The organism is Burkholderia sp. MSMB2157WGS (assembly GCF_001532755.1).
Classification (GTDB): domain Bacteria; phylum Pseudomonadota; class Gammaproteobacteria; order Burkholderiales; family Burkholderiaceae; genus Burkholderia.
The window spans coordinates 114,061-168,549 of sequence record NZ_LPJG01000015.1; the positions used below are offsets into that span (position 1 = coordinate 114,061).

The window sequence follows — 54,489 nt, forward strand, 5'->3', positions numbered from 1 at the left end:
GACTCGGCAAGGATTACGAAAAGCCGGAATTCAACATCCATCAGATCGTCAAGGACGGCCACAACATCCCGATCGTCGAGCAGACGATCATCGAGAAGCCGTTCTGCCGGCTGCTGCGCTTCAAGCGCTATTCGGACGACGCCGACGCCGTCACGCAACTGAAGGACGAGCCGGTCGTGCTGGTCTGCGCGCCGCTGTCGGGCCACCACTCGACGCTGCTGCGCGACACGGTGCGCACGCTGCTGCAGGATCACAAGGTCTACATCACCGACTGGATCGACGCGCGGATGGTGCCGGTCGAGACCGGCCCGTTCCACCTGCACGACTACATCGCGTACATCCAGGAATTCATCCGTCACATCGGCGCGCGCAACCTGCACGTGATCTCGGTATGCCAGCCGACGGTGCCGGTGCTCGCGGCGATTTCGCTGATGGCGAGCCGCGGCGAGGACACGCCGCTCACGATGACGATGATGGGCGGCCCGATCGACGCGCGCCGCAGCCCGACTTCCGTGAATTCGCTCGCGACGCAGCACTCGACCGCGTGGTTCGAGAACAACGTGATCCACACGGTGCCGGCGAACTATCCGGGCGAAGGCCGCCAGGTGTATCCGGGCTTCCTGCAGCACACGGGCTTCGTCGCGATGAACCCGGAGCGGCACGCGCAATCGCACTGGGATTTCTACCAGAGCCTGCTGCGCGGCGACGAGGACGACGCCGAAGCGCACCGCCGCTTCTACGACGAGTACAACGCGGTGCTCGACATGGCCGCCGAGTATTACCTCGAGACGATCCGCGTCGTGTTCCAGGAATTCCGGCTTGCGGAAGGCACGTGGGACGTCGAAGGCGAGCGCGTGCGGCCGCAGGACATCAAGCACACCGCGCTGATGACGATCGAGGGCGAACTCGACGACATCTCGGGCAGCGGCCAGACGCACGTCGCGCACGAGCTGTGCACCGGCATCCCGCAAGACGATCGCCGCAGCCTGACCGCCGAGAAGTGCGGCCACTACGGGATCTTCTCGGGCCGCCGCTGGCGCACGATCATCTATCCGCAACTGCGCGACTTCATCCGCGAGCATGCGCCGGAACCGAAGCACGGCGCGACGAAGCTGCCCGCCGATGCGCAGGATGCGACCACGATCGGCGTCGTGCCGGCCGCCAAGCCGCAGCCGGAAACGACAGCGCGCGTCACCGCCGCGAAACGCGCGCGCGCGAAGACGCCGGCCGTGACGGTCGCGCCCGCCAAGGCGCCCGCCGCGAAGGCCGCGCCCGCCGCCAAACGCGCGGCGAGCAGCCCGCGCGCAAAACCCGTGCGGGCCCGCAAGGCCGCCTGACGCATCGCGTTCCGACGCAAAAACGCCACCGTTGCTTGCGCACGGCGGCGTTTTTTTATGCGGCGGCCGCGAGCGGGCGGCTCGTCAGTTCGTCCGTTCGTCGCGTCAGCGCCGCAGCAGATACGCGAGCAGCACCTCGGTGCTCATCCGGACCATCTCCGCGCGTTCGTCGGTGTCGGTGAAGTCGCGGCCGAGCGTCGCCGCGAGCGTGAAGCGGTTCGAGACGATGTAGTAGCCAAGCCCCGACAGCGTCACGTAGAAGCGCAGCGGATCGACGTCGCCGCGGAACAGCCCGGCCTTCTGGCCGCGCATCAGCACGTTGCCGAGCTTCGCGACGATCGGCGACATCATCTCGCGGATCCGCGTCGACTTGTGCAGATAGCGCGCTTCGTGCAGGTTCTCGTTGTTGATGAGCCTGAGCAGCTCCGGATGGTCGCGGTAGTAGTCCCAAACGAAATGCGCGAGCCGCGTGACGGCCTCGACCGGCGCGACGCCGTCGAGATCCAGCACGCGCTCGGCCTCCGTCAGCGCGGAGAATGCGTGTTCGAGCACCGCCGTGAAAAGCTGTTCCTTGCTGCCGAAGTAGTAATAGAGCATGCGCTCGTTCGTTTCGGCCCGGCGCGCGATCTGATCGACGCGCGCGCCGAACAGCCCTCCATTCGCGAACTCTTCGGCTGCCGCCATCAGGATGCGGCGGCGCGTACCTTCAGGATCTCTTTTGATTTTTGGCTGATTCATGGTGGCGTTTTGCTACGTGAGCCGCTTGATCCGGACCGGCACCCCCACCGCCTCGGCGCCGGCCGCCCTGGAACGGGCGCGCCGCGGGCGGCCGCCCTCCTGCTGAGCCCCTGCAAAAAAGCGGTTCGATTATGCGCATAGACGGCGTCCAGCGCAATGCGGGAAATCGGCGATAATCAAGGTTTGGCAAACCTTTCCGGCCGCGCCCGACGCGGCCGAGAGCCATTCGGCGCCGTTGCGCCCGTTGTCACCGTGACCGACTCCAAAACACTCGCGGATCGCATCGAAGATCTGCTTCCCCAGACGCAATGCACGAAGTGCGGCTATAACGGCTGCCGTCCGTACGCCGAGGCGATCGCCGCCGGCGACGCGAACTACAACCAATGCCCGCCCGGCGGCGCCGAAGGCATCGCGCGTCTCGCGAGCCTGCTCGGCAAGCCGGTGATTCCGCTGAACCCCGTCAACGGCAGCGAGCATCCGCGCGCGGTCGCGTTCATCGACGAAAACCTGTGCATCGGCTGCACGCTATGCATGCAGGCGTGTCCGGTCGATGCGATCGTCGGCGCACCGAAGCAGATGCATACGATCGTCGCGTCGCTGTGCACGGGCTGCGACCTGTGCGTGCCGCCGTGCCCGGTCGACTGCATCGCGATGCTGCCGGTAACCGGCGATCGCACGGGCTGGGATGCGTGGTCGCAGGAACAGGCAGACGCCGCGCGCGAACGCCACGACCTGCGGCTCGCGCGCCAGCGCCGCGAGCGCGAGGCCGCCGAAGCGCGCGCCGCCGCCCGCCGCGCGGCCAGTGCGGCAAAGCCGGCCGCGGGCCCCGCCGCGGCGCAGCCGGATGCGCCGGCCGCCGACGACGCCGAAGCGAAGAAACGCGCGATCATCGCCGCCGCGCTCGAACGCGCGCGCAAGAAGAAGGAAGAACTGTCCGGGCAAGGCGCCGGGCCGAAGAACACCGAAGGCGTGAGCGCGGCCGTCCAGGCGCAGATCGACGCGGCCGAGGCCCGCCGCAAGCGACTCGCCGAGCAGCAGGCGCAGCGCGATGCCGAAGCGGCATCGGGCGGCCGCGACCACGACAACGACACCGATAGCGACGATCCGGACGGCCCGTCCGCGCCGCCCGACCAGAACGCTCCATGAACGCCAGCAAACGACGCGCGATCTACGAAACGCTGCAGAGCCTCAATCCGCATCCGACCACCGAACTCGAATACTCGACGCCGTTCGAACTGCTGATCGCCGTGATGCTGTCCGCGCAGGCCACCGACGTGTCGGTCAACAAGGCGATGCGGAAAATGTTTCCGGTCGCGAACACCCCGCGACAAATCGTCGCGCTTGGCGAGGAAGGCGTCACCGAGTACATCAAGACGATCGGCCTCTATCGCACCAAGGCGAAGAACGTGGTCGCGACGTGCCGGATCCTGCTCGAGCGCTACGACGGCGAGGTGCCGGCCGATCGCGAAGCGCTCGAAGGCCTGCCGGGCGTCGGCCGCAAGACCGCGAACGTCGTGCTGAACACCGCGTTCGGCCAGCCGACGATCGCGGTCGACACGCATATCTTCCGCGTCGCGAATCGCACCGGGCTCGCGCCGGGCAAGGACGTGCGGGCCGTCGAAACCGCGCTCGAAGAGTTCACGCCGAAGGAATTCCTGCAGGACGCGCATCACTGGCTGATCCTGCACGGGCGCTACGTGTGCAAGGCGCGGCGGCCCGAATGCTGGCACTGCGCGATCGAACCGCTGTGCGAGTTCCGGCCGAAGACGCCGCCGCCCAACGAATAGGCGTCACGCCGCATGGGCGAGCGCCGCACGCGCCGTCGCGACGCCCGCTCCGCCCCTTCCCGGCTACGCGTTGGACGTCGCCGTCGCGTCGTCGGCGGCCGCGCCGCCCGCGCGCACGAGCGCCAGCACGGCCGCCAGAATCGCGACGCCGCCCGCCCACTGCAGCGGCGACAACGCCTCCCCGAACAGCAGCGCCGCGAGCGCGACCGTCACGACCGGTTCGAGCGTCGACAGCATCGACGTGCGTGCGGCCCCGAGCCGCTCGAGCCCGGCGAAGAACGCGAGCATGGCCGCGACCGTCGACACGAGCGCGATCGCGAGCATCGACGCCCAGCCGCCGGCCGTCGCGGGCCAGCGCGGCGGCGCGCCGATCGCCGCCGTGCGCACGATGGCGATCGCGACGAGCGTCGCGGTGGCCGACAGGCAGATGATCGCGGTGGTCGCGAGCGGGTCGACGCCGCGCGTCGCCCTGGTGCCGCCGACGATGTACAGCGAATAGATCACCGCGGCGGCCAGCGCGAGCGCGATCCCGAGCGGCTCGCCGTGCCCGCCGCCGACCATCAGCGCCGAACCCGCGACGCACAACACCAGCGCGACGGCCTTCGCCCGCGTCAGGCGCTCGCCGAGCCACCACGCGGCCAGCAGCGTGACGAACGCCGGATACAGGTACAGCAACAGCGCGACGAGGCTCGCCTGCGCGTGCTGCAGCGCGCTGAAATAGCAGAACGACTGCCCGACGTAGCCGAGCGCGCCCATCGCCACCAGCGGCGCGAGCGCTCGCCCGCGCGGCCATGCGACGCGGCGGTGCCGCGCGATCGCGGCGAGCACCGCGCCGCCGATCGCGAAGCGCACGATCAGCAACCCGAGCACGTCGACGCCGGCCGCATACGCGTAGCGGCCGAAAATCGCCATCGCGCCGAACGCGGCGGCGGACAACGCGACGTAGAGCGCGCCCTGCAGGGCGGCGGGCGAAGGGCGAACGGTGTCGGTCATGATGAAACGGGCGAACCAGCGTCGGGACGGAGTCGTCGGAGTGTAGCGGTGCGGCAGCGGCGAGCCTAGCCCGCGCTTACCCGTTGCGCAGCGGGCGGCCGCAACGCCCTGCGACGCCTGACTCCAGCCGCCCCGGAGCCGCCGCCAGCGCCGTCCGCCGCTCCGGCGTACAATGCGCGACGCGGCATGACGCCGCCCGAATCACGACGTTTCCCCACCATGTTCAATCCAAGCCGCGACGACGTGCGTCGCTTTTTCACCGAGACCTGGCGCAAGCAGCGCGCGGGCGAAATCCTGACGCCGCTGGAAGCGATCGCAGCCGACTGGATCGTCGAGCATCCCGAATACCACGACGAACTGGCCGACGCCGACGGCGCGGCCGCGCGCGACTACACGCCCGAGGAAGGCCGCACGAACCCGTTCCTGCACCTGTCGATGCACCTCGCGATCAGCGAGCAGTTGTCGATCGACCAGCCGCCCGGCATCCGCGCCGCGCACGACAAGCTGGCCGCGAAGCTCGACTCGACCCACGACGCGCAGCACGCGATCATGGAATGCCTCGGCGAGACGATCTGGGAAGCGCAGCGCACGAACACGCCGCCCGATACCGACGCGTACCTGCAGCGCATCCTGCGCCGCGCGTCGCGCGACTGAGCGCGGGCCGGCACGTCGACCTGCGCCGGGCCGCGGACAAAAAAATACCCCGCCGAGGCGGGGCATTCTTGCTGCGCGAGCCTGTGAGGCCCGTCGCGCTTACTTCTTGAACACGAGGTCGGTTTCCTTCAGCGACTCGATGTAGGACGCGATGTCCTTCATGTCGCTGACCGACAGGTTCTGTACCTGCGCCTGCATGATCGCGTTGTTGCGGCCGAGCAGCGGGTTCGTCAGCCCCATCTGGTACTGGCGCATCGCCCACACGAGGTAGTCGGCGTGCTGGCCGGCGAGGCGCGGATACTCGGCGTTGATCGGCTTGTTCAGTTGCGCGCCGTGGCAGGCCGCGCAGTTGTGCGATTCGACCAGTTCCTTGCCCTTCGAGATGTCCGCGGCGTGCGCGGTACCGATCGCGAGGCCGGCCGCCAGTGCCACCGCCGCCGTCTTGAATGCGTTGTTCATGAATGCTCCTGTCCCGCCGGGGAGATCGGCGGCGCGCGCTTTACTTGTAGGGGTTGTCCTTCGTGTCGGCCTTCTGGGCGGCGTAGTACGCCGACAGATCCGCGATGTCCTGGTCGGTCAGCGAACCGGCGATCGCATTCATCGACGGGAAGTGACGATCCTTCTTGCGGTAGGCCTTCAGCGCGTTCTCGAGGTATTGCTGGTTCTGGCCGCCGAGGACAGGCACCCGGTAGACCTCCGGGTACGCCGCGCGGTAGTCCTGGATGCCGTGGCAACCGATGCACATGGCGGCCTTGCTCGCCCCGTCCTTCGGGTTGCCGACCACACCGGCCGCCTGCGCGCTGCCCGCGAGCGCCACGAGCGCTGCGACAACGACGTGTTTGCCGACGAATTTGTTCATAGCTCTTGTAACCTAGCTTGAGGGGAAACTGGCGCCTAAGCGGCAACGGCCCGCGCCGTTTTGCTTATCGGATCGCCACGCAGGCCAAAAAAAACGGCCAGATTGTACCGCGTCGGCGGGGAACGCGTCCATAAGGCGCCCCGGTCCGCCCCGCCACAGCCCCGCTACGATACGCGGGCGCGGCTCAACCGCACAGCCCTTCTGACTTATACTGGGTTTTTTTCCCGAGAAAGAAGAGCGCCGCCATGCGTTTCGAAGGGTCCTCGCACTACGTCGCCACCGACGATCTGAAGCTCGCGGTCAACGCCGCGCTGACGCTGCAACGCCCGCTGCTGATCAAGGGCGAGCCCGGCACCGGCAAGACCATGCTCGCCGAGGAAGTCGCCGCCGCGCTCGACATGCCGCTGCTGCAGTGGCACATCAAGTCGACCACCAAGGCGCAGCAGGGTCTGTACGAATACGACGCGGTGTCGCGGCTGCGCGACTCGCAGCTCGGCGACGAGCGCGTGAAGGACATCGCGAACTACATCGTCAAGGGTGTGCTGTGGCAGGCGTTCGACGCCGAGCGCCCGAGCGTGCTGCTGATCGACGAGATCGACAAGGCCGACATCGAATTCCCGAACGACCTGCTGCGCGAGCTCGACCGGATGGAGTTCCACGTGTACGAGACGCGCGAGACGGTCCGCGCGAAGCACCGCCCGCTCGTCATCATCACGTCGAACAACGAGAAGGAACTGCCCGACGCGTTCCTGCGCCGCTGCTTCTTCCACTACATCCAGTTTCCGGACCCGGCGACGATGCAGAAGATCGTCGCGGTGCACTTCCCCGACATCCGCGAGGAGCTGCTGCGCGCGGCGCTCGAGAGTTTCTTCGAATTGCGCGGCGTGTCGGGCCTGAAGAAGAAGCCGTCGACGTCCGAACTGCTCGACTGGCTGAAGCTGCTGCTCGCCGAGAACATTCCGGCCGACGCGCTGCGCGGCGCGGACGCGAAACAGATCGTGCCGCCGCTCGCGGGTGCGCTGCTGAAGAACGAGCAGGATCTGAGCCTGCTCGAACGGCTCGTCTACATGAACCGGCACAACCGGTAATCTCCCTCATCCGCGAAGGCCCGGCCATGCTGCTCAATTTCTTCTACGCGCTGCGCGCAGCCAAGCTGCCCGTCTCGGTGAAGGAATACCTGACGCTGCTCGAATCGCTGAAGGCCGGGCTGATCTCGCCGTCGATCGACGCGTTCTACTTCCTCGCGCGGATGACGCTCGTCAAGGACGAGCAGTACTTCGACAAGTTCGACCAGGCGTTCGGCGCGTATTTCCACGGCGTGTCCGCGCTGCCGTCCGAGGCGTTCGACATCCCGCTCGACTGGCTCGAGAAGCGCCTCGAGCGCGAGCTGTCGCCGGAGGAAAAAGCGCAGATCGAAGCGATGGGCGGGCTCGACAAGCTGATGGAGCGCCTGAAGGCGCTGCTCGACGAACAGAAGGAACGCCACGAAGGCGGCAACAAATGGATCGGCACCGGCGGCACGTCGCCGTTCGGGCACGGCGGCTACAACCCGGAAGGCGTGCGCATCGGCGGCCCGTCGAACGGCAACCGCACCGCGGTGAAGGTGTGGGAAGCGCGCGCCTATCGCGACTACGACGATTCGGTCGAGATCGGCACGCGCAACATCAAGGTCGCGCTGCGGCGGCTGCGCCGCTTCGCGCGCGAAGGCGCGGCCGAGGAGCTCGACCTGCCCGGCACGATCCGCAGCACGGCCGCGAACGCCGGCTGGCTCGACCTGCGGATGGTGCCCGAGCGCCACAACAACGTGAAGGTGCTGATGCTGCTCGACGTCGGCGGCTCGATGGACGACCACATCAAGCGCACCGAAGAGCTGTTCTCGGCCGCGAAGGCCGAATTCAAGCACCTCGAATTCTTCTACTTCCACAACTGCGTGTACGACCACCTGTGGAAAAACAACCGCCGCCGCCACTCGGAACGCACCGCGACGTGGGACGTGCTGCACAAGTTCACGCCCGACTACAAGCTGATCTTCGTCGGCGACGCGACGATGAGTCCGTACGAAGTGCTGCAGCCCGGCGGCTCGGTCGAATACAACAACCCGGAAGCCGGCGCCGTGTGGCTGCGCCGCCTCGCCGACCAGTTCCCCCATCATGCATGGCTGAATCCCGAGCCCGAACGGCTATGGGAGTACCGGCAGTCGATCGCGATCATTCGCGACGTGCTCGGCCAGCGCATGTATCCGCTCACGCTCGCCGGCCTCGAAACCGCGATGCGCGCACTCAGCAAGTAACGATACCCACCCGCAGATACACAGGCCGCGTCCGAGCGGCCGCCCCGGAGAGCGCATGAACCCTTCGTCCACCGCGAGCGCCGGCCGCGCCGGCGGCCGCCGCTTTTTCGCCGATACGTCCGTGTCCGCGCTCGTCGCCGGCTTCGTCGCGATGATGACCGGCTACACGAGCTCGCTCGTGCTGATGTTCCAGGCCGGCCGCGCCGCCCACCTCACCGATGCGCAGATCTCGTCGTGGATCTGGGCGCTGTCGATCGGCATGGCGCTGACGACGATCGGCCTGTCGCTGCGCTTTCGCGCGCCCGTCGTCGTCGCATGGTCGACGCCCGGCGCCGCACTGCTGATCGCGTCGCTGCCCGGCGTGCCCTACCCCGAGGCGATCGGCGCGTTCGTCGTCTGCGCGCTGCTGCTGACGGCCATCGGCGTGAGCGGCCTGTTCGACACGCTGATGAAGCGCATCCCGGCCGGCATCGCGGCCGCGCTGCTCGCGGGCATCCTGTTCGAGATCGGCATCGAAATCTTCCGCGCCGCGCAGTTCCAGACCGCGCTCGTGCTCGCGATGTTCTTCACCTACCTGATCGTGAAGCGGCTCGCGCCGCGCTATGCGATCGTCACGACGCTGATCGTCGGCACCGTGGTGGCCGGCGGCCTCGGGCTGCTCGATTTCAGCCGCTTCCACATCGCGCTCGCGCAGCCCGTGTTCACGATGCCCGCGTTCTCGATCGCGTCGATCGTCAGCATCGGCATTCCGCTGTTCGTCGTCGCGATGGCATCGCAGAACGTGCCGGGCATCGCGGTGTTGCGCGCGGACGGCTATCCGACGCCGTCGTCGCCGCTGATCGCGACGACCGGCCTCGCGTCGCTGCTGCTCGCGCCGTTCGGCTCGCACGGCGTGAATCTCGCGGCGATCACGGCCGCGATCTGCACCGGCCCCGAAGCGCACGAGGATCATGCGAAGCGCTACACGGCCGCCGTGTGGTGCGGCACGTTCTACCTGATCGCCGGCATCTTCGGCGCGACGATCGCCGCGCTGTTCGCGGCGCTGCCGAAGGCGCTCGTCGTGTCGGTCGCGGCGCTCGCGCTGTTCGGCTCGATCATGAGCGGGCTCGCGAACGCGATGCAGGACGTAAAGCAGCGCGAAGCGGCGCTCGTCACGTTCATGGTGACCGCGTCGGGCCTCACGCTGCTGTCGATCGGCCCGGCGTTCTGGGGGCTCGTCGCGGGCGTCGTCACGCAGGTGATCCTGAACGCGCGGCGCCCCGCGTGACGGGGCTCGCCGCCCGCCGCGGCGCGCGCCCGGCACGCCAGAACGTGCCGGACACGAATCGGGCCTAAAATGATGGATCGGAAGCGGCGCCCGGCGCCGCTTCGCTTCGCCGCCGCGCTCGCGCGGCCCGTGAGAACCCGGCGCCCCGCGCTCTTCTTCCGAATCGCCATGACTACCGCACTCGACCAGCTGAAGCAGTACACGACCGTCGTCGCCGATACGGGCGACTTCCAGCAGCTTGCGCAATACAAGCCGCAGGACGCGACCACGAACCCGTCGCTGATCCTGAAGGCCGTCCAGAAGGATGCGTACAAGCCGATCCTCGAGAAAACCGTCCGCGATCATCGCAACGAAAGCACCGATTTCATCATCGACCGCCTGCTGATCGCATTCGGCACCGAAATCCTGAAGCTGATCCCCGGCCGCGTGTCGACCGAGGTCGACGCGCGCCTGTCGTTCGACACGCAGCGCTCGATCGACAAGGGCCGCGAGCTCGTCAAGCTGTACGAAGCCGCCGGCGTCGGCCGCGAGCGCATCCTGATCAAGCTCGCGTCGACGTGGGAAGGCATCCGCGCGGCCGAGGTGCTGCAAAAGGAAGGGATCAAGTGCAACATGACCCTGCTTTTCTCGCTCGTGCAGGCGGCCGCGTGCGCGGAAGCCGGCGCGCAACTGATCTCGCCGTTCGTCGGCCGCATCTACGACTGGTACAAGAAGCAGGCCGGCGCGGAATGGAACGAAGCGCGCGACGGCGGCGCGAACGATCCGGGCGTGCAATCGGTGCGCCGCATCTACACGTACTACAAGACGTTCGGCTACAAGACCGAAGTGATGGGCGCGAGCTTCCGCACGACCAGCCAGATCGTCGAGCTCGCCGGCTGCGACCTGCTGACGATCAGTCCCGACTTGCTGCAGAAGCTGCACGAAAGCAACGAGCCGGTCGCACGCAAGCTGTCCCCGGACACGCTGCAGGACAAGCCGGCCGATCGCGTCGCGATCGACGAGGCATCGTTCCGCTTCCAGCTGAACGACGAAGCGATGGCGACCGAAAAGCTCGCCGAAGGCATCCGCGTGTTCGCCGCCGACGCGGTCAAGCTCGAGAAGCTGATCGACGCGCTGCGCTGAGCCGAGCTGCGCGTCAGCGGCTGTCAGCAAGACTGACAACAGCCGTCAGTACGTGCGCTGCAACGGCCGCGAACGCGATGTTCGCGGCCGTTTTTATTTTTCATTCCATCGTCAAGCGCGCGCACTACAATCCACGTCACGGGTGCGACGGCCGCCTCCCGATGCGCCCTTTCCCCAGTCAATCTTGCACGACGCCGAGCCAGCGCCGACGCGCCGGTACGGCTCATCCCAGGAGACAACGATGCAAGTTCAACCGTACCTGACGTTCTACGGTCGTGCCGACGAAGCCCTGCAGTTCTACGAAAAGGCACTCGGCGCGAAGACGATGTTCAAGATGCACTTCAAGGACGCACCGCCGAATCCCGATTACCCGATGTCCCCTGAAATGAGCGACAAGGTGATGCACGCGAGCTTCACGATCGGCGACTCGATGATCATGTGCTCGGACGGCGATTGCAGCCAGCCGGCCGGTGCCGCGCATGCCGGCTATTCGCTGTCGCTGAACCCGGCGACCGTCGACGAAGGCCAGAAGCTGTTCAACGCGCTCGCCGACGGCGGCGAAGTGACGATGCCGTTCGGCAAGACGTTCTGGGCGCTCGGCTTCGGGATGGCGAAGGATCGTTTCGGCGTGCACTGGATGGTCAACGTCGAGGATCCGTCGCAGCGCGAGGAGCTCGCGAAACGCGCGCAGGGCTGACGCAAAGGAAACGCCCGCCACCTTGCGGTGGCGGGCGTTTTCGCTCTTGAGTAAAGCGCCTTGCGCGGACGTGTGTCGCGCACGGCGCAGTCTCAACCCTCGACGACGTCGAGATAATCCTCCGGCCGCGTGCGATCTTCCGCATGCGCCATGCCCATCGCGCGCACCAGCACGCTCACCGCCACCGACACCACCAGGTTCACGACCAGCGACCACACGGCCGCATAGCCGGGGATCGCGAGGCCGAACAGGTGGATCGTGAAGATCGAGCTGGCCAGCTTCAGCGAGATCGCCATCCACGTGCCGCAGACGATGCCGGCCGCCCAGCCGGCCAGCAAGCCGCGATGGTCGAGCACGCGCGTGTACAGGCCGAGCACGATCGCCGGCAGCGTCTGGATGATCCAGATCCCGCCGAGCAGTTGCAACTGGATCGCGTAGGTCAGCGGCAACCCGAGGATGAACGCCACCGCGCCGACCTTCACGATCAGCGAGACGAGCTTCGCGACGTGCGTCTCCTGGTCGTGCGACATGTTGCGGTTCACGAACTCGCGGTGGATGTTGCGCGTGTACAGATTCGCGGCCGCGATCGACATGATCGCCGCCGGCACCAGCGCGCCGATGCCGATCGCCGCGAACGCGACGCCGACGAACCACGACGGAAAATACTCGAGGAACAGCGCGGGCACCGCGAAGTTCGGGCCGAACGCCTTGAAGTACGGCGCGTACTGCGGCATGTCCTTCACGCCGGAGGCGAGCGCCATGTAGCCGAGCAGCGCCAGCAGGCCGAGCACGAACGAGTACGCGGGCAGCATCGCCATGTTGCGGCGGATCGAGTTGCCCGACGACGACGACAGGATCGCCGTGACCGAGTGCGGATACAGGAACAGCGCGAGCGCTGAGCCGATCGCGAGCGTCGCATACGCGCTGTAGCCGTTCAGGCTCGTCGCGTCGGGCGCCTTCAACAGCAGCTTCGCGGGCGGCACCGCGGAGAAGATGTGCCCGAAGCCGCCGAGCTTCGCGGGGATCACGATGACTGCGGCGGCGATCGTGACGTAGATCAGCACGTCCTTCACGATCGCGATCATCGCCGGCGCGCGCAGCCCCGACGTGTACGTATACGCGGCCAGGATCGCGAACGCGATGATCAGCGGCAAGTCGCCGACGAAGCCGGTCGTATCGAAGCCGAGCGCGCCGATCACCACCTCGATGCCGACGAGCTGCAGCGCGATGTACGGCATCGTCGCGACGATGCCCGTCACCGCGATCGCCAGCGCGAGCATCCGGCTGCCGTAGCGTGCGTTGACGAAATCGGCGGCCGTCACGTAGCCGTGCCGCTTCGCGATGCTCCACAGCTTCGGGAACACGACGAACGCGAACGGATAGATCAGGATCGTGTACGGCAGCGCGAAGAAGCCCATCGCACCGGCGCCGAACACGAGCGCGGGTACCGCGACGAACGTGTAGGCCGTGTAGAGATCGCCGCCGAGCAGGAACCACGTGACGATCGTGCCGAAGCGGCGGCCGCCGAGGCCCCATTCGTCGAGATGGGCAAGATCGCCGCGCCGCCAGTTCGCCGCCAGGAAGCCGATGATCGTGACGCCGATGAACAGCAGGACGAAGACGAAGGTCGCGCCGAGATTCATTGCGCACCTCCTTGCGTGCCGCTCGCCTTCCATGCGTTCTTGGTCTTGAAATACACGAACGCGGTAATCACCGCGCTGATGAAGACCCACAGCAACTGGTACCAGTAGAAAAACGGAAAACCGAGCCATTGCGGTTCGATCTTGCTGTACGACGGCACCCAGACCATCGCGATCAGCGGCAGTACCAGCAGCCAGAGCCAGCGCTTGGCGGCCCGGTTGGCGTCGGCATCGTGAGCCATGACGTCTCCTCTTCTATCCCGGTTATCGATCTTGTTGAGCGGGTACGGCACCGAGAGGAGCAGCAAAACGGGTAGGCTACGGCTCCCCTGGCTTCGCGCCAGTATAGGAGCCGCGAGCACGCGGTCAAGCAGGGGCGAACCCGAGGTGATCCGCCCCTTGTCGCGCGGTTGCACCGGCCTGCCGCCGATGCAACCGGCGTCAGATCGCGAACGCGGTGTCGCGTGCGCCCGTCGTTTCTTTCAAAGCTTTCACCCACTTGCGCGCGGGCAGCTTCAGCGTGTCCTCGATCAGCTTCGCGCGGGCGTCGAGCTGCGCGAACGGCACGTCGAGCTCGGGCCCCGAGAACGCGATCGCGATCCGGTTGCCGTCGTGCACTTCGGGCAGCGCGATCACGCGGTGATCGAACGCCGCGTTCAGGTGCTTCATGTTGCGCACGAAGCTCGGATGATCGCCGAACAGGTTGATCGTCGCGATGCCGGCGTCGGCGAGGCAGCCGCGCACCGCGCGGTAGAACGCGACGCTGTCGAGCACGGGGCCGCGCGCGGTCGCGTCGTACAGGTCGATCTGAATCGCGCCGGTCGTGCCGCGGTTGGCCGGGTCGTTGACGAAGTCCCACGCGTCGGCTTCGTGCACGACGAGGCGCGCGTCGTCGGGCGGCAGCGCGAACATCGTGCGCGCGGCGACGATCACGGCCGGGTTCAGCTCGACGGCCTCGACCTTCGCGTGCGGCAGGAAACGATGCGCGAACTTGGTCAGCGCGCCGGTGCCGAGCCCGAGCTGGACGATCCGCGCGGGCGTTTCGAGGAACAGCAGCCACGCCATCATCTGCTGCGCGTATTCGAGCTCGATATGCAGCGGCTTCGAAATCCGCATCGCGCCCTGCACCCACTCGGTACCGAAGTGCAGGAAGCGCACGCCGCCTTCTTCGGAGAACGTAACGGGCGCGAAGCGCGGCTTGCGCGGCGCTTCGAGCACCGGCACGTCGTCGTGTTCGTCGATGTCCGGGCGGCGCTTCACGCGCGGCGGCTGGAGCTTTTCGGAGCCGTTGTAGGCGGACGGCTTGCGTTGCTTGAACGCGCGTGCCTCGGCGGACGCGCGCTTGATCAGTCGGTTCATGATGGTTGAATCTCGCTGGGTGACGCTGGATGAGCGGACGAGAGGATAGCATTGGCGGAAGACGGAGGCTGCGACGCGCACCCCATCACGCGTGACGCCGGACCCCGTCGGCGCTACGCTGCGCTCGTGGATCCACAGGAGCGCGTATGACCTCGAACGACAAGAAAATCTGGTTCCCGGCGAAGCGCTACGGCTGGGGATGGGGGTTACCGGTAGCGTGGCAGGGCTGGGTCGTGCTGCTGCTGTTCGCGATCGGGATCGTCGCGAGCGCGTGGCTCGTGCCGCCGCAACGATCGCCGGTGGCGTACGGTGCCTGCATCGTGGTGCTGGTCGCGCTGCTGACTGCCGTGTGCTGGATCAAGGGCGAGAAGCCCCGCTGGCGATGGGGCAACGACGATTGAGCTTCGACGCGACATGCCAACCCATGCGGTCGCGGTTCCTCCGCAACGCCCTCCTTTCGTCATCGATACGCCGCGACAGCACTCTGTCGAACGGCTGAATTGTCTCGACTCTCCACGCGACGCAACACTGTGAAGCAGCGGCCTCCTGGCCGGAAGTTCACATCGCGTTTCCCGCTGGCGGCACCTGAGCGCGAATCGGCACCGCCCGTCGGTCACCATCGCCCGCCTGCCTCGCTCCTGACACCGCTTTCGAACGGCCGCGCCGAATGCATCCGCGGCCCTTGAAATTATACCCAAATAGGGATAAATTAATCGATGGATCCATACATCAAACCGCTGTACTGGCTCGGCTCGGCGCGCAAGGACTTGAAAGCGATGCCCGAAGCCGTGCAGGACACGTTCGGTTATGCGCTGTATCTGGCGCAGACGGGACGCAGGCACGATCGGGCCAAGCCCTTGAGGGGGTTCGGATCGGCAGGCGTGCTGGAGATCGTGGAATCGGAAGACAACGGCACGTACCGCGCGGTCTACACGGTGAAGCTGGGCGGCAGCGTCTACGTGCTGCACTGTTTCCAGAAGAAATCGCCGAGCGGCGTCGCGACACCCAGGCCGGACAGCGACCTCGTCCGCGAACGTCTGAAAGCGGCCGCAGCACACGCAACAGGAGAAAGGCGATGATCGAAATCGAACCGGGCAGCGGGAACGTCTACGCCGATCTGGGCATGCGCGATGCCGACGAAATGCGGGTGAAGGCCCAGCTCGCCGCGAAGATCGCGGAAATCATCAAGGCGCGCAAATGGACGCAGCAGCACGCGGCACGATTGCTCGGTATCCCTCAGCCGAAGCTGTCGAACATGTTGCGCGGTCAGTTTCGCGGCGTGAGCGAGACGAAGATGCTCGAATGTCTCGCCAAGCTCGGACGCGACGTGCAGATCGTCGTCGGGCCGGACCGCCGGTCGGAAGCCGCAGGACACATCGAAGTCGTTTTCGCCGCCTGACGGCAGCGTCGTTTCGATCGCACCGATGCGCTGGCCGCACATGCCGCCGGCAGCGCCCGGTCGATCAAAGCACGATTCGACGCCAGTGCTCGAGCTTCTGCTCGAACGACAGCATCGCATTCGCGGGGCTCGACGAAGGCAGCACGAGCGTCTCGTACCCAGCCCGGCCGATCACGTCGGCAAACCGCCCCGCCGTCTTGCCGTTGAAGCACACGCGCTTGAGCAACGGCGCATGCGCGCGCAGCGAATCGAAGTCGTTCGGCTTCGCATTCCTGATCGCGGAATCGAGGCTGCCCTGGCGATGGCACGCATCGAGGACGTCCCAGATGCCGATGCCGTGCGACAGCACGCGCTCGAGCCGCGCGTCGTACGGCAATTCGTGCAGCGTCGGCTCGCCGAGTACCGCGCCGAGCAGCCGCCAGAACTGGTTGCGCGGATGCGCGTAGTACTGCGCGGCGTCGAGCGACGCCTCGCCCGGAAAGCTGCCGAGAATCATCGTGTGCGTATGCGGCGCGACGACCGGCGGAAAGCCCTGTAACATCACACGCCTCCGTGCGGCCCGACCGATCGCGGCCCGTCGCCGTACGCATCGAGATGGCGCCACAGCGCCGGCAGCATGCACTCGGTGACCATCAACGGCTTGCCGTGACGCTGGAACACCGAGCGGCGCGCGGCAAACGCATGCGGCGCTCGCACGCCCTGCAACGCATGGCTCGCGAGCGCATACAGCGGATGACCGGCGATCACGCGCCGGCTCACGAGCGCCGAGCGCTCGACTTGCGGATCGCTGTACAGCAGCTCCGCGAGCGGCCGCGTGCGCAGCCGCCGCATCGCCTGCCACACGCCCTTGCTGGCGGCGAGCGGCGCAATGCTGTGCGCGGCGACGTACGGCGTGCCGTCGACCGACAAAATCACCTCGCGCACCCACATCGGCGCGCGCGGCGAACTGGCGAGCGCGTCCGGCTCGTCGAACCACGGCGAGTCGACGGCCTCGCGCGTCACGCGCACGTTCACGCGGCCGAGTCGCGCGAGATGCGCGGTCAGCGATCCGCCGCGCGTCAGCCAGTCGCGCTGGTCGAGCGTGCAGCCAGGCCGCGGCGTCTCGCGCCAGCCGGCCCGAGCGCCGTCGAATCGCATGCGCGCGTTCACGCGGCGCGCGACAGCAGCAGCGCGTTGGTCCGCTTCACGAAGCTCGCCGGATCGTCGAGCATGCCGCCTTCGGCCAACAGCGCCTGATCGAACAGCAGATGGCACCAGTCGCCGAAATCGGCGCTGTCGGCCTTCAGCTGCTTCACGAGCGCGTGCTCGGGATTGATCTCGAGGATCGGCTGCATCGCCGGCGCATTCTGGCCGGCCGCCTTCAGCATCCGCTGCAGGTAGCCGCTCATGTCGTTGTCGTCCGCGACGAGGCACGACGGCGAATCGGTCAGGCGGAACGTGACGCGCACTTCCTTCACCTTGTCGCCGAGCGCTTCCTTCATCTTCTCGACGATCGGCTTGATCGCCTCGCCCGCCTGCTCCTGCGCCTTCTTTTCCTCGTCGTTCAGCTCGCCGAGATCGAGATCGCCGCGGGCCACGCTCGCGAGCGGCTTGCCGTCGAATTCGTGCAGGAACGACAGCATCCATTCGTCGACGCGGTCGGTCAGCAACAGCACCTCGACGCCCTTCTTGCGGAACACTTCCAGATGCGGGCTGTTCTTCGCGGCCTGCCACGTATCGGCGGTCACGTAGTAGATCTTGCTCTGCTCGGGCTTCATGCGCGACACGTAGTCGGCGAGCGACACGTCCTGCGCGTCGGTGTCGCCGTGCGTCGACGCGAAGCGCAGCAGCTTCGCGATGCGCTCGCGGTTCGCGTGATCCTCGCCGACGCCTTCCTTCAGCACCTGGCCGAACGCGCTCCAGAACGTCTTGTACTTCTCCTTGCCGGCGTCGTCTTCCGCGTTCGCGAGTTCCTCGAGCATCGACAGCGCGCGCTTGGTCACGCCTTCGCGGATCGCCTTCACGTCGCGGCTTTCCTGCAGGATCTCGCGCGACACGTTCAGCGGCAGGTCGGCCGAATCGACGACGCCCTTCACGAAGCGCAGGTATTGCGGCAGCAGTTGCTCGGCGTCGTCCATGATGAACACGCGCTTCACGTACAGCTTCAGGCCCCCGCGATAGTCGCGGTTCCACAGGTCGAACGGCGCGCGCGCCGGCACGAACAGCAACTGCGTGTATTCGCTGCGGCCCTCGACGCGGTTGTGCGTCCACGTGAGCGGATCCTGGTGATCGTGCGCGATGTGCTGGTAGAACTGCGTGTACTGCTCGTCGGTGATGTCGCTCTTCGAACGCGTCCACAGCGCGCTCGCCTGGTTGACGGTCTCGTCCTCGTCCTTCAGGACCATCTCGCCCTTCTCCTGATCCCACTCTTCCTTCTTCATCAGGATCGGCAGCGCGATGTGGTCGGAGTACTTCTGGATGATCGATTTCAGGCGATGCGACGACAGCAGGTCGTCCTCCCCTTCGCGCAGGTGCAGCGTGATCGTCGTGCCGCGCTGCGCGCGCTCGATCGCGTCGATCGTGAAATCGCCCTCGCCGGCGCTTTCCCAGCGCACGGCTTCGTTCGCGGGCAGGCCCGCGCGGCGCGTCTCGACGGTGATCTTGTCCGCGACGATGAAGCCCGAGTAGAAGCCCACGCCGAACTGGCCGATCAGCGCCGCGTCCTTCTGCTGGTCGCCGGACAGCTTCGTGAAGAATTCCTTGGTGCCCGAACGCGCGATCGTGCCGAGGTTCGCGATCGCCTCGTCGCGGCTCATGCCGATGCCGTTGTCGTCGATCGTGATCGTGCGCGCGGCCTTGTCGTAGCCGATGCGGATGCGCAGGTTCGGATCGTTCTCGTACAGCGCGTTGTCCGCGAGCGCTTCGAAACGCAGCTTGTCGGCTGCGTCGGACGCATTCGACACCAGTTCGCGCAGGAAGATTTCCTTGTTGCTGTAGAGCGAATGGATCATCAGGTGGAGGAGTTGCTTGACCTCTGCCTGAAAGCTCATCGTTTCGTGTGCCATGGATACTGTTTCCTCTTACTTGAACTGAACAGGGGTGACGCCGGCGCCCGGCGCGCGATGCCGGCGGCCCCACGAAGGACGACCGCCGGGCGCCGGCGGTTTGCGCGCGTATCTGGGGACGGTGCGCGGCATTTCAAGAGCCGGCCCGCCGCGCCGCGTCACGACGCGCGCCGCACCGCCGAATCGATATAGCGCGCCAGCAGCCCCGGCAGCGCCGGATCGCCGCAGTTCGCGACGTTGAAGCGCATCCACGTGGACGGCGACTGCTGCGGCGAGAACAGGCTGCCCGGCGTCAGCAGGAAGCCGGCCTCATGCGCGACCGCCGCGAGCGCGTCCGAATCGACGCCCGTGTCGGCCCACAGGAACATCCCGGCCGCCGGCATCGTGAAGAGCCCGAGCCCCGTGCGCTCGAGCATCCGGGCGGTCTTGTCGCGCACGCCGTCGAGCCGCGCGCGCAGCCGCTCGACATGGCGCCGGTAATGCCCTTCGGTCAGGATCTTGTACAGCACGCGCTCGTTGAGCTCGGGCGTCGTCATCCCGACCAGCATCTTCTGGTCGGTGACCGCCTTCGCGATCTCCGGCGCGCAGGCCACGTACCCGACCCGCAAGTTCGCCGCGAGCGTCTTCGAGTAGCTGCCGAGGTAGATCACCCGCTTCAACTGGTCGAGGCTCGCGAGGCGCGTGGCCGGATAGCTCGGCGGGCACAGGTCGCCGTACACGTCGTCCTCGACGACGAGGAAGTCGTAGGCCTCCGCGAGCTTCAGAATCCGGAACGCCTGCGCGGCCGACAGCGACGTGCCGGTCGGGTTCTGCAGCACCGAGTTGATCACGAGCATCTTCGGCCGCCACATCTGCACCAGGGTTTCGAGCGCGTCGAGGTCGGGGCCGTCGGGCGTATACGGCATCCCGACGAGTTGCGCGCCCTGCGCCGCGAAACGGCCGAACATCTGGAACCACGCGGGGTCGCCGACGATCACCGCATCGCCCGGCCGCACGTAGATCCGCGCAATCAGGTCGATGGCCTGCGTGATGCCGGAAACCAGCACGATCTGTTCGGGCTTCGCGCCGATCTCGACTTCGGCGAGGCGCGTCTGCAGTTGCTGGCGCAGCGGCAGGAAGCCCTGCGCGGTGCCGAAGCCGAGCATCTGCGCGCCCGACTGGCGCCCGAGCGCGCGCAGCGCGCCGGTGATCAGCTCGCCGTCGAGCCAGCGGCCCGGCAGGTAGCCGAGGCCCGGGCCCTTCTCCGGGCTGACGGTGTGCAGCATGTTGCGCAGCAGCCAGACGACGTCGATCGTGTTGTGCACGGGCGCGGCCTCGGCCACGCGCGCGGCGCCGTCGGCCGGCTGCGGGCCGGCGGCCGTGCGCTCGCGCACGTAGAAACCGGAGCCGCGCCGCGAGTCGAGGTAGCCTTGCGCGACGAGGCGCTCGTAGGCCTCGACGACGGTGAAGCGCGACACGCTCTTGTCGAGCGCGAGCTTGCGGATCGACGGCATGCGCATGCCGGGACGGAACACGCGTTCGTCGATGCGCCGCCGCGCCCACTGGACCAACTGGTCGACGAGCGTGAGCGTGGCCGTGTCGTGCGGCGCGGGAATCTGGGCGAGGGGGACGGTGGACATGGGCGGCGACTCCAACTGTACCGAAGGCTATCGCGCCGATTGTACCGTTACTGTGCCGGTAGCGACGATTACAGTTGACCGGAATGGCGATCGTGCGGCCGCCGGTTCGGCCCCGCCGCACGTGGCGCCGCGCCTGCCGGCCCGCATCGCGGCCAGGCACCGGCCGGTCCGGCCCCCGCCCGGCGCCTCGCCCGCTTACCATGACACTTTCGCTTCCCGCCCGACGCTCATGCCAGCTCGCTCCCTGACACTCGACCACCTCGTGATTGCCGCGCGCACCCTCGACGAAGGCGTGCGCCATGTCGCCGACGCACTCGGCATCGAACCGGCCGGCGGCGGCCGCCACCCGCTGATGCGGACCCACAATGCGCTGTTCGGCGCATGGGGCGGGCTCTACCTCGAAGTGATCGCGATCGACCCCGACGCGCCCGCGCCGGACGACGACGCGAAGCCGCCGCGCGCGCGGCTGTTCGGCCTCGACGATCCGGCGCTCCACGCGCGGCTCGCGCAGGGCCCGTTTCTCGCGCACTGGGTCGCGCGCGTCGACCGCCCGCGCCAGCTTGCGCTGTGGCAGCGCCAATATCCGGCCCGTATCGCGCCCGTCGTGGCGATGCGACGCGGCGACCTGAGCTGGGGCCTCACGGTGCCCGACGACGGCAGCTTCCCCGCCTGGCAAGGCGCAGGCGACGGCCTCGTGCCGTCGCTGATCCAGTGGGACAGCCCGCGCCATCCGGCCGATTCGCTGCCCGGCGACGGCATCGCGCTGAAGGCGCTCAAGGGCGCCCACCCGCGTGCGGATGCGATCCGCGCGCAGCTCGACTGGCTCGGCGCCGCTCACCTGCTCGACGTCGAATCCACCGACGGTCCGCCGGCGCTCGTCGCCGAATTCGACACGCCGCAGGGCCCGCGCACGCTGCGCTGAACGCCCGCCCGATCGTAACCACCCTGCAAGACGGAGACACCCACGACATGAATTCGCGCGAAACCCGGGGCATGCTGCTCGGCCTCATCGGCGTGATGATTTTCAGCCTGACGCTGCCGATGACGCGGATCGTCGTATCCGAACTCAATCCGCTGCTCAACGGGCTCGGCCGCGCGCTCGCCGCCGCCGTGCCGGCCGGCCTGCTGCTGTGGTGGCGCCGCGAGCCGCTGCCGACGCGCGCGCAACTGAAGAGCCTCGCGATCACGTCGGCCGGCGTGATCGTCGCGTATCCGGTATTCTCGGCGTGGGCGATGAAATCGGTGCCGGCGTCGCACGGCGCGGTGGTCAACGGGTTGCAGCCGTTGTTCGTCGCGCTGTACGCGGCATGGCTGTCGCACGAACGGCCATCCAGGGCGTTTTGGGCCAGCGCGGTGGCAGGCAGCGCGCTCGTGATCGCGTTCGCGCTGCGCGACGGCGGCGGCGCCGTGCAGGCCGGCGACGCGCTGATGCTCGTCGCGGTCGGCATCGGCGCGCTCGGCTATGCGGAAGGCGCGCGCCTCGCGCGCCAGATCGGCGGCTGGCAGGTGATCTGCTGGGCGCTCGTCGTGTCGGCGCCGTTCCTCGTGCTGCCGGTCGGCTGGCTCGCGTGGATGCAGCATGCCGCGCATCCGGGCCCGCTCGCGCTGCGCACGTGGCTCGCGTTCGGCTACGTGACCCTTTTTTCGCAGTTCATCGGCTTTTTCGCGTGGTACGCGGGGCTCGCGATGGGCGGCACCGCGCGCGTCGGCCAGGTGCAACTGCTGCAGATTTTCTTCACGATCGCGTTTTCCGCACTGCTGTTCGGCGAAACGGTCACGTCGTCGACGTGGCTGTTCGCCGCCGCCGTGATCGCGACCGTGGTGCTCGGGCGCCGCTCGGCGGTCGCCACGGCGCCGCATCCCGCTCGCGCCGGCTGAACAGGTACGCCATAATGGCTGCTTTGCCTGATCGGTGTTGCCCACCCAGCCGCGAAGGCTCGATCGCGCTCGCGTTCGCCCACCCGGCAGCGTCGAAACGATCCGCCCGAGCGACCTTTCTTGACTGACCACGATACCCGAACGAGGAGACTATGAATCCGAGCGACCTGCACCCGCCGCACTGGCAGCTTTCCGAACGCGCCCGCAAGCTGACGAGCTCGGCGATCCGCGAAATCCTGAAGGTCACGGAGCGCCCCGAGGTCATCTCGTTCGCCGGCGGCCTGCCCGCCCCCGCGACGTTCCCGGCGGAACGCATGCGCGCCGCCGCCGACCGCGTGCTGCGCGACGCGCCGGCCGCCGCGCTCCAGTACAGCGCGACCGAAGGCTATCTGCCGCTGCGCGAGTGGATCGCCGAACGCTACAGCGTGCGCGTGTCGCAGGTGCTGATCACGACCGGCTCGCAGCAGGCGCTCGACCTGCTCGGCAAGGCGCTGGTCGACCCGGGCAGCCCGATCCTCGTCGAAACGCCGACCTACCTCGGCGCGCTGCAGTCGTTCTCGCTGTACGAGCCGCGCTACGTGCAGGTGCCCACCGACGAGCAGGGCCTGCTGCCGGAAGGTCTCACGCCCGAACTCACGCAAGGCGCGCGTCTGCTGTACGCGCAGCCGAACTTCCAGAACCCGACCGGCCGCCGCCTGCCCGTCGAGCGCCGTCGCGCGCTCGCCGCGTTCGCGCAGTCGAGCCCGTTCCCGGTGCTGGAGGACGATCCGTACGGCGCGCTGAACTACCGGGGCGAGCCGCTGCCGACGATGCTGTCGATGGCGCCCGATCACGTCGTGCACCTCGGCACGTTCTCGAAGGTGCTCGCGCCGGGCCTGCGGATCGGCTACATCATTGCGCCCGAAGAGCTCCACTTCAAGCTCGTGCAGGCCAAGCAGGCCACCGACCTGCACACGCCGACGCTCACGCAGCGCATCGCGCACGAAGTGATCAAGGACGGCTTCCTCGACGAGCACATCCCGACGATCCGCGCGCTGTACAGCGCGCAGTGCGACGCGATGCTCGGCGCGCTCGCGCGCCACATGCCGGAAGGCGTCACGTGGAACCGCCCGGAAGGCGGGATGTTCATCTGGGTGAACCTGCCCGCGCAGATCGACAGCATGAAGCTGCTCGCCGCGGCCGTCGACAACCACGTCGCCTTCGTGCCGGGCGCGCCGTTCTTCGCGGAGAACGCGCAGCAGAACACGCTGCGCCTGTCGTTCGTGACGGTGCCGCCCGAGAAGATCGAGGAAGGCGTCGCGCGCCTCGGCAAGCTGCTGCGCGAGCGCCTCTGATCCCCTTTTCCCCTGTCACGACTCTCTACGAGGAATCGAACGCATGGCTAACGTCTACGACAAACTGAAGTCGCTCGGCATCGAGCTCCCGACCGCCGGCGCACCGGCCGCCGCCTACGTGATGAGCGCGCAAAGCGGTAACACGGTCTACCTGTCGGGCCATATCGCGAAGAAGGACGGCAAGGTCTGGGCCGGCAAGCTCGGTGCGGATCTGCAAACGGAAGACGGCAAGGCGGCTGCCCGCTCGATCGCGATCGACCTGCTCGCGACGCTGCACGCGCACACCGGCGACCTGAACAAGGTCACGCGCATCGTCAAGCTGATGAGCCTCGTCAACTCGACGCTCGACTTCACCGAACAGCACATCGTGACGAATGGCGCGTCGGAGCTGATCGCCGAAGTGTTCGGCGATGCGGGCAAGCATGCGCGCTCGGCGTTCGGCGTCGCGCAGATCCCGCTCGGCGCGTGCGTCGAGATCGAACTGATCGCCGAAGTCGCGTAACGGGCGCATCGCGATGCCTGCCCGTCTCGTTCGCTTCAAGCAGGTCGACGTGTTCACGTCGGTGCCGTTCAAGGGCAATCCGCTTGCCGTGGTGTTCGACGCCGATGCGCTCGGCGACGACGCCATGCTCGAGATCGCCCGCTGGACGAACCTGTCGGAAACGACGTTCCTCTGCACGCCGACCGATCCGCAAGCCGACTATCGCGTGCGGATCTTCACGACGGGCGGCGAACTGCCGTTCGCCGGCCACCCGACGCTCGGCACCGCGCACGCGTTCCTGGAAAGCGGTGCGCGGCCGCGCACGCCGGGCCGGCTGATCCAGCAATGCGGGGTCGGCCGGGTCGCGCTGCGCGAGCAGGCCGGCGGCTGGGCGTTCGCCGCGCCGCCGGCACGCGTCACGCCGCTCGACCGTTCGGACTACCCGGCACTGGCCGCCGCGCTGCACAGCGACGCGCTCGACCTGGACGCCGAGCCGTGCGCGGTGGACAACGGCGCGCCGTGGCTGGTCGTGCGGCTGAAGTCGGCCGACGCGTGCATCGGCCTGTCGCCCGATCCGGCCGCGCTCGCGGCGCTTACCCACCGCTACGGCGTACACGGCGTGGCGGCGTACGCGCCGCACGCCGACGGCGGCCCCGCGACGTTCGAGATCCGCTGCCTGATGACGGGCGGCCAGTTCGGCACGCCCGGCGAGGATCCCGTCACCGGCAGCGCGAACGCCGCGCTGGCCGGGCTGCTGACGCGGCAGGAACGCCGCCCCGGCCCGTCGTACACGGCCCGCCAGGGTACGGCGATCGGTCGCGACGGCCGCATCTTCGTCAGCTACGACGAAGACGGCACGACCTGGATCGGCGGCCACGTCGTCACCGTCGTCGACGGCACGTTCCGGTCGCCCGCCTGACATTTCGCGATGTGCGATGGCGCCGGCTCGTCCGGCGCCCTACGCTTTGCCCAACTATCGCAAAAACGTTCCAGCCAGTAATATCGGGCCTAATCCGTTGTTTCGGAGGTCTGTCCATGGTTGCGCGTCCCGCGAACGAACAGACGTCGGGACAATCCGAACCATAGCCGGCCATCCAGACGGATGGCGCACGCGAGCAGGACGCCGCCCTCTTCGATGAGCTCCGCCCGGTCCAACCACACGCCGCCGAACCGGCCGCTGCGCGCGCCGCGCAAATCGCGCCGGCGTGCGCTGTTCGCCATCCCGCTGCTCGGGATGCTGGCGCTCGCGCTGCTGTGGGCCGTGATCATCGCGCGCCTGTCCGTCGAAAAGGACAGCGCCTACAAGGAAGCGGCGGCCTCCGCTGCGATCCTGTCGTCCGCGCTCGAGCAGCATACGGTCAAAGCGATCCACCAGGTCGACCAGATCACCCGCTTCGTCAAGTTCGAATTCGAGAAATCGCCAGCGCGCTTCAATCTCGCGAGCGCCGTCGAAAAAGGCGTCGTGCCGAGCGACACGCTGATCCAGGTATCGCTCGTCAACGCGAAGGGCATCCTGTTCGCGAACACCGCCGAACTCCATCCGCAGCCGATCAACTTGTCCGATCGCGAGCACTTCAAGGTCCATCTCGCGCACAACGACGACCGCCTCTTCATCAGCAAGCCCGTGCTCGGCCGCGTGTCGAGCCACTGGACGCTGCAGATGACGCGGCGCCTGAACAACCCCGACGGCAGCTTCGCGGGCATCGTCGTGGTGTCGGAAGACCCGAGCTACTTCACGAACGATTTCTACAACAACGCGGCCATCGGCAAGGAAGGCGTGATCGCGGTCGTATCCGACACGGGCGCGGTGCTCGCGCGGCGCACGGGTTCGGTGAGCAACGCGCCGGGCGCGTTTTCGGCGTCGGGCGTCTACCCGATCGCGGAGCGCGTGACGGGCACGATCATCGATCCGATCGACGGCGTGACGCGCATCGTGTCGTACCGCCACCTCGACGGCTACCCGCTCGCGGTGATGGTCGGGCTGTCGCAGACCGAAGAGTTCGCGGACTACTACCACACGCGCAATGTCTACCTGCTGATGACGAGCTTCATCACGCTCGCGATGCTCGCGTTCTTCGGCGTCGCGACGGGCCTGATCGGCAAGCTGCTCGGCCGCGAGCGCGAAATGACGCAGCTCGCCGAATACGACCTGCTCACCGGCCTCGCGAACCGCTATGCGACGCTGCGCGGGCTGCGCAACGACGTGTCGATGCCCGCGAGCCTGTCGCGGCTCGGCCTGCTGTTCATCGATCTCGACAACTTCAAGACCGTCAACGACACGCTCGGCCACAACGCCGGCGACATCGTGCTGCAGATGACCGCGTCGCGCCTGGCCGATGCGGTCGGCGACGAAGGCTCGCTCGCCCGCATCGGCGGCGACGAATTCGTCGTCGTGATGAAGGGCGACGACGTCGAGCGGCGTGCGGTGCGGCTCGCGGAAGCGATCATCCGGATGTTCAGCGAGCCGTTCGACGTACGCGGCAGTTCGTTCGTGCTGCATGCGAGCATCGGCATCGCGCTGCACACCGTCGCGAACGAAAGCGAGATCGACCTGCTGAAAAAGGCCGACCTCGCGATGTACAGCGCGAAGGACGCCGGCAAGAACTGCTACCAGTTCTATGCGCCGCATCTGTCGCACCGTGCCGACCATCTGATGCGCTGGGAACAGCAGTTGCGCGTCGCGCTCGCCGAAGGGCAACTGTTCCTCGCGTACCAGCCGAAGATCGACCTCACGCACCGCTACATCACCGGCTTCGAGGCGCTCGCGCGCTGGGATCATCCGGAACACGGCGTCATCTCCGCGAACGAATTCATCTCGATCGCCGAATCGACCGGCCTGATCGTGCCGATCGGCGACTTCGTGATCCGCACCGCGTGCGAGCAGATCGCGCGCTGGCGCGACGAGGGCCACGACACGCTGACGCTCGCGGTCAACATCTCGCCGGTGCAGTTCTGGCGCGGCGACCTGATCGAGACGATCTCGCAGGCGCTGCAGGACACCGGCATCGACGCGAACCGGCTCGAGATCGAGATCACCGAAACCGCGATGATGGAATATCCGGAACTCGTATCCGAGAAGATCGTCGCGCTGAAAAAGCTCGGCATCCGGATCGCCCTCGACGATTTCGGCACCGGCTATTCGTCGCTGTCGTACCTGCATCGCTTCTCCGTCGACACGCTGAAGGTCGACCGCTCGTTCGTGCAGGCGATTCCGACCGATCGCAGCGTGTGCGTGATGGTGTCGTCGATCGTGCATCTCGCGCGCTCGCTCGGGCTGACCGTCGTCGTCGAGGGCACGGAGACCGAGGAGCAGATCACGTGGCTGTCCACGCTCGGCGAAATCGAGGCGCAGGGCTTCCTGTTCTCGCGCCCGGTGCCAGCCGATGCGATTCCCGCGCTGATCGCACGCTTCGGCGTGCGCGGCGATCATCCGAACGTCGTCGCGCATCGCGCGACCGGCAGCACGGGCGCCTGAGCATCGCGCCGCCGCCGTGGCGCGCCCTCGCAATTGTTGCGCTTTCCGATCCGATCGTCGAATTCATTAACTAGCGTTTTCGCGCATGGCAGTGTCATGATGCGCGGCGGACAATCGGGAGGGCCTACGTGTCGGCTGGCCGCCGGCGTGGCCATACGCGAGAGATCCGGCCCTGCGCCAACTACACAATCATGACAACCGTCGAAGTCGAAGCGCCCGCTCGTGTCGAAGAGGCACCGGCATCCCTCTGGGCCTTGTTCAAGGTCGTCGCCGGCATTTCGGCCGTCTCGTGGGGCGGGCTTTCGATGATGGCGCAACTCGAACGCCATTACGTCGAGCGGCTGCAGCGGATCGAGCCGCACGTCTTCGGCGATCTCGTCGCGCTCGCGTGGCTCGTCCCGGGCCCCGTCGGCTGCAACGTCGCCGTGCAGGTCGGCCAAACGCTGCACGGCCGCGCCGGCGCATGGGTCGCCGGTATTGCGAGCGTGCTGCCGTTCTCGATCCTGATGACGCTGTTCGCGATCTTCTATCAGACGCCGCTCGTGCGCTCGCTCGCCGCGCCGATGCTGATCAATCACTTCGGGATGGTGCTCGCGGCGTTGATCGGCGTGACGTGGGTCAAGCAGTTGCGCTCGCTCGCGCGCACGCGGCTCGAACAATCGATCGCCGCGCTGTCGACGATTCTGCTCGCTTTCGCGCATAGTCCGGCCGCTTTCGTCGGGATTCTGTTCGCCGCGTTTGCAGCGGGCTGGCTGACGGGGCCGCCGCAACGCGACGCGGTCGATTTCACGCTGTCCAAGCGCGACCGCGGCCTGCTCGTGCTGCTCGGCGTGCTCGTCCTGCTGTTCGCGGTGCCGCTGCCCGGCGATTACCAGGCGGAGCTGCTGTGGCCGCGCCTCGCGGGCGCCGGCATGACGCTGTTCGGCGGCGGCTTCTCCGCGCTGCCGGTGCTCAAGACGCTGTTCGTCTCGCCGGCAACGGGCATCTCCGATCACGACTTCACGCTGGCGTTCGCGCTGTCGCCGGTCGCGCCGGGGCCGTTGCTGAACGTGGTGCCGTTTCTCGGCTATCTGACCGACGGCTGGGTCGGCGCGCTGCTCGCCACTGCCGCGCTGTTCATCCCGTCGGGATGCCTCGTCGTGTTCGCGCACAACCACCTGTTCCGGCTCAAGCGCCATTCGCGCTTCGAGCACGGGATGCGCCTGCTGCGCGCGGCGACGACGGGCTTTCTCGTGGTCGCCGTCGTGAAGATCCTGCATCGCGAGCCCGCCGACCCGGTCTACTGGCTGACGGGCGCCTTCGCGACGCTGTGCTTCACGCGCTTCAAGGTGCCCGTCTATGCCGTGTACGGCACGGTCGCCGTCGCGTGCAGCGTGTGGCTGTGGGCCGCCGCGCACTGACGGGCGGCGGCCTCCAACCCGCCGACGCCCGGCGTGCCCGGCGCCGTCAACCGGCCTGCACCGCGACCCGGCGTGCCATCCAGCGCGCGCGCAGCGCGTCGTATGCGAGGTTGAAGCAGAACGTGTAAGGCAGGAAGAACAGCACGATGCCGAGGTCGAGCAGCAGCGCCTCGACGAGGCTCACGTTCAGCCACCACGCGGCAACCGGCACCACCATCGCGACGAGGCCGAGCTCGAACGTCACCGCGTGCGCGATCCGCATGCCGAGCGTGCGCGACAACCCGGCCCGCCGCTCGAAGCGGTCGAACAGCGCGTTGAAGGTCATGTTCCACGCCATCGCGATCAGCGACACCATCACCGTCAGCACGCCGACGTGCGACACCGGCATGTCGAGCAGCCACGCGCCGATCGGCGCGCACAAGGCGATCGCCACCAGTTCGAACGTCAGCGCGTGCAGCAGGCGTTCCGCCACCGTTTTATTGGTCTGTTTCATGATGTCCTCCAAGGCATGACCTGATCCATGGCGGCCATTTTGATCGGCGATACCGGACAAATCCAGTTTGATATCATCGGTTTTACCGATATGTCGATGCCAGGAGCACTGCATGCACCACGCCCCGGAAGCCCTGCTCGCCTTCGCCGAAGCGGCGCTGCTCGGCTCGTTTACGGCCGCCGCACGCAAGCTCGGCAAGCGTCAGTCGACCGTATCGGAGGCGATCGCGAACCTCGAGATCGATCTCGGCGTGCAGTTGTTCGATCGCTCGACGCGCACGCCGACGCTCACCGACGCCGGGCGCGCCCTGTTGCCGCAGGTGCAGCGCGCGCTCGAAGCCAGCGCGGCGATCGACCGCACGGCCGCGCGGCTCGCGCACGGCGAGGAAGCGCGGCTCACGCTCGTCGTGCCCGATACGTACCAGTCGAAGCGCTACGAAGAGACGTTGATGGCGCTCGAGCGGCGCTTTCCGGCACTCGAGCTCGAATGCCAGATCGCCGAGCACGACGACGTGCTCGACCTGATCCAGCAGGGCCGCGCGCAACTCGGGCTGATGGCCGCGCGCGCGGCCTACCCGGCCGATATCGGCGCGGCGACGGTGGCGGAGGAATCGGAGATCGGGCTGTTCGTGGGCCGCACGCACGCGCTCGCCGAATACGGCGACGCCGAGGTGCCGCACGCGGCGCTGCGCGACGTGCGCGAACTGCGCCTCAATACGTACGTGAAGGCGGAAGGCCGCGGCACCGACGACCGGATCGTCGTCGGCACGCAGCACTGGCTGGCGCCGAGCTACCTGATGCTGCTGGAGATGGCCGTACTGGGGTTCGGTTGGGCGGAACTGCCGCGCTGGATGGTCGAGCACTTCGCGCGCGACCGCCTGTGCGAGCTACGCTCGCGCGGCTGGCCGCGCCGCGTGCGGGTGGATGCGGTCTGGTCGCGCAACCGGCCGCTCGGGCCGGCCGGCTCATGGCTGCTCGACGCGATGCTGGCCGCGTAGCGGCGCATGCGGCCAGGCCAGCGGCCTGCGGCCGCGGCGGGCGCCGGTCGCTCAGAAACCGCGCGACAGCACGGCCGCGCCGATCGTGACGACGCCGAGCACGAGGTTCACGACGACGAGCAGGCGCACCGCGTTCACCGCGCGCGCGCCGTCGGGCCAGTTCTGCGCCTGCACCGCACGGCGAATGCGCGGGAACAGCGCGAAGCGGATGTGCCCGAAGATCAGCATCATCACGACGCCCAGCCCGGCCATCGCATGCAGCGACCACGTCGCGTGCGCCCCGCCGAAGCTCGCCAACAGGAACCCGCCGGACAGCAGGATCACGATCACGGCCCCCGACACCCAGTTGAAGAAGCGGCCGAACACGCCTTCGATCAGCGGCAACCGGAGTTGCGGCGACAGGTCGGACAGCGCCGGGCGCAGGCAGAAGTTGGCGAAGACCATCCCGCCTACCCACACGGCGACGGCCAGCAGGTGAAGAAACAGCGCGACGGCAACGGCGTGGGACATGGGGACGATCCTGTGATGAGTGGGGTGCAACGAACGGCCGCGTCGCACGCGGCATCAAGCGACGTTCGACCCGCCAGCCGCGTCGCGGTTCAGGCCCTCGGCGCGATTTCACATTATTTTGCAAGTTCCGCGTGACAACGCCACGCTTGCTTACCCGCATTCCCGCGCCGAAAAGAAAAAGCCGCACGCCCGCCGAAGCGGACGTGCGGCCTTCGATCGCAGCTGAACCGGGCGATCGCGCGCGGCGTCAGCCGAGCAGCGGACGCAGCTCGTTGACGACCTTGAGCTTCGTCTCCGGCGCGCGGCCCTTGCGTGCGCGCTTGCCGATGTGCGGCGCGAGCCCGGCGTACGACAGCGTGTCGTCCTGCGCCTTGCCGCCGCGGCCGGTGCCGATCAGCACGACGCCCGCCGGATCGATCGCCAGCGCCTGCACGAGCGTTTCCTTGTCGTCGAGCGCCATCAGGATCACGCCGCGCCCGCCGCCGGACAACGTCTTCATCTCGTCCATCCCGAACACGAGCAAGCGACCGCCGCTCGACAGGCACGCGACCTGCGTCGCGTTCGGCAGCACCGGCATCGGCGCGAGCGGCACCGCGCCCGCGTCGATGGTCATGAACGACTTGCCGGCCTTCACGCGGCTCACCATGTCGCCGACCTTCGCGAGGAAGCCGAAGCCATTGCTCGACGCGAGCAGCAGTTGCTGGTCGGCCGGCGCCGCGTAGTAGTGCATCAGGTGCGAGCCCGACTCGAGCTCGATCAGCGACGTGACCGGCACGCCGTCACCGCGCCCGCCCGGCAGCACCGACACGTCGACCGAATACACGCGGCCGCTGCTGCCCCACGCGATCAGCCGATCCGGCGTGCGGCACTGGAAGGCCGCGTACAGGTGATCGCCGGCCTTGAACGTGAAGCCGGCCGGGTCGAGCCCGTGGCCCTTCAGCGCACGCACCCAGCCCTTCTGCGATACGACGACCGTCACCGGCTCGTCGACCACCTTCGCCTCGAACGTCGCGCGCTTTTCCTGCTGGATCAGCGTGCGGCGATCGTCGCCGTACTGCTTCGCGTCGGCCTCGATCTCCTTGATCATCAGCCGCTTCATCGCGCTTTCGTTCGCGAGCAGTTCCTCGAGCTTCGCCTTCTCGTCGCGCAGCGCTTCGAGCTCCTTCTCGATCTTGATCTTCTCGAGCCGCGCGAGCTGGCGCAGGCGGATTTCGAGGATGTCCTCGGCCTGCCGCTCGCTGAGCCCGAACGCGCTCATCAGCGCGGCCTTCGGCTCGTCGGACTCGCGGATGATGCGGATCACCTCGTCGATGTTCAGGAAGACGATCATCCGCCCTTCGAGGATGTGGATGCGGTCGTCGACCTTCGCGAGACGATGGCGGCAACGACGCGTCATCGTCAGCTGGCGGAACTTCACCCATTCGTCGAGGATCGTCAGCAGGCCCTTCTGGCCCGGCCGGCCGTCGGCGCCGATCATCACCAGGTTCAGCGTCGCGTTCGATTCGAGGCTCGTGTACGCGAGCAGCGTGTTCACGAATTCCGTCTGGTCGATCGTGCGCGACTTCGGCTCGAACACGAGCCGCACCGCCGCTTCCTTGCCCGACTCGTCGCGCACCGCGTCGAGCAGGTCGAGCATCGCCTTCTTCGTGTTGAGCTGCTCGGGCGTCAGCGTCTTCTTGCCGAGCTTGAGCTTCGGGTTGGTCAGCTCCTCGATTTCCTCGAGCACCTTCTGGCCCGACGTGTTCGGCGGCAGCTCGGTCACGACGAGCTGCCACTGGCCGCGCGCGAGATCCTCGATCTTCCACTTCGCCCGCACCTTCAGGCTGCCGCGGCCCGTTTCGTACGCCGCCGAGATTTCGGTGTCGCTCGAGATGATCTGGCCGCCGCCGGGGAAATCCGGACCGGGAATCAGGTTCATCAGCTCCGCGTGCGTGAGCTTCGGATTGCGGATCAGCGCGACCGCCGCGGCCGCCACTTCGCGCAGGTTGTGCGACGGGATTTCGGTGGCGAGGCCGACCGCGATGCCCGACGCGCCGTTCAGCAGCACGAACGGCATGCGGCTCGGCAGCGTCTTCGGCTCCTCGAACGAGCCGTCGTAGTTCGGCATGAAGTCGACCGTGCCCTGGTCGATCTCGTCGAGCAGCAGCTTCGCGATCGGCGTGAGGCGCGCTTCCGTGTAACGCATCGCCGCCGCGCCGTCGCCGTCGCGCGAGCCGAAGTTGCCCTGCCCGTCGATCAGCGGATAGCGCAACGAGAAATCCTGCGCGAGACGCACGAGCGCGTCGTACGCCGACTGATCGCCGTGCGGATGGTATTTACCGAGCACGTCGCCGACCACGCGTGCCGACTTCACCGGCTTCGCGTCGGGGCCAAGGCCCATTTCGTTCATGGCGTAGAGAATCCGGCGCTGCACCGGCTTCTGGCCGTCGCACACGTCGGGCAGCGCGCGGCTCTTCACGACGCTGACCGCGTAGCTGAGATACGCCTGCTCCGCGTAGTTGCCGAGCGTCAGCGCGTCGCTCTCCGGCGCGTCGGGGCTGGCAAAGAGATCGGAAGTATTGTCGTCCATCTGAATTCCGTATTCGTAAGTGGCGTGAGGCCGGGCCGGGCGTCATGCCCGGCCGCGCGGCAGGTCCGCTTAAATGTCCGCTTCGACGTCGTTGCCCTTTTCCTCGAGCCAGCCGCGCCGCGCGGCTGCCTCGCCCTTGCCCATCAGCATCGTCATCCGCGCGACGGTCGCCTCGTAGTCGAGCTCGCCGAGCTTCACCGGCATCAGGCGGCGCGTATCCGGGTTCATCGTCGTGTCCCACAGCTGCTCGGCGCTCATTTCGCCGAGGCCCTTGAAGCGGCTGATGCTCCACTGCGTGTCGCGCACGCCGTCCTTGCGCAGCTTGTCGAGGATTGCTTCGAGCTCGCCGTCGTCGAGCGCATAGAGCTTCTGCGCGGGCTTCTTGCCGCGCGCGGGCGCGTCGACGCGGAACAGCGGCGGGCGCGCCACATAGACATGGCCGCGCTCGATCAATTGCGGGAAATGCTTGAAGAACAGCGTGAGCAGCAGCACCTGGATGTGCGAGCCGTCGACGTCCGCGTCCGACAGGATGCAGATCTTGCCGTAGCGCAGGTTCGACAGGTCGACGGAGTCGTCCGGGCTGTGCGGATCGACGCCGATCGCGACCGAGATGTCGTGCACCTCGTTGTTCGCGAACAGGCGGTCGCGCTCGGTTTCCCACGTGTTCAGCACCTTGCCGCGCAGCGGCAGGATCGCCTGGTATTCCTTGTCGCGGCCCATCTTCGCGGAGCCGCCCGCCGAGTCGCCCTCGACGAGGAACAGTTCGTTGCGCGCGATATCTTCCGTCTCGCAATCGGTCAGCTTGCCCGGCAGCACCGCGACGCCCGAGCTCTTGCGCTTCTCGACCTTCTGGCCCGCGCGCGTGCGCGCCTGCGCCTGCTTGATCACGAGCTCCGCGAGCTTCTTGCCGTGCTCGACGTGCTGGTTCAGCCACAGTTCGAGCGCCGGACGCGAGAACGACGACACGAGCTTCACCGCGTCGCGGCTGTTCAGCCGCTCCTTGATCTGCCCCTGGAACTGCGGATCGAGCACCTTCGCGGACAGCACGAACGACACGCGCGCGAACACGTCTTCCGCGAGCAGCTTCACGCCCTTCGGCTGCAGGTTGTGCAGCTCGACGAAGCTCTTCACCGCCTGATAGAGACCGTCGCGCAGGCCCGACTCGTGCGTGCCGCCGGCCGGCGTCGGGATCAGGTTCACGTACGACTCGCGCACGAGCGAGCCTTCCTCGCTCCATGCGACGACCCACGACGCGCCCTCGCCCTCGGCGAAGGTTTCGTCGATCGAACGCGAATCGGCGAAACGCTCGCCTTCGAACAGCGGGATCAGCAGCTCGCTGCCGTTCATTTCGTCGAGCAGATAGCCGCGCAGGCCGTCTTCATACTTCCACGTCTGGCGCTCGCCGGTCTTTTCGTTGACGAGCACGACCTCGACGCCCGGCAGCAGCACGGCCTTCGAGCGCAGCAGGCGCTGCAGCTCGCCGAGCGGCAGGTTCGGCGAATCGAAGTACTTCGGATTCGGCCACACCTGCACGCGCGTGCCGGATTTCTTCTCGCTGCGGCCCGCGGCTTGCGTCGCGAGCGGCTTCACGACGTCGCCGTCGGCGAAGCCGAGCTCGGCGATCTTGCCGTCGCGCCAGACCGTCACGTCCAGACGCGTCGCGAGCGCGTTCGTCACCGACACGCCGACGCCGTGCAGGCCGCCCGAGAACGTATACGCGCCGCCGGCGGCCTTGTCGAACTTGCCGCCCGCATGCAGGCGCGTGAACACGATCTCGACGACCGGCACGCCTTCTTCCGGGTGCATCCCGAACGGAATGCCGCGGCCGTCGTCTTCGACCGACACCGACTGGTCGGTGTGCAACGTGACCGTGATCTGCTTGCCGTAGCCGCCGAGCGCCTCGTCGGACGCGTTGTCGATGACTTCCTGGATGATGTGCAGCGGATTTTCGGTACGGGTGTACATGCCGGGCCGCTGCTTGACCGGCTCGAGACCCTTGAGCACCTTGATCGATGCTTCGCTATAGGCCGCGCTGGGTTTCTTCGTTGACATAGGCGCTGAATTTCGTCATTCATCGGGACGTTGTCCACACCTCGTGTGGATAACGTCGTGGACAAAACGTTGAGTTCCGTAAAAAAGCGAATCGAAACAACGGTGTGCTTGGACTGCTCCGAAAGCGGGCGCGCGGCGTGCGCGGCGCGCTCCTGAACGCGCGGTATTTTACTGGTTCCGCGTGGCGCGCCAATCGCGGGATCGGCGCGCACCGCACGCGTCACGCCGGCTTGCGCTTCGCCTCGAGCGTTTCCCACCGTTCGAGCGCGGCGAGCAGTTCGTCGTCGATCGCCGCGAACCGCTCGGTCAGGCGCGTGCCCTCCTGCGGATCCTTCGCGAAAATCGAGCCGTCCTCGAGCTGCGCATTGATCGTCTTCTGCTCCGCTTCGAGCGCGGCGATCTTCTCCGGCAGCGAATCGAGTTCGCGCTGCTCGTTGAACGACAGCTTCACCGTGCGCTGCGCGTTGCGGCCCGCCGCGCTCTTCGCCGGCTCGTCCTTCGCGGGCGCCGCTTCCTTGACCGCGCGCTTCGCCGCTTCCTGCTGCGCGAGCTGCTCCGAGCGGGCGCTCTGGATCTGCCAGTCGGTGAAGCCGCCGACGTATTCGCGCCACTTGCCGTCGCCCTCCGCCGCGATCACCGACGTCACGACGTTGTCGAGGAACGCGCGATCGTGGCTGACGAGCAATACCGTGCCGTCGTAGTCGGCCAGCAGCTCTTCGAGCAGTTCGAGCGTCGGGATGTCGAGGTCGTTGGTCGGTTCGTCGAGCACCAGCACGTTGGCCGGGCGCGCGAACAGACGCGCGAGCAGCAGCCGGTTGCGTTCGCCGCCCGACAGCGACTTCACCGGCGAGCGCGCGCGCTCCGGCGCGAACAGGAAATCGCCGAGATAGCTCATCACGTGCTTGCGCACGCCGCCGATCTCGACCCATTCGCTGCCGGGGCTGATCGTATCCGCGAGGCTCTTCTCCTGGTCGAGCTGCGCACGCATCTGGTCGAAATACGCGACCTGCAGGTTCGTGCCGGTGCGCACCGTGCCTTCGTCGGGCTTCAGGTCGCCGAGGATCAGCTTCAGCAACGTCGTCTTGCCGGCGCCGTTCGGGCCGACGAAGCCGATCTTGTCGCCGCGCATGACCGTCGTCGAGAAACGGTCGACCACCGTGCGGCCGCCGTAACGCTTCGTCACGTCGGTCAACTCCGCGACGATCTTGCCGGACTTCTCGCCCTGCGCGACGTCGAGCTTCACGTTGCCCTGCGCATTGCGGCGCTCGGCGCGCTCGTTGCGCATCTGCACGAGCCGCGCGATGCGGCCGACGCTGCGCGTACGGCGCGCTTCGACGCCCTTGCGGATCCACACTTCTTCCTGCGCGAGCAGCTTGTCGAATTTCTCGTTCTCCACGCGCTCGACTTCGAGCTGCTGCGCCTTGCGCGTCTGGTACGCGGAGAAATTGCCCGGATACGACAGCAGCCGGCCGCGATCGAGCTCGACGATGCGCGTCGCGACGCGGTCGAGGAACGCGCGATCGTGGGTGATGAACAGCAGGCCCGCGCGCTGCGCGACGAGCAGCTCTTCGAGCCAGCGGATACCGTCGAAGTCGAGGTGGTTGGTCGGTTCGTCGAGCAGCAGCACGTCGGGCTGCAGCACCAGCGCGCGCGCCAGCGCGACGCGCTTCTGCATCCCGCCCGACAGCGCGTCGACACGGGCGTCGCCGTCCTGCAGGCCGATCTGCGCGAGCGTCATCGATACGCGCGTGCGCCAGTTCCATGCGTCGTGCGCGTCCAGCGACGACTGCAGTGCGTTCATCCGCGCGAGCAGCGCATCGTGCTCGGCGCCTTCCGGTATCTCCGCGAGGCGGTGCGCGATCGAATCGTATTCTTCGAGCAGTTCGCGCGTGTGCGCCAGCCCCGACGCGACCGCGTCGAACACCGTCGCACCCGGCTCGAATTCGGGCTCTTGCGGCACGTAAACGGTCACGAGCTCCTGCTGGCGCGTGACCAGCCCGTCGTCGGCCTTCGCGAGACCGGCGACGATCTTCAGCAGCGACGACTTGCCCGCGCCGTTGCGGCCGATCAGGCCGACGCGCTCGCCGGCCTCCAGCGAGAAATCCGCGTGATCGAGCAACGCGACGTGACCGAACGCGAGCTGCGCGCCGGTAATGGAATAGAGCGACATGGGGAGACGGCGATGAGAGAAATCGGAAGCGCCCATTGTACCGGTCGCGGAGGCCGGTATCGGCTCGGCCGGACGGACGAAGGCCGCGGGTGGCGCTCGACGCGCGTCGACGCGGTCCCGTGAGCGGGTGGCGGCCGGGTTCCGGTGCGGACGCCGGCCGCGGTTTGCGCCCCCGCGAAAGCGACCGATCGGCCGGCCGGATGCCCGCGCGACCGGCCGATCGGCAGATCCCGCGCGCGGCACATCGGGCGCCTGCGCGGGATGCGCGGTTATTTCGTTATTTCACGTTGACCGTGATCGTCGAGCTCATTTCGGGGCCGTACGAACGGTGCGCACCGTCGCCGAGCTGCAGCGTCAACGTGTGCTGGCCGGGCGGCAGCTTCACGTCGGTTTCGGTCTGGGCCTTGCCGAAATGCAGCGAATGCTCGGTCGCCGGGATCACGTCGCCCTTCGGCACCGGCTTGCCGTCGATCAACAGGTGATGGTGACCGGTATCCGGGGTCATGTCGCCGGCCGGCTTGAGCGCCATGCCTTCGAGACCGAATTTCACGTGCACGGGGCTCGACACCGTCGCGCCGTCCTGCGGCTCGACGAAGAACACACGCGCTTCGGCGCGCGCGAGCGTCGACACGGCCAGCGCCGCGACACAGACTGCACCCGCGATCCATTTTCTGTTGAGCATCGTTACCTCCTTCTGATTGACAGGCCCACGAAGCATACACCGCGTGCACGGCCGACGCGCCGGCGTCGGTTGTTCGCGATGCGTACGTTTAAAACGACGTTGCGCAGGTGTTCGGCGAAATTCCGGTACCATTGCGCCTTTCGTCCGCCGGCGAGGCTGCGGACGGCATCGCCGAATTTTCATTGTCCCGAGCGCAACATGAGCGAAGTAACCGAATACCAGAGCTGGGTCTGCCTGATTTGCGGGTGGGTCTACAACGAAGCGGAAGGGCTGCCCGACGAAGGCATCGCCGCCGGCACCCGTTTCGCCGACATTCCCGCCGACTGGCGCTGCCCGCTGTGCGACGTGGGCAAGGAAGATTTCGTCGTCGTCGATTTCTGATTTTCCGTTCCGATCGCGGTCGATTACGCGATACGCGCGTCGGTGTGCATTCCGAGCCGCCGACGCGCCGTGCGTTTGCTATACTCTGCGCGCTGTCCACACCGCCGTCCGGTTCGCCCTCTCTTGCGCGAATGCCCGGACTTGGCTCTCCCCGTAGTTCAATGGATAGAACAAGCGCCTCCTAAGCGCTAGATACAGGTTCGATTCCTGTCGGGGGGACCAGTCAAGCCCCAAACCTCCCCCAAGATTCACAAGAAACTCCCCACTAACGCCCGTCTGGCGGCCATCTCGCACCCATCGTTACCCAGCGTTGCTCAGTGACAGCCGGAGAAAGTGTTGGTATTTTTGTTGGTATCAGCAGATACCAACAAATGCCTCTCACTGACGTGCAGGTACGGAACGCGAGGGCCAGCGCGGCCCCGTACAAACCTAGGCGTCTTTGTACGTAGCAATAGCGCACCCTTCTGTGCGGCCTTCAGGAAGAACGCCGAGCCAGCCGGTGAAGGTGTCCGGTTTTCGGGTGGCCGCCTTAGGCTCGACGAGCCACATTTTCTCACGACTTGCAACGCCAGCTCCTCTGACCGCTGAGCTCGAAACGTGCCCCTGTTACCGGACTATCGAGTCGGTTCGCACAAGCTTGAAGTCGGCCGACAGCGACATATCCGGCGCGAAGTTAATAATCTCGACCTCGCAGCCGGCGAAGGCATCCGAACCATGATCCCGTAAAAACAAAGACGGATGGCAGTGTTCATGCGGATCGAGATTGGTATCAATAAGGGGGAAACTGATCCTAAGCGGAGCCATATTCGTGCTGCCCACCGTTGCCTGACCTAAAACCATCAGCTGACCAAAGCCGGTCGGCTCCGAACTCATTTCCCCGGTCGGCAGGCGACGCTGGCCGCTAAGAAGCCGAAAGTGGTTTTCGGTCTCCAGCTTGCAACTTGCTTGACTTCCGTTCGCCAGTTGGAAGTCGGTATTGGATATGAGGCACAAGATTGCCAAAGATATGCGATCAGCCTGAGCATCCCACGGCACCTCGTCGAAGCTGACTCTCTGCGCACGCAGGACGTCCTTTAGATCCTTGTGAAAATCGCTTACGTGGAACGCTGCCCTCGAATGGATGAAGCCGGTAACGAACCGAAGAGCTTCGAATAGTTCGACACCGCCCTTATTGTTTCTTAGGCTGCATGTGCCAGTTTTCTTATCGACTGAAAAATTGGCTTCAATCTTCTTGACGAGCGTTGTACGACTCATCTTATGCTCGTCCTTCAGACGGCGCTCGTCCGCAAGACGGGCTTGAGAAAGGAATAGTCGATAAAGGTATGCTGGAAAAGGCGTAGCAAGATCTAGCGGACGCTTCTCAGACACGTATTCTCGAAAGTACTGGATCGCGTCAACGAACGAAGTGATGGACTGCTGCGCGAGGCCACGATCCCGAGCGTCCGAGTGTGCAACGAAGTTCGCCACTTCAAAGAAAACGGTCTCCTTCCCTGCGTATGGACGAAGCTTCATGAGGAGATTGTCGACGTCATTCGCATCAAATCGACCGGCGTGAATGCGTTCAATGATTTGATTCAGCTTGGCAAGGTCTTTGAGTGGCAGCGGCATGTGGTTCCCTGATGAAGTGCGCAATTAGCGGTGAGATGGCCGGCTTGTGATAACGCAACGTGTGCTAGCTGCTTCCGTTCTGGCGTGGCTGCTATCGCTTGAATTGTGGCACCTGCCGATCCGCCTCTCTACACCCGGACAGAAAAGCCATCAGTGCCCGGGCAACTCGGCATGTCCGAAACCGCTCCCTTTCGGACATGCCGTCGACCACCCGTCCGAAAATAAGCTCGCACACATTTCGGACAGGCGATAAGATTCGGACATCCATTTTGAACACATCAAGACAACAGCATGTCCCGGATCTTTGCATATGCCCGCGTCAGCACAATCGACCAGACAGTCATCAACCAGCTCCGAGAAATCGAGGCGGCCGGTTTCGCTGTAGACAAGCGACGTGTCGTAACGGAAAGCATTTCAGGTAGCGTCAGCGCGAGTCAACGGCCGGGCTTTTCGAAGCTTCTGGACCGCTTGGAAGAAGGCGACGTACTTATCGTTACTAAGCTCGATCGGTTGGGGCGAAATGCTATGGATGTGCGTTTGACCGTTGAAGGCTTAGCAGACCGTGGAATTCGAATACATTGTCTTGCGCTCGGTGGCGTCGATCTTACGAGCCCAGCCGGACGGATGACGATGCAAGTATTGAACGCGGTGGCCGAATTCGAGCGCGACTTGTTGATCGAACGCACCAACGCTGGAATAGCTAGAGCAAAGTCCGATGGGAAAGCAATGGGCAGACCATCCGCCCTCACCAAACATCAGCAAAACGAGGCTTTTCGAATGCTGAGTGACGGAGCAACCGTGAGTAGCGTTGCGAAACAATACAACACCAGTCGCCAAACAATCATGCGAATCCGCGATGCGATGCAACAAATCACAAAAACGCGCCCATGAATTTATTATTAATTACTTAATCGCGAGCACGTTCCGCCAACGCCCCACTCGCCTGATCGAAAAGCAAAATATCGCAACATCCGCCAACCACCATCAAACCGGATTAGCTTGATATTGCCCACGAAATTCTTGCTTTATATAACATAGAGAATCAAAACTATTCTCCAAGTGTAAAATAAATTCACTCAGAACCAATTCAGCGGAATTAAATCGATCCTCCAAGTTATGAGCCTTTATATTAGCCCCCACCCTCAAGGGGCTTGTTCGACCATGAGCAACTTGATTGCGCTTATCGACAACCTCATTCATCGCCAAGACATGAACCGAATCAAATACCGGTTCATCGATCCCCATGTAACCAGATATATCCCGCAGAGTTTCCGGCCAGACGTTCTGAAGTTGATCAGAGAATATAGCGTCATTTATTGAACAAGGGTTGTCAGCAAGCATCGCACCAACAAACAAAACCCTCTTCTTCCAATTACTCTCCCCCGGAGTGTTCTGCAGCGATTTAAACCGGCCATCGAGCGCAAGAGGCAAAAAACTTGGAGCAACGTGCACCGTTTGGAGCTGCAGATCAGCCACGGCACGAAGAAAATTGGAAACGACCTCGTTTATCGATTTCTCAAAGGCACCATAGAGGTGAACATAAAAAAGACCTCGCATGATTTTCACATGCTCAGCATCAACCGGAGGCGTATCAGTGGACTCTTGCGATTTTATAAACGACAGGAGGTTTCTCACCTCCATAAATCTCGCATCGATGTCCGTACGAGAGATATCGAGACTCATGTCGACAGATGATTCTTTACGTACGCAATACGATCAACCAGCATTCTTCGACTATTAGTCGCCCCCGTCGTCAATTTGCGAAGCCGGACATCACTAACAAGCGCCGTCAATTTTGCACGGCGGATAGCCACTTTTTCGCGAATAGCGTCGGCAACACCAATCGCAAGGGCCTCATATAGAACGGCAGAGGTAGTGCTTGCTTGTCCGCGCGTAATTCCATTCGGAAATGCGCCCGCCAACGCTGCCATAGACGCCTTAAAAAGATTAACACTCGTCGGCGATATTTTTTTTGCCGAATTCACCTTCATATAGTCATTCAAAAAACCCTTTACACTATGGTCAAACTCCTCCCTTTTTTCAAGATACGCAAAAAATCGAAGCACATACTCTTCGGCCGTTCCATTTTGATACTCAGACTCGCGAAGACGAACAGCGGTCAAGAAATCGGGCAACTTCGCAAGCTTCTTCAATTGATCATTAAATTGACCGCGGAATATACAATTTCTAATTTCCTGATTCGTCAAAGACACGCCCCCAGTATTTAGGCGCTCAAACAAATCAAATCTTACATTAAGATCACTCTTGTCATTCAGGACCGTGACCCTAATTGGCCGCGTCTGAAACATCAACTGAAGCGACTTCGGAATGGTTTTGTAAGTCTGGTCATTAAATTCCGTCAGCTTTTCCAAATCCTTAATTTTCAGCGGCGTAGATCTATTAACCCTCCCCAGCACCTCACCTTCCGACATAAAATGGACCAAGGTGGAAATTCGCTGAACACCGTCAACGATCTCCCAAGTTGCGTCAGCATTCGTAGCCATAAAAATACTCGGCACCGGGATGCCGAGCAGAATTGATTCAATCAACTCCGACTCTCTCGCCTCATCCCATACAAATTGTCGCTGGTACTCAGGCGGAACAAAAATCGCCTTCTCTTCGAACATTTCATAAATCTGACGGACAGTCATATCGTAGCTGTCAAACGAAACCATCCGTCGCTCGACGTCCAACTGCGCCTGCATCGCAGTTGCTGATTTTAAGTTTGTCGTCATAATTTCCCGTTTAGCGTGAAGCAAATCCGCATTGATTTAGCATATAACGGCATTGTAATCGGTCTCAGCTCCACTTGGCGACAGCCGCGAGTTTCGCATGGCCCTTCACTCGCACCGGCAGACCGCAAGACCTTGGGCCATGATATAGCAACCAATGCGTCGGAGACCGCCCCTCGTAAGCTGGCTTCACACCCAAATAACCGATGACATGGGGAACATGCCGCGGCGGGGAAGCGGCCGCGCGGGGGAGTCTTTGCGCTCAGCGTCCCAGACAGTGGCACTAGGTCGCACGTCCAGCACGAGAAGGGTTCGCCAAGCCACTTGTCTCCAGCGTTGTCTCCAAGAAAATGTGTACTTTGGAGATAGACTTGGAGATAACCACAGCCTTACCAGACAAGGCTTACAGGCCGATACAATCGTCTATCTCCAAATCTCCAAATATTTTTGCTTCCGGCGGCACAGCAACGTTCCGTACAGCACCGACCTTCGACTGATCGAGCCTACGCCGATACGCCTGTTGGTATTTTTGTTGGTATCTTCTAAACAACGCCGCCCGAACGGCACACGCAGCAAAGCGATATGAATTCTGTCGGGGACCAGCCAAGCTCTAACTCCCCAAGATCCACAGCCCCCCGCTCAACCAACGACCACCGTAAACTCGACCCCCGACTCGAAATCCAGCGTCGTGGTCGAAAAACGCGGATCCTCGTCGAGGTAATCCTTGTACGGTCGAACGGCATCCTCGGCCGTGTACATATTGTCGGCGAGCACGACCGACCCCGGCCGCAGCAGGCGCTCGATCTGCCTGAACAGCTTCAGATACGCGTCAGCCCACACGTCGATAAACACCATGTCGACGGTCCCGTCCAGTTCGGCAACCGTCTCGAATACATCGCCCTTCCGCACGTCGACATAGGCGTCCAGCCCCGCTGTTTCGACGTGTGCCCGCAGGCGCGCGCATTTGAGCGCATCACGTTCGGTCGCGATGACCACGCCACGGCCCAACGTACGCAGCGCGTCGGCCAAATACAGGGTCGACACGCCGCAGGAACTCCCGAGCTCGAGGATTCTGGCCGACCGTTGCGACAGCACGATGTTGCGCAGGAATCGCCCCGTCTCCGCCGACACGGCCAACGACAGCGCACCGCTTACCGACGATTCGAAATCGTCGCTGAAGAGACCGAACGTTTCGAGAAATCGCCCTCGCAGCCGGGGGGCGAGCGTTTCGTATTCGTCGACGAGCGTCGGAAACGCCTCATTCGGCCCCTGGAACTGCGCGCGGGCCCGGGCGATGATTTCGCTCCGGCTTTCTTCATGAAGCCGTTGCAAAAGAACGTCGATGGTTGAAGCCAAGTTCATTCCTTGACGAGATTGATCACGTGAACGGCGTATCCAGCGGCTGCCATCCGTCGGACTGCGAGCGATACCGCGCCGTCATCGGCGGGCCCAGACGACGCTATGCCCTTCTGGCAAGCGTGATCGCACGTTCGGGACACGCCGTCACGCAAAGCCCGCATGACCGGCAGGCTTGCGCATTCGGCGTATAGGCGACTTTCATTCCATGCACGCGCAGTTTCAAGCGATGCATCAGCCCGAGGTCGAGGTAATCGGCCTGATCGATGCGCCGCACCTCGAACACGTTTTCCGGGCAAACGGTGACGCAATCCCCCTTGCCTTCGCAACGTTTCAGGTCGACGACCGGCGCGATCACCCCCGCCTTCTGCTTGCAGTCGTGCGTTGATTTTTCGCGCATGCTCACTCCTCCGGGCGCCGGTTGCCGCGCGATCGCCATGCGGCCCGGAAATGCTCGCGCTCTTCGGGTGTCATGGCTTCCCACTTGCGCCAGTGGCGCCGGCCGTGCCAGCCGCGGTGTCCGCGAAATCCGCCGAACAGGATGCGGCTCAACACGAGCAGGCCTAGCGCATGCGCGAAGTCGATCGTCCGGGCGCCGACGAACAGCGCCGGCATCACCCAGTTCCACAGCATCATGACGATCCATCCGAGCACGCCTATGGCGACCACCACGAGCAATGCCTTGCCCGCACATCTGATTCGAAGATTCATCCGTCGACTCCTCTAGATATCCAGTTCGTCGTAAATGGGTTGCAGTCGAGCACGCAGATGCAGGACCGCGTAGCGTTTGCGCGCCAGCAGCGTATTGAGCGTGACGCCGCTTTGCGTGGCCATTTCCTTGAAGGACAGCCCCTCCAGTTCGTGTGCGATGAAAACCTCGCGCTGATTCGCCGGCAACTCGTCGAGCGCATCCTGCAACGCTTTCAGCAACAGCGTGCGTGCGTAGCGCGCTTCAGGGCCGGCATCGTGCGCCGGTAACGCGAGATCCAGGCGATACTCGCTGTCCGCTTCGTCGTCGGCATCGAGCAGATCGGACAGTGGCTGCTCCTTCTTTTTGCGGAAACGATCGATGATGCGGTTGCGCGCGGCACGGAACAGCCACGCGCTCGCCTGTTCGATCGGCGCAGGAAGTCGATAAGCCTGGACGAATTCGTGAAGCACATCCTGCAGAACGTCCTCGGCATCGTCCGGGTCGCGTATCCGGCGCCGAATGAAGTTCCCTAGCCTCGTTCGTTCACGCATCACCGTCGCAGTGATGTCGCGGTCTGGGTCGGTCATCGTTTGCGAAGTGCGTGGCGGTTCCATGCGTCTGAAGACGTTTCAGGCGCGCGAATATTGTGGCGAAGATGAAAATTTTCCGGCCGTACGCGTCGGTTTCCGCGCGCGGCAGTCGTTTCAAGGAACAGGCCCGATATGAGATCGGGCCGTCTTCGCACGAATCGTTTGACTCTGCGCACCGACCCAAGTACACTTCGCGCCGCGGGGTGGAGCAGTCTGGCAGCTCGTCGGGCTCATAACCCGAAGGTCGTAGGTTCAAATCCTACCCCCGCAACCAAATACCGAAAAAAAGCCCGCTTTGCGAAAGCAAGCGGGCTTTTTGCCATTCAGCGGTCCGCGATATTGCTGACGCGCGCAGGCGGCACACGAATGACGTGTGCAATCGGGCATTCACCACGATATGCGACACACGCGCCCACCTCGCCCGTTCGCCGCCGACATGCACTGAACATTGCGTAGAATTCCGAACTTTCTTCAGTTCAGTACACGGACTTCGCCCATGCTTCGGACGATCGCGACGCTCGCCGCGCTTTCAGCGATGACCGGCACGGCCAACGCCGCCGACACCGACACGGCCTCCGCCGAACAGCGCTACGTTAGCCCGGGCATCGCCAACGTCACTGCGTCGGCAGCCCCGCGTCCGGACAACACGTCCCCCGACACCCGCTGCCGGGAACTGGCCGCCGGCATCGACGCGGTCACGCACTCGCCCGACCGCGGCCAGAAGGTCGTGCGCGGGATCGGCCCGGACGGCAAGCCGCGCAACGAACTGCGGGCCTACGACAAACGGGCCGACCTGGAAGCCGAGCGCCTGCGCGTCGGCTGCCGATAGCGAACGACGACGAACCAACCGTCACCCGGCCCGTTCACGCAGCGCACATCAGTGTTTATGCATTCGCGCCGCCGTCGATCGTCAACCCGGTCCCGGTGATCGATCGCCCTTCCGGCCCGACGATGAACGCCACGAGCGCGGCTACGTCGTCGGCCTTGCCGTACTGCTGAATCGCCATCCGCGAACGTTGCGCATCGGCGTGCTCGCCATCGGCCGGATTCATATCGGTATCGGTGGAGCCCGGATGCACGATGTTCACCGTGATGCCGCGCGAGCCGAGATCGCGCGCGAGCCCCTGCGTCCAGCCGATCAACGCGGCCTTGCTCGCCGCATAGAGGCTCATCCCCGCATCGGGCACGCGCGTCGCGAGGCAACTGCCGGTCGACACGATGCGCCCGCCCTCCCCGAGATGACGCGCCGCCGCCTGCGACGCGACGATCACCGCACGCACGTTCACGTTCAGCGTCGCGTCGATATCGTCGAGCGTGAGCTCGTCCAGCGCGCCGGCCCGGAAAATCCCCGCGTTGTTGACGAGGATGTCGAGGCCGCCGAACGCCTGCGCGGCACGATCGACCGCGTTGCGCACGGCCACCGGATCGGCGCTGTCGGCCTGGATCGCCACGGCGCGACGGCCCAGCGCTTCGATGCCGGCGACGACGGCCTGCGCCCGCTCGGCCGATTTTTCATACGTGATCGCCACGTCGGCGCCGTCGGCCGCCAGCCGTTTCGCGATCGCCGCGCCGATGCCACGGCTGCCGCCGGTGATGAGTGCACGCTTGCCCTGAAGTCGGTTCATGTCGGTTCCTTTCCTCATTTATGTAACGACCGACACAGAATGTGACAAGTTGCGCCGCACAGTCAATTGATTTATTTTATCGATCGATACAGATATCGACGAAGGAACGGACGCAATGGCTGAACGAGGCCGACCGAGAAGCTTCGACAAGGAAGCGGCGCTGGATCGCGCGATGGAGGTGTTCTGGCGTCTCGGCTACGAAGGGGCGTCGATGACGGACCTGACGGCCGCGATGGGCATCGCGTCGCCGAGCCTGTATGCGGCCTTCGGCAGCAAGGAAGCGTTGTTCCGGCAAGCCCTCGAGCATTACCGCGCAACCGAGGGGCGAGAAATTTGGGGAGGCGTCGAACGGGCGACCAGCGCGTACGAAGCCGTGCAGAACTACCTGATGGATACCGCACGCGTGTTCACGCGGCGTTCGAAGCCGGCCGGCTGTCTGATCGTGTTGTCGGCGCTGCATCCGGCCGAACGTTCCGACATGGTCCGGCAGACGTTGATCGCGATGCGCGAGGGCACGGTCGACGCGCTGCGGGAACGCCTCGCGCAAGGCGTCGCGACAGGCGAAATATCGGCGCACGCGAACCTCGATGCGATCGCGCGCTACTACGTGACGGTTCAGCAGGGGATGTCGATCCAGGCGCGCGACGGCGCGAGCCGCCGCGATCTGGAGGCCGTCGCGCAGGCCGCGCTGGCCGCATGGCCGGCGCTCGTCGGCGCGCGCGGCGCGGCCGGCGCGACCGGCGCGACCGGCGGATAGCGGCAGGACGCCGCCGGGAGATTACTGCTTCGCGGCTTGCTGCACGTCCTTCGACGCATGCCACACGCGATAGCGCACGTCGAAGCCATCCGGTACATACACGACGAGCGGCAGACGGCTGTTGTAGCGCAGCAGCTGACCGTCGCCGCGCACCTGCACGAACCGCCGCTGCGGCGCCTGGCCCGGGCACGCCATCAGCGTCGATGCCGGCCCCTTCACGTCGGTGAGCCGGTAATACGTGTAGCCCCAGCCCTTCACGTCCTCGGCGGTCAGCTCGCCGCCGAACCACTGCTGGTTGCAGTCGGTCTCCAGCGTCTTGCCGATCATCAGCTCGACGCGCGCATCGCCCTCGTTCTCGAGCGCGGGCAGCGCGATCACGGCGCGCTGCTGGCCGGCGGCTGCCTGCGGAAACATCTTGATCGACTCGGCCGGCACGGCGGGTGCGGATGCCGGCGCGGCCACGCATGCGGCGGCCGTCGTCACGCAGCAGGCGGCCAGTGCGGCCCGGATCGCGAATTTCATCGATGTGCTCCTGAAAAACAAATGAGCCCCGGATGCTAACACTTTCGTCGCAAGACCTTACGAGGCTGTAATTTGGCGACACAATTGCAAACAGCCGGCAATCCCCGGGCGCGGTACTTATAGCGGAACCAACGGAGAACATCATGCTGAAGCTCATTGCCGCCGCCGGCGTCGCCACCCTGCTGGCCGGCTGCGTCGTCGCCCCGGACGCCGGATACGGCTACGGGCAGCCCTACTATTCCGATCCCGGCTATGCGTACGCCCCGTCTCCCGTGTACGGCACGGTCAACATCTGGGGCGGTGGCGGCGGACGCGACTGGGATCGCGGCCGGCGCGACTACCATCACTGGGACGGCGATCGCGGCAACCGCGGCAACGGCTGGTGGCGCGGCGGCGGACGCCGCGGCGACTGGAACGAAGGCGGCGGTGGCGGCGGACACGGTCGCGGCGACGGCGGCGGTCATCGCCACTGACGCAATTGCAACCGTTTGTATCCACGCACGGCCCGCCGATGACCGGCAGCGCATCACACCTGCGAACGGACGGCCACGCAATAGACAAAGGCCCTCGCATCGAGCGAGGGCCTTTCGTCGTCCGGCCGGACGAAGCGAGCGTCGGCGAGGGCGTGGCCGCCCGGCACCGAACCCGCTCACGCGCCGCCGCTTACCAGCCGGCCGGTTGCACGTAGCCACCCTGCTGCACCGGCGCGCCGCACACGTACGCACGCTGGTAGCGGTCGTAGCAATAGTTCGGGCCGTCGTCCTGGTACTGCGCCTGCTGATAGGTCGGGTAGGCCGGCTGCTGGTACGCGGGCGCCTGGTAGTAGGTCGGCGGCTGATAGGCCGGCGCCTGGTACGCGGGTGCCTGATATGCGACGGGCGGATTCATCGCCGACGTCACGATCGCACCCAGCACCGCGCCGCCGATCAATGCGCCGATGACGGCGCCGCCGTCGCGGCCATGCGCGGACGCCGGGCCCGCGACCGCGAGCGAACCGGCAAGGACACATACTGCGGCAATCTTTTTCATGATGGACTCCCACGCGAAGTGGTACTGGATGCGATGCATTGTGGCGGTACGCGGCCGTAATAGATGCAGCAAGTGGTAACGCGCGATTACCGGCATCGCCCCCGGCGAAACGCGCCGTCGCCGTGCTACGATTTTCGGCATACAGGAGACGACGTCATGCAGCCCGAAACCGCCCGCCGTTTCGATACCGAATTCGCACCGCGCATCGCGCAGGCCATCGCCGCGTTCTTCGCCGATCACGTGCAGACCGACGTCGTCCCCTATGGCGGGCACGGGCATCCGACGCGCGTGCAGATCCGCAGCGCGCCGCACGAGCACGTGAGCGGCTTCGTGCATCCGCTGAATCTCGAACTGACATGGGACACCGACGAGATCGAGCGACTGATGGAACCCGACGGCCCGCAGCGCTTCGAGCACTACCTCGCCGCGCTGCCGAGAAAGCTGGGCGCGTGGCAGGGCGCGCGCGACATCGATCTCGCATCGCGCACGCAGGCCGACCCGCTCGTGCGGCTCGGCGGTCTCGACTTCGAAGGCTGAATGCGCGCGCCAGCCGGCAGCCGCACGGCTCGGCGTCGCGCGATGCGGCCCGGTGATACACTCGACCGGCCCCGTCCCGGTGCAGCCACGCCGGCCGGGCCGTTCATCGCCGCCTCCACCCGTGCACATGGTTGCGCACGCAACCGGCAAGCGGGCGCGCGGACAACCATGCTCTCGCTCCCGTCATGAACGCCGATACCGGCCTGCCGCTTCCGCAACGCTACTGGGCGATCGTCTGCGTCGCCCTGGGCATCACGCTCGCCGTGCTCGACGGCGCCATCGCGAACGTCGCGCTGCCGACCATCGCGCGCGACCTGCGCGCGTCCGACGCCGCGTCGATCTGGATCGTCAACGCGTACCAGCTCGCGGTCACGACCACGCTGCTGCCGCTCGCGTCGCTCGGCGAACGTATCGGCTATCGCCGCATCTACATCGCCGGGCTCGCGCTGTTCACCGCGGCATCGCTCGGCTGCGCACTCGCAGGCTCGCTGCCAATGCTGGCCGTGATGCGCGTGATCCAGGGGTTCGGCGCGGCCGGCATCATGAGCGTCAACGCGGCGCTCGTGCGGATGATCTACCCGTCTTCGATGCTCGGGCGCGGGCTGTCGATCAATGCGATGGTGGTCGCGCTGTCGTCGGCGATCGGGCCGACGGTCGCGTCGGCGATCCTGTCGTTCGCGTCGTGGCCGTGGCTCTTCGCGGTCAACGTGCCGATCGGCATCGCGGCCGTGCTCGGCAGCCTGCGCGCGCTGCCCGCCAACCCGCTGCACGATGCGCCGTACGACTTCCCGAGCGCGCTGATGAACGCATGCGTGTTCGGCCTGCTGATCACGGCCGTCGACGGGCTCGGTCACGGCGAAGGTCATGCGTACGTCGCGGCCGAACTGGCCGTCGCGTTCGTGGTCGGCTATTTCTTCGTGAAGCGTCAGTTGTCGCAGCCGGCGCCGCTCCTGCCGGTCGACCTGATGCGCATCCCGATGTTCGCGCTGTCGGTCTACACGTCGACGGCGTCGTTCACGTCGCAGATGCTCGCGTTCGTCGCGCTGCCGTTCTGGCTGCAGAATTCGCTGGGGTTCTCGCAGGTCGAGACGGGCCTCTACATGACGCCGTGGCCGCTCGTGATCGTGTTCGCCGCGCCGCTCGCGGGCGTGCTGTCGGACCGCTATTCGGCCGGCATGCTCGGCGGGATCGGGCTCGCGCTGTTCGCCGCCGGGCTGTTGTCGCTCGCGACGATCGGCGCGCACCCGGGCACGCTCGACATCGTGTGGCGGATGGCGCTGTGCGGCGCGGGCTTCGGGCTGTTCCAGTCGCCGAACAACCGCGCGATGCTGTCGTCGGCGCCGCGCGAGCGCAGCGGCGGCGCCGGCGGCATGCTGAGCACCGCGCGCCTGACGGGCCAGACGCTCGGCGCCGCGCTCGTCGCGCTGATTTTCGGGCTCGCGCCGGACCGCGGGCCGACGATCGCACTCTATGTCGCCACGGCGTTCGCGGCGGTGGCCGCGGTCGTGAGCCTGCTGCGCATCGCGTCGCCGCGGCCGGACACGGCGGCCTGACACCATCGAGCGCCGCACGGGCGGCGGACGTCATGCGGCGTCGAGCGTATCCATCACGAAGCGCACGCGCGCCTTCACGCTCACGCGCGGCAACTCGATCAGCCGATAGCCATACGACGTATAGCAATCGACCATCGCGTCATAGGTCCGCACCGCCTCCGCGAAATCCTGCCGGCGCTCGGTGTCCTGCGCATAGATGTCGGGCCACGGCGGCGCGATGAACACGCGCCGGTGATAGCGGAAACGCCGCGCCGCGGCTTCCGCGTGCGCGGGCACCGCCAACCCGGTCAGCGTCAGATAGCCGATCACGTCCGGCACGCCGCGGTCGAAGAACACCGGCCCGCGCGCCTGCCGCGCGAGATGGTAGGACCGCATCTCCCAGCTCAGCATCAGCTCGGCGAACGCGGCCGGGTCGCGCCACGGCAGCGCCGGGCCGTCGACGGCCATCTGGTCGCGGATCACGCCGCGCCCGGCCTCCTGCGAGCGCGCGAACCCGGCGCGCTCGAGCGCATCGAGCAACGTGCTCTTGCCCGAACCCGGGCCGCCCGTCACGACGAAGAAGCGGCCGGTCGTGTCGTCGACCGCTTCGTCGTCGCGATCGGCGGCGCTCAGCGCATTGCCCAACGCGGTGGCGCCCGGCGCGGCGGCGCCCGACCCGAACTCACGCATGCGCGACCCGCCGGCCCGCGCGCCGCGTGACCGACGCCGCGGCAGCGACGCTGCGCAAGTCGGCGACGAAGGTGTCGCGCCAGACCGACAGGTCGTTCTCGCGCAGCCGCGCGAGGTTCTCCTCGTGACGCGCCTGGCGCTCCGCGAGCGGCATCGACAGCGCGCGCTCGAGCGCCTCGGCCATCTGCGACAGGTCGTACGGATTGACGAGCAGCGCGCCGGTCAGCTCGGCCGCCGCGCCCGCGAACTCCGACAGCACGAGCACACCCGGATCGGCCGGATCCTGCGACGCGACGTATTCCTTCGCGACGAGATTCATCCCGTCGCGCAGCGGCGTCACGTAGCCGACCTGCGACATCCGGAAGAACGCCATCAGCAGGTTGCGCTCGTACTTGCGGTTCAGGTACTGGATCGGCGTCCAGTCGAGCTGCGAGAAGCGACCGTTGATCCGACCGGCCTCGCCTTCGAGCGTTTCGCGGATGTGCTGATAGGTCTGCACGTCGGAACGCGTCGGCGGCGCGATCTGCAGGAGCGACACACGCCCCTGCCAGCCCGGCGCATTCGCGAGCATCCGCTCGAACGACTGGAAGCGCTCGACGAGCCCCTTCGAGTAATCGAGACGGTCGACGCTCATCACCAGCTTGCGGTCGCCCAGCGCTTCGCGCAGCATCTTCACCGGCTTGCGCGTGCCGTACTGGACGGCCGCCTGCGCGATCGCGTCGGGATGCACGCCGATCGGATAGGCGGCGACCTTCACGACGCGGCCATGCGCGTGCAGCATCCCGTCGTCGCTCGCCGCGCCGATGCCGCGCCGCTCGATGTAGTCGGTGAAGGCCTGCTTGTCGGCCTCGGTCTGGAAACCCGCGACGTCGTACGCGCACATGAACTTCACGAGTTCCTCGTGCGGCGGCACGAGGCGCAGCATGTCGGGCGACGGAAACGGGATGTGCAGGAAGAAGCCGATCGGGTTCTTCACGCCGAGTTCGCGCAGACAGTGCGCGAACGGCAGCAGGTGGTAGTCGTGCACCCAGATCAGGTCGTCCGGCCGCAGCAGCGCGGCGAGCTGCTTCGCGAGCATCGCGTTCACGCGCAGGTAACCGGCGTACTCCTGCCGATCGAAGCGCGCGAGATCGCCGCGGTAATGGAACACCGGCCACAGCGTCGCGTTCGAGAAGCCGCGGTAGTACTGGTCGTAGTCGCGCCGGGTCAGCCCGACCGTCGCATACGTCACGTTGCCGTCCCGCTGGATCGCGGGCTCGGCATCCGGCGCACCGACGATCTCGCCGTTCCAGCCGAACCAGACGCCGCCCGTTTCCTTCAGCGCGTCCATCACGCCGACGGCCAGGCCGCCCGCGCTCGGGCGCGTGTCCTCGCCGGCGGCGACACGATTCGATACCACGATCAATCTGCTCATGCGACTTCCCCTCCTCGATTCGATTGGCTGGCGCGCAACGCACGCCGAAGCGGGCGCGGCGGCCCGAAGGCGGCCGCGCGGCGACTCAGTTCCGAGAATTGCAATGAAATACGGCGGTGGAATGCGGCGACGACCGTATCAAGCGTCCTGCTCCTGACCGAGGTCGCGTTGATAGTCGA

At 65.9% G+C, this 54,489-nt stretch carries 57 protein-coding genes and 2 tRNA genes (2 of these 59 cut by a window edge); 29 read left to right on the plus strand and 30 right to left on the minus strand.

The genetic code is table 11. The features are described from left to right. On the plus strand, window positions 1-1,337 hold the 3' portion of the coding sequence (locus WT53_RS10405; protein ID WP_059825030.1) for a polyhydroxyalkanoate depolymerase. It extends 154 nt beyond the left edge of the window; 1,337 of the gene's 1,491 nt are visible here — the last part of the coding sequence; the start codon falls outside the window, past its left edge; the stop codon is at window positions 1,335-1,337. Window positions 1,338-1,442: 105 nt separating this feature from the next. Here WT53_RS10405 and WT53_RS10410 read toward each other — a convergent pair whose 3' ends face one another. Beyond that, entirely contained in the window at window positions 1,443-2,075 is a 633-nt protein-coding gene (locus tag WT53_RS10410) for a TetR family transcriptional regulator (RefSeq protein ID WP_034208032.1), read from the minus strand. 252 nt (window positions 2,076-2,327) lie between these two features. On the opposite strand from WT53_RS10410, the gene rsxB reads away from it, so the two are divergent. Together rsxB and nth are read left to right on the plus strand one after the other, a co-directional pair. Further along, window positions 2,328-3,221, plus strand: coding sequence for an electron transport complex subunit RsxB (gene rsxB, locus WT53_RS10415; RefSeq protein ID WP_373558445.1), 894 nt, complete (start codon window positions 2,328-2,330; stop codon window positions 3,219-3,221). Next, window positions 3,218-3,862, plus strand: coding sequence for an endonuclease III (nth, locus tag WT53_RS10420; protein WP_060259609.1), 645 nt, complete (start codon window positions 3,218-3,220; stop codon window positions 3,860-3,862). The genes rsxB and nth overlap by 4 nt, the downstream gene beginning before the upstream one ends. Before the next feature lie 63 nt (window positions 3,863-3,925). Here nth and WT53_RS10425 read toward each other — a convergent pair whose 3' ends face one another. After that, window positions 3,926-4,855 (minus strand): DMT family transporter, encoded by a 930-nt coding sequence (locus WT53_RS10425; protein WP_034208034.1) that lies wholly within the window; start codon window positions 4,853-4,855, stop codon window positions 3,926-3,928. Between the two features lie 186 nt (window positions 4,856-5,041). On the opposite strand from WT53_RS10425, the gene WT53_RS10430 reads away from it, so the two are divergent. Further along, window positions 5,042-5,509 (plus strand): DUF1841 family protein, encoded by a 468-nt coding sequence (locus WT53_RS10430; RefSeq protein WP_373557157.1) that lies wholly within the window; start codon window positions 5,042-5,044, stop codon window positions 5,507-5,509. Window positions 5,510-5,608: 99 nt separating this feature from the next. On the opposite strand, the gene WT53_RS10435 is transcribed toward WT53_RS10430, so the two are convergent. Together WT53_RS10435 and WT53_RS10440 are read right to left on the minus strand one after the other, a co-directional pair. Further along, window positions 5,609-5,968: a cytochrome c gene (locus WT53_RS10435; RefSeq protein ID WP_006490657.1), complete on the minus strand. Its 360-nt coding sequence runs from the start codon at window positions 5,966-5,968 to the stop codon at window positions 5,609-5,611. Window positions 5,969-6,008: 40 nt separating this feature from the next. Next, a complete protein-coding gene (locus tag WT53_RS10440) occupies window positions 6,009-6,368 on the minus strand; it encodes a cytochrome c (protein ID WP_006478192.1) in 360 nt (119 codons plus the stop codon). Window positions 6,369-6,613: 245 nt separating this feature from the next. On the opposite strand from WT53_RS10440, the gene WT53_RS10445 reads away from it, so the two are divergent. From WT53_RS10445 to WT53_RS10465, 5 genes are all read left to right on the plus strand, one after another. After that, window positions 6,614-7,456 (plus strand): MoxR family ATPase, encoded by an 843-nt coding sequence (locus tag WT53_RS10445; protein WP_034208036.1) that lies wholly within the window; start codon window positions 6,614-6,616, stop codon window positions 7,454-7,456. Between the two features lie 26 nt (window positions 7,457-7,482). After that, window positions 7,483-8,658 (plus strand): VWA domain-containing protein, encoded by a 1,176-nt coding sequence (locus WT53_RS10450; RefSeq protein ID WP_034208037.1) that lies wholly within the window; start codon window positions 7,483-7,485, stop codon window positions 8,656-8,658. A gap of 55 nt (window positions 8,659-8,713) precedes the next feature. Next, window positions 8,714-9,925, plus strand: coding sequence for a benzoate/H(+) symporter BenE family transporter (locus WT53_RS10455; RefSeq protein ID WP_034208038.1), 1,212 nt, complete (start codon window positions 8,714-8,716; stop codon window positions 9,923-9,925). A 168-nt stretch (window positions 9,926-10,093) separates the two neighbouring features. Continuing rightward, a complete protein-coding gene (gene tal / locus WT53_RS10460; protein WP_034208740.1) occupies window positions 10,094-11,047 on the plus strand; it encodes a transaldolase in 954 nt (317 codons plus the stop codon). Window positions 11,048-11,288: 241 nt separating this feature from the next. Further along, window positions 11,289-11,744: a VOC family protein gene (locus WT53_RS10465; protein WP_034208039.1), complete on the plus strand. Its 456-nt coding sequence runs from the start codon at window positions 11,289-11,291 to the stop codon at window positions 11,742-11,744. Between the two features lie 92 nt (window positions 11,745-11,836). Here WT53_RS10465 and mctP read toward each other — a convergent pair whose 3' ends face one another. The 3 genes from mctP to WT53_RS10480 form a co-directional block, all read right to left on the minus strand. Further along, window positions 11,837-13,387: a monocarboxylate uptake permease MctP gene (gene mctP / locus WT53_RS10470; protein ID WP_059833424.1), complete on the minus strand. Its 1,551-nt coding sequence runs from the start codon at window positions 13,385-13,387 to the stop codon at window positions 11,837-11,839. Beyond that, a complete protein-coding gene (locus tag WT53_RS10475) occupies window positions 13,384-13,626 on the minus strand; it encodes a DUF3311 domain-containing protein (protein WP_006490660.1) in 243 nt (80 codons plus the stop codon). The genes mctP and WT53_RS10475 overlap by 4 nt, the downstream gene beginning before the upstream one ends. A gap of 199 nt (window positions 13,627-13,825) precedes the next feature. Further along, window positions 13,826-14,743 (minus strand): spermidine synthase, encoded by a 918-nt coding sequence (locus WT53_RS10480; protein ID WP_034208040.1) that lies wholly within the window; start codon window positions 14,741-14,743, stop codon window positions 13,826-13,828. Window positions 14,744-14,889: 146 nt separating this feature from the next. Here WT53_RS10480 and WT53_RS10485 point away from each other — a divergent pair, with 146 nt between their 5' ends. The 3 genes from WT53_RS10485 to WT53_RS10495 all read left to right on the plus strand — a co-directional run bounded on the left by WT53_RS10485 (window position 14,890) and on the right by WT53_RS10495 (window position 16,142). Continuing rightward, complete coding sequence (locus tag WT53_RS10485) at window positions 14,890-15,144, plus strand: hypothetical protein (protein ID WP_034208041.1); 255 nt, start codon at window positions 14,890-14,892, stop codon at window positions 15,142-15,144. Between the two features lie 315 nt (window positions 15,145-15,459). Continuing rightward, a complete protein-coding gene (locus tag WT53_RS10490; protein WP_034208042.1) occupies window positions 15,460-15,822 on the plus strand; it encodes a type II toxin-antitoxin system RelE/ParE family toxin in 363 nt (120 codons plus the stop codon). Further along, window positions 15,819-16,142 (plus strand): helix-turn-helix domain-containing protein, encoded by a 324-nt coding sequence (locus WT53_RS10495; protein ID WP_034208043.1) that lies wholly within the window; start codon window positions 15,819-15,821, stop codon window positions 16,140-16,142. The genes WT53_RS10490 and WT53_RS10495 overlap by 4 nt, the downstream gene beginning before the upstream one ends. Before the next feature lie 64 nt (window positions 16,143-16,206). Here the strand turns inward: WT53_RS10495 and WT53_RS10500 are convergent, their stop codons facing one another. The 4 genes from WT53_RS10500 to WT53_RS10515 all read right to left on the minus strand — a co-directional run bounded on the left by WT53_RS10500 (window position 16,207) and on the right by WT53_RS10515 (window position 20,805). Then, on the minus strand, window positions 16,207-16,683 hold the full coding sequence (locus tag WT53_RS10500) for a DNA-deoxyinosine glycosylase (protein ID WP_034208044.1): 477 nt from the start codon (window positions 16,681-16,683) through the stop codon (window positions 16,207-16,209). Then, window positions 16,683-17,279 carry a chorismate lyase gene (locus WT53_RS10505; protein ID WP_059825118.1) on the minus strand — a complete coding sequence of 199 codons (597 nt, stop codon included), beginning with the start codon at window positions 17,277-17,279 and terminating at the stop codon, window positions 16,683-16,685. The genes WT53_RS10500 and WT53_RS10505 overlap by 1 nt, the downstream gene beginning before the upstream one ends. Window positions 17,280-17,287: 8 nt before the next feature. Continuing rightward, window positions 17,288-19,186, minus strand: a complete 1,899-nt coding sequence (htpG, locus tag WT53_RS10510) for a molecular chaperone HtpG (RefSeq protein WP_034208045.1) — start codon at window positions 19,184-19,186, stop codon at window positions 17,288-17,290. A 158-nt stretch (window positions 19,187-19,344) separates the two neighbouring features. Beyond that, window positions 19,345-20,805, minus strand: coding sequence for a PLP-dependent aminotransferase family protein (locus WT53_RS10515; RefSeq protein ID WP_034208046.1), 1,461 nt, complete (start codon window positions 20,803-20,805; stop codon window positions 19,345-19,347). 229 nt (window positions 20,806-21,034) lie between these two features. Between WT53_RS10515 and WT53_RS10520 the strand changes: the two genes are divergently transcribed. The 7 genes from WT53_RS10520 to WT53_RS10550 all read left to right on the plus strand — a co-directional run bounded on the left by WT53_RS10520 (window position 21,035) and on the right by WT53_RS10550 (window position 29,373). Then, window positions 21,035-21,727, plus strand: a complete 693-nt coding sequence (locus WT53_RS10520) for a VOC family protein (RefSeq protein ID WP_034208047.1) — start codon at window positions 21,035-21,037, stop codon at window positions 21,725-21,727. 47 nt (window positions 21,728-21,774) lie between these two features. Continuing rightward, window positions 21,775-22,683 carry a DMT family transporter gene (locus WT53_RS10525; RefSeq protein ID WP_034208048.1) on the plus strand — a complete coding sequence of 303 codons (909 nt, stop codon included), beginning with the start codon at window positions 21,775-21,777 and terminating at the stop codon, window positions 22,681-22,683. A 152-nt stretch (window positions 22,684-22,835) separates the two neighbouring features. Beyond that, the gene (locus WT53_RS10530; protein ID WP_059833440.1) at window positions 22,836-24,017 is read left to right on the plus strand and encodes a PLP-dependent aminotransferase family protein; all 1,182 of its coding nucleotides are present in this window, start codon (window positions 22,836-22,838) and stop codon (window positions 24,015-24,017) included. Between the two features lie 43 nt (window positions 24,018-24,060). Then, window positions 24,061-24,519: a RidA family protein gene (locus WT53_RS10535; RefSeq protein ID WP_034208050.1), complete on the plus strand. Its 459-nt coding sequence runs from the start codon at window positions 24,061-24,063 to the stop codon at window positions 24,517-24,519. Window positions 24,520-24,532: 13 nt separating this feature from the next. Then, on the plus strand, window positions 24,533-25,417 hold the full coding sequence (locus WT53_RS10540) for a PhzF family phenazine biosynthesis protein (RefSeq protein WP_059781245.1): 885 nt from the start codon (window positions 24,533-24,535) through the stop codon (window positions 25,415-25,417). 216 nt (window positions 25,418-25,633) lie between these two features. Next, the gene (locus tag WT53_RS10545; protein ID WP_060259654.1) at window positions 25,634-27,973 is read left to right on the plus strand and encodes an EAL domain-containing protein; all 2,340 of its coding nucleotides are present in this window, start codon (window positions 25,634-25,636) and stop codon (window positions 27,971-27,973) included. A gap of 191 nt (window positions 27,974-28,164) precedes the next feature. Then, complete coding sequence (locus tag WT53_RS10550) at window positions 28,165-29,373, plus strand: chromate transporter (RefSeq protein WP_059781243.1); 1,209 nt, start codon at window positions 28,165-28,167, stop codon at window positions 29,371-29,373. A gap of 46 nt (window positions 29,374-29,419) precedes the next feature. Here the strand turns inward: WT53_RS10550 and WT53_RS10555 are convergent, their stop codons facing one another. Further along, the gene (locus WT53_RS10555) at window positions 29,420-29,866 is read right to left on the minus strand and encodes a multidrug/biocide efflux PACE transporter (protein ID WP_034208742.1); all 447 of its coding nucleotides are present in this window, start codon (window positions 29,864-29,866) and stop codon (window positions 29,420-29,422) included. Window positions 29,867-29,978: 112 nt separating this feature from the next. Here WT53_RS10555 and WT53_RS10560 point away from each other — a divergent pair, with 112 nt between their 5' ends. Then, entirely contained in the window at window positions 29,979-30,863 is an 885-nt protein-coding gene (locus tag WT53_RS10560; protein WP_060259612.1) for a LysR family transcriptional regulator, read from the plus strand. Window positions 30,864-30,914: 51 nt separating this feature from the next. On the opposite strand, the gene WT53_RS10565 is transcribed toward WT53_RS10560, so the two are convergent. From WT53_RS10565 to WT53_RS10585, 5 genes are all read right to left on the minus strand, one after another. Beyond that, complete coding sequence (locus tag WT53_RS10565) at window positions 30,915-31,373, minus strand: CopD family protein (protein WP_034208055.1); 459 nt, start codon at window positions 31,371-31,373, stop codon at window positions 30,915-30,917. Between the two features lie 247 nt (window positions 31,374-31,620). Continuing rightward, window positions 31,621-33,942, minus strand: a complete 2,322-nt coding sequence (parC, locus tag WT53_RS10570) for a DNA topoisomerase IV subunit A (protein WP_034208056.1) — start codon at window positions 33,940-33,942, stop codon at window positions 31,621-31,623. A 69-nt stretch (window positions 33,943-34,011) separates the two neighbouring features. Next, the gene (parE, locus tag WT53_RS10575) at window positions 34,012-35,994 is read right to left on the minus strand and encodes a DNA topoisomerase IV subunit B (protein WP_060259616.1); all 1,983 of its coding nucleotides are present in this window, start codon (window positions 35,992-35,994) and stop codon (window positions 34,012-34,014) included. A 220-nt stretch (window positions 35,995-36,214) separates the two neighbouring features. Then, entirely contained in the window at window positions 36,215-38,200 is a 1,986-nt protein-coding gene (locus tag WT53_RS10580; protein WP_179949005.1) for an ATP-binding cassette domain-containing protein, read from the minus strand. Between the two features lie 241 nt (window positions 38,201-38,441). Continuing rightward, window positions 38,442-38,846 (minus strand): DUF4399 domain-containing protein, encoded by a 405-nt coding sequence (locus WT53_RS10585; RefSeq protein ID WP_059781239.1) that lies wholly within the window; start codon window positions 38,844-38,846, stop codon window positions 38,442-38,444. A gap of 198 nt (window positions 38,847-39,044) precedes the next feature. Between WT53_RS10585 and WT53_RS10590 the strand changes: the two genes are divergently transcribed. After that, window positions 39,045-39,227, plus strand: a complete 183-nt coding sequence (locus tag WT53_RS10590; protein ID WP_034190709.1) for a rubredoxin — start codon at window positions 39,045-39,047, stop codon at window positions 39,225-39,227. 147 nt (window positions 39,228-39,374) lie between these two features. Further along, a tRNA-Arg gene (locus WT53_RS10595) sits at window positions 39,375-39,449 on the plus strand. A gap of 384 nt (window positions 39,450-39,833) precedes the next feature. Here WT53_RS10595 and WT53_RS10600 read toward each other — a convergent pair. Beyond that, on the minus strand, window positions 39,834-40,835 hold the full coding sequence (locus WT53_RS10600) for a hypothetical protein (protein WP_060259619.1): 1,002 nt from the start codon (window positions 40,833-40,835) through the stop codon (window positions 39,834-39,836). 291 nt (window positions 40,836-41,126) lie between these two features. Here WT53_RS10600 and WT53_RS32185 point away from each other — a divergent pair, with 291 nt between their 5' ends. Then, window positions 41,127-41,726: a recombinase family protein gene (locus WT53_RS32185; protein WP_082727483.1), complete on the plus strand. Its 600-nt coding sequence runs from the start codon at window positions 41,127-41,129 to the stop codon at window positions 41,724-41,726. Between the two features lie 93 nt (window positions 41,727-41,819). Here WT53_RS32185 and WT53_RS33445 read toward each other — a convergent pair whose 3' ends face one another. From WT53_RS33445 to WT53_RS10625, 6 genes are all read right to left on the minus strand, one after another. Next, window positions 41,820-42,518, minus strand: a complete 699-nt coding sequence (locus WT53_RS33445) for an MAE_28990/MAE_18760 family HEPN-like nuclease (protein ID WP_156447867.1) — start codon at window positions 42,516-42,518, stop codon at window positions 41,820-41,822. Then, window positions 42,515-43,570 (minus strand): DUF262 domain-containing protein, encoded by a 1,056-nt coding sequence (locus WT53_RS10605; RefSeq protein ID WP_060259622.1) that lies wholly within the window; start codon window positions 43,568-43,570, stop codon window positions 42,515-42,517. The genes WT53_RS33445 and WT53_RS10605 overlap by 4 nt, the downstream gene beginning before the upstream one ends. Before the next feature lie 636 nt (window positions 43,571-44,206). Next, window positions 44,207-44,929: an O-methyltransferase gene (locus tag WT53_RS10610; RefSeq protein WP_156447868.1), complete on the minus strand. Its 723-nt coding sequence runs from the start codon at window positions 44,927-44,929 to the stop codon at window positions 44,207-44,209. Between the two features lie 97 nt (window positions 44,930-45,026). After that, a complete protein-coding gene (locus tag WT53_RS10615) occupies window positions 45,027-45,323 on the minus strand; it encodes a 4Fe-4S binding protein (protein ID WP_059781237.1) in 297 nt (98 codons plus the stop codon). 2 nt (window positions 45,324-45,325) lie between these two features. Then, the gene (locus tag WT53_RS10620) at window positions 45,326-45,634 is read right to left on the minus strand and encodes a hypothetical protein (protein WP_034208072.1); all 309 of its coding nucleotides are present in this window, start codon (window positions 45,632-45,634) and stop codon (window positions 45,326-45,328) included. A gap of 12 nt (window positions 45,635-45,646) precedes the next feature. Then, window positions 45,647-46,228: an RNA polymerase sigma factor gene (locus WT53_RS10625; protein ID WP_060259625.1), complete on the minus strand. Its 582-nt coding sequence runs from the start codon at window positions 46,226-46,228 to the stop codon at window positions 45,647-45,649. Window positions 46,229-46,401: 173 nt separating this feature from the next. Here WT53_RS10625 and WT53_RS10630 point away from each other — a divergent pair. Further along, window positions 46,402-46,478: transfer RNA gene (locus tag WT53_RS10630), tRNA-Met, on the plus strand. Window positions 46,479-46,700: 222 nt separating this feature from the next. Beyond that, window positions 46,701-47,033, plus strand: coding sequence for a hypothetical protein (locus tag WT53_RS10635; RefSeq protein WP_060259628.1), 333 nt, complete (start codon window positions 46,701-46,703; stop codon window positions 47,031-47,033). A 55-nt stretch (window positions 47,034-47,088) separates the two neighbouring features. Here the strand turns inward: WT53_RS10635 and WT53_RS10640 are convergent, their stop codons facing one another. Continuing rightward, the gene (locus WT53_RS10640) at window positions 47,089-47,829 is read right to left on the minus strand and encodes an SDR family NAD(P)-dependent oxidoreductase (RefSeq protein ID WP_060259631.1); all 741 of its coding nucleotides are present in this window, start codon (window positions 47,827-47,829) and stop codon (window positions 47,089-47,091) included. Window positions 47,830-47,944: 115 nt separating this feature from the next. Here WT53_RS10640 and WT53_RS10645 point away from each other — a divergent pair, with 115 nt between their 5' ends. After that, on the plus strand, window positions 47,945-48,586 hold the full coding sequence (locus WT53_RS10645; RefSeq protein ID WP_060259635.1) for a TetR/AcrR family transcriptional regulator: 642 nt from the start codon (window positions 47,945-47,947) through the stop codon (window positions 48,584-48,586). Window positions 48,587-48,607: 21 nt separating this feature from the next. On the opposite strand, the gene eco is transcribed toward WT53_RS10645, so the two are convergent. Next, window positions 48,608-49,108, minus strand: a complete 501-nt coding sequence (gene eco / locus WT53_RS10650) for a serine protease inhibitor ecotin (RefSeq protein WP_060259639.1) — start codon at window positions 49,106-49,108, stop codon at window positions 48,608-48,610. Between the two features lie 143 nt (window positions 49,109-49,251). On the opposite strand from eco, the gene WT53_RS10655 reads away from it, so the two are divergent. Next, window positions 49,252-49,581 (plus strand): hypothetical protein, encoded by a 330-nt coding sequence (locus WT53_RS10655; protein ID WP_059499109.1) that lies wholly within the window; start codon window positions 49,252-49,254, stop codon window positions 49,579-49,581. A 190-nt stretch (window positions 49,582-49,771) separates the two neighbouring features. On the opposite strand, the gene WT53_RS10660 is transcribed toward WT53_RS10655, so the two are convergent. After that, window positions 49,772-50,176: a hypothetical protein gene (locus tag WT53_RS10660; RefSeq protein ID WP_059824985.1), complete on the minus strand. Its 405-nt coding sequence runs from the start codon at window positions 50,174-50,176 to the stop codon at window positions 49,772-49,774. A 117-nt stretch (window positions 50,177-50,293) separates the two neighbouring features. Here WT53_RS10660 and WT53_RS10665 point away from each other — a divergent pair, with 117 nt between their 5' ends. Further along, window positions 50,294-50,674 (plus strand): DUF5594 family protein, encoded by a 381-nt coding sequence (locus WT53_RS10665; protein WP_059499107.1) that lies wholly within the window; start codon window positions 50,294-50,296, stop codon window positions 50,672-50,674. Between the two features lie 185 nt (window positions 50,675-50,859). Next, on the plus strand, window positions 50,860-52,227 hold the full coding sequence (locus WT53_RS10670; RefSeq protein ID WP_060259642.1) for an MFS transporter: 1,368 nt from the start codon (window positions 50,860-50,862) through the stop codon (window positions 52,225-52,227). A 30-nt stretch (window positions 52,228-52,257) separates the two neighbouring features. On the opposite strand, the gene WT53_RS10675 is transcribed toward WT53_RS10670, so the two are convergent. The 3 genes from WT53_RS10675 to WT53_RS32190 form a co-directional block, all read right to left on the minus strand. Next, on the minus strand, window positions 52,258-52,896 hold the full coding sequence (locus WT53_RS10675) for an AAA family ATPase (protein ID WP_257127827.1): 639 nt from the start codon (window positions 52,894-52,896) through the stop codon (window positions 52,258-52,260). Then, a complete protein-coding gene (gene otsA / locus WT53_RS10680; RefSeq protein WP_034208082.1) occupies window positions 52,889-54,310 on the minus strand; it encodes an alpha,alpha-trehalose-phosphate synthase (UDP-forming) in 1,422 nt (473 codons plus the stop codon). Before otsA ends, WT53_RS10675 begins: the two co-directional genes overlap by 8 nt. A gap of 138 nt (window positions 54,311-54,448) precedes the next feature. Continuing rightward, window positions 54,449-54,489, minus strand: partial view of a hypothetical protein gene (locus WT53_RS32190; protein WP_082725076.1) — the 3' end only. Its footprint extends 169 nt past the window's final position; the window shows 41 of its 210 coding nt (coding positions 170-210); its start codon lies off the right edge, out of view; it ends in the stop codon at window positions 54,449-54,451.

Excerpts from the sequence above, each read along its gene's own strand:
- WT53_RS10660 (WP_059824985.1), bottom strand. The coding sequence starts at position 50,176 with ATGCATCGCATCCAGTACCACTTCGCGTGGGAGTCCATCATGAAAAAG.
- WT53_RS10645 (WP_060259635.1), top strand. The coding sequence starts at position 47,945 with ATGGCTGAACGAGGCCGACCGAGAAGCTTCGACAAGGAAGCGGCGCTG.
- WT53_RS32185 (WP_082727483.1), top strand. The coding sequence starts at position 41,127 with ATGTCCCGGATCTTTGCATATGCCCGCGTCAGCACAATCGACCAGACA.
- WT53_RS10515 (WP_034208046.1), bottom strand. The coding sequence starts at position 20,805 with ATGTCCACCGTCCCCCTCGCCCAGATTCCCGCGCCGCACGACACGGCC.
- WT53_RS10615 (WP_059781237.1), bottom strand. The coding sequence starts at position 45,323 with ATGCGCGAAAAATCAACGCACGACTGCAAGCAGAAGGCGGGGGTGATC.
- tal (WP_034208740.1), top strand. The coding sequence starts at position 10,094 with ATGACTACCGCACTCGACCAGCTGAAGCAGTACACGACCGTCGTCGCC.
- mctP (WP_059833424.1), bottom strand. The coding sequence starts at position 13,387 with ATGAATCTCGGCGCGACCTTCGTCTTCGTCCTGCTGTTCATCGGCGTC.
- WT53_RS10655 (WP_059499109.1), top strand. The coding sequence starts at position 49,252 with ATGCTGAAGCTCATTGCCGCCGCCGGCGTCGCCACCCTGCTGGCCGGC.
- WT53_RS33445 (WP_156447867.1), bottom strand. The coding sequence starts at position 42,518 with ATGAGTCTCGATATCTCTCGTACGGACATCGATGCGAGATTTATGGAG.
- WT53_RS10600 (WP_060259619.1), bottom strand. The coding sequence starts at position 40,835 with ATGCCGCTGCCACTCAAAGACCTTGCCAAGCTGAATCAAATCATTGAA.
- WT53_RS10425 (WP_034208034.1), bottom strand. The coding sequence starts at position 4,855 with ATGACCGACACCGTTCGCCCTTCGCCCGCCGCCCTGCAGGGCGCGCTC.
- nth (WP_060259609.1), top strand. The coding sequence starts at position 3,218 with ATGAACGCCAGCAAACGACGCGCGATCTACGAAACGCTGCAGAGCCTC.
- WT53_RS10560 (WP_060259612.1), top strand. The coding sequence starts at position 29,979 with ATGCACCACGCCCCGGAAGCCCTGCTCGCCTTCGCCGAAGCGGCGCTG.
- WT53_RS10525 (WP_034208048.1), top strand. The coding sequence starts at position 21,775 with ATGAATTCGCGCGAAACCCGGGGCATGCTGCTCGGCCTCATCGGCGTG.
- WT53_RS10620 (WP_034208072.1), bottom strand. The coding sequence starts at position 45,634 with ATGAATCTTCGAATCAGATGTGCGGGCAAGGCATTGCTCGTGGTGGTC.
- WT53_RS10590 (WP_034190709.1), top strand. The coding sequence starts at position 39,045 with ATGAGCGAAGTAACCGAATACCAGAGCTGGGTCTGCCTGATTTGCGGG.
- WT53_RS10530 (WP_059833440.1), top strand. The coding sequence starts at position 22,836 with ATGAATCCGAGCGACCTGCACCCGCCGCACTGGCAGCTTTCCGAACGC.
- WT53_RS10445 (WP_034208036.1), top strand. The coding sequence starts at position 6,614 with ATGCGTTTCGAAGGGTCCTCGCACTACGTCGCCACCGACGATCTGAAG.
- WT53_RS10550 (WP_059781243.1), top strand. The coding sequence starts at position 28,165 with ATGACAACCGTCGAAGTCGAAGCGCCCGCTCGTGTCGAAGAGGCACCG.
- WT53_RS10535 (WP_034208050.1), top strand. The coding sequence starts at position 24,061 with ATGGCTAACGTCTACGACAAACTGAAGTCGCTCGGCATCGAGCTCCCG.
- WT53_RS10440 (WP_006478192.1), bottom strand. The coding sequence starts at position 6,368 with ATGAACAAATTCGTCGGCAAACACGTCGTTGTCGCAGCGCTCGTGGCG.
- eco (WP_060259639.1), bottom strand. The coding sequence starts at position 49,108 with ATGAAATTCGCGATCCGGGCCGCACTGGCCGCCTGCTGCGTGACGACG.
- WT53_RS10495 (WP_034208043.1), top strand. The coding sequence starts at position 15,819 with ATGATCGAAATCGAACCGGGCAGCGGGAACGTCTACGCCGATCTGGGC.
- WT53_RS10640 (WP_060259631.1), bottom strand. The coding sequence starts at position 47,829 with ATGAACCGACTTCAGGGCAAGCGTGCACTCATCACCGGCGGCAGCCGT.
- parE (WP_060259616.1), bottom strand. The coding sequence starts at position 35,994 with ATGTCAACGAAGAAACCCAGCGCGGCCTATAGCGAAGCATCGATCAAG.
- WT53_RS10610 (WP_156447868.1), bottom strand. The coding sequence starts at position 44,929 with ATGAACTTGGCTTCAACCATCGACGTTCTTTTGCAACGGCTTCATGAA.
- WT53_RS10605 (WP_060259622.1), bottom strand. The coding sequence starts at position 43,570 with ATGACGACAAACTTAAAATCAGCAACTGCGATGCAGGCGCAGTTGGAC.
- parC (WP_034208056.1), bottom strand. The coding sequence starts at position 33,942 with ATGGACGACAATACTTCCGATCTCTTTGCCAGCCCCGACGCGCCGGAG.
- htpG (WP_034208045.1), bottom strand. The coding sequence starts at position 19,186 with ATGGCACACGAAACGATGAGCTTTCAGGCAGAGGTCAAGCAACTCCTC.
- WT53_RS10675 (WP_257127827.1), bottom strand. The coding sequence starts at position 52,896 with ATGCGTGAGTTCGGGTCGGGCGCCGCCGCGCCGGGCGCCACCGCGTTG.
- WT53_RS10500 (WP_034208044.1), bottom strand. The coding sequence starts at position 16,683 with ATGTTACAGGGCTTTCCGCCGGTCGTCGCGCCGCATACGCACACGATG.
- WT53_RS10475 (WP_006490660.1), bottom strand. The coding sequence starts at position 13,626 with ATGGCTCACGATGCCGACGCCAACCGGGCCGCCAAGCGCTGGCTCTGG.
- WT53_RS10465 (WP_034208039.1), top strand. The coding sequence starts at position 11,289 with ATGCAAGTTCAACCGTACCTGACGTTCTACGGTCGTGCCGACGAAGCC.
- otsA (WP_034208082.1), bottom strand. The coding sequence starts at position 54,310 with ATGAGCAGATTGATCGTGGTATCGAATCGTGTCGCCGCCGGCGAGGAC.
- WT53_RS10635 (WP_060259628.1), top strand. The coding sequence starts at position 46,701 with ATGCTTCGGACGATCGCGACGCTCGCCGCGCTTTCAGCGATGACCGGC.
- WT53_RS10540 (WP_059781245.1), top strand. The coding sequence starts at position 24,533 with ATGCCTGCCCGTCTCGTTCGCTTCAAGCAGGTCGACGTGTTCACGTCG.
- WT53_RS10625 (WP_060259625.1), bottom strand. The coding sequence starts at position 46,228 with ATGGAACCGCCACGCACTTCGCAAACGATGACCGACCCAGACCGCGAC.
- WT53_RS10490 (WP_034208042.1), top strand. The coding sequence starts at position 15,460 with ATGGATCCATACATCAAACCGCTGTACTGGCTCGGCTCGGCGCGCAAG.
- WT53_RS10565 (WP_034208055.1), bottom strand. The coding sequence starts at position 31,373 with ATGTCCCACGCCGTTGCCGTCGCGCTGTTTCTTCACCTGCTGGCCGTC.
- WT53_RS10410 (WP_034208032.1), bottom strand. The coding sequence starts at position 2,075 with ATGAATCAGCCAAAAATCAAAAGAGATCCTGAAGGTACGCGCCGCCGC.
- WT53_RS10430 (WP_373557157.1), top strand. The coding sequence starts at position 5,042 with ATGACGCCGCCCGAATCACGACGTTTCCCCACCATGTTCAATCCAAGC.
- WT53_RS10545 (WP_060259654.1), top strand. The coding sequence starts at position 25,634 with ATGAGCTCCGCCCGGTCCAACCACACGCCGCCGAACCGGCCGCTGCGC.
- WT53_RS10670 (WP_060259642.1), top strand. The coding sequence starts at position 50,860 with ATGAACGCCGATACCGGCCTGCCGCTTCCGCAACGCTACTGGGCGATC.
- WT53_RS10520 (WP_034208047.1), top strand. The coding sequence starts at position 21,035 with ATGCCAGCTCGCTCCCTGACACTCGACCACCTCGTGATTGCCGCGCGC.
- WT53_RS10585 (WP_059781239.1), bottom strand. The coding sequence starts at position 38,846 with ATGCTCAACAGAAAATGGATCGCGGGTGCAGTCTGTGTCGCGGCGCTG.
- WT53_RS10435 (WP_006490657.1), bottom strand. The coding sequence starts at position 5,968 with ATGAACAACGCATTCAAGACGGCGGCGGTGGCACTGGCGGCCGGCCTC.
- WT53_RS10505 (WP_059825118.1), bottom strand. The coding sequence starts at position 17,279 with ATGCGATTCGACGGCGCTCGGGCCGGCTGGCGCGAGACGCCGCGGCCT.
- WT53_RS10450 (WP_034208037.1), top strand. The coding sequence starts at position 7,483 with ATGCTGCTCAATTTCTTCTACGCGCTGCGCGCAGCCAAGCTGCCCGTC.
- WT53_RS10580 (WP_179949005.1), bottom strand. The coding sequence starts at position 38,200 with ATGGGCGCTTCCGATTTCTCTCATCGCCGTCTCCCCATGTCGCTCTAT.
- WT53_RS10555 (WP_034208742.1), bottom strand. The coding sequence starts at position 29,866 with ATGAAACAGACCAATAAAACGGTGGCGGAACGCCTGCTGCACGCGCTG.
- WT53_RS10480 (WP_034208040.1), bottom strand. The coding sequence starts at position 14,743 with ATGAACCGACTGATCAAGCGCGCGTCCGCCGAGGCACGCGCGTTCAAG.
- WT53_RS10485 (WP_034208041.1), top strand. The coding sequence starts at position 14,890 with ATGACCTCGAACGACAAGAAAATCTGGTTCCCGGCGAAGCGCTACGGC.
- WT53_RS10665 (WP_059499107.1), top strand. The coding sequence starts at position 50,294 with ATGCAGCCCGAAACCGCCCGCCGTTTCGATACCGAATTCGCACCGCGC.
- WT53_RS10455 (WP_034208038.1), top strand. The coding sequence starts at position 8,714 with ATGAACCCTTCGTCCACCGCGAGCGCCGGCCGCGCCGGCGGCCGCCGC.